This is a genomic window from Pantoea sp. B566, assembly GCF_024793925.1.
In the GTDB taxonomy this organism is placed as follows: domain Bacteria; phylum Pseudomonadota; class Gammaproteobacteria; order Enterobacterales; family Enterobacteriaceae; genus Pantoea; species Pantoea ananatis.
In genome coordinates, this window is sequence record NZ_JANUQL010000003.1 from 2,355,940 (window position 1) to 2,409,342 (window position 53,403).

A 53,403-nucleotide genomic window follows, 5' to 3' on the forward strand; every position below is an offset into this window, starting at 1 on the left:
GAATGCATCTGGCTGGGGCGCTCGGACGCGCGGTATTACCCGACCTGACCGTGCCGGACAGCGTTATCCCTACGCTGATGATCACCGTGCTACCACCACTGGCTGCCGGGCTGTTTTTAGCCGCGCCGATGGCGGCGATCATGTCCACTATCAATGCCCAGTTGCTGCAGGCCTCCGCTACGCTGGTGAAAGATCTCTACCTGCGCCTTGCACCGCAGCAAATCGATAATGAGCCGCGGTTGCGAATATTATCGGGAACGGTGACCTTTTTGCTGGGTGTCATACTGCTGTTTGTCGCCTGGCATCCGCCAGACATGATTATCTGGCTCAACCTGCTGGCTTTTGGTGGTCTGGAAGCCGTGTTCTTATGGCCGCTGGTGCTGGGTTTATATTGGGAGCGCGCTAACGCCGCCGGCGCTGTCAGCGGCATGGTGGTGGGCGGAGGATGTTATGCCGTTCTGGCAACCTTTGGTCTGCAACTATGGGGTTTTCATCCCATTGTGCCGTCATTAATGTTAAGTCTGCTGGCATTCCTGGTCGGCAACCTGTTTGGGCGCTTACCGCATGCGGTTGATGCACCACAACACTGAATTAAGAGAGACGTTATGCCTTGGATTCAAATCAAAATTAACAGTTCTGGCGCAAACGCGGAAGGACTGAGCGACGCGCTAATGGAAGTCGGTGCCGTGTCTGTGACCTTTCAGGACACAAACGATACGCCGGTATATGAACCTATGCCGGGTGAAACGCGTTTATGGGGTGATACCGACGTTATCGGATTGTTCGACGCTGAAAGCGACATGGATGGCGTGATTGCGGAACTGTCTCAACATCCGCTGCTCGGCGAGAATTTCCGTCACAAGATCGAGCAGATCGAAGACAAAGACTGGGAACGTGAATGGATGGAAAACTTCCATCCTATGCGGTTCGGTGAGCGTTTGTGGATCTGTCCAAGCTGGCGCGATGTACCCGACCCCGATGCCGTCAATGTGATGCTCGATCCCGGCCTGGCGTTCGGAACCGGCACGCACCCCACCACTTCGCTGTGCCTGACGTGGCTCGACGGCCTGGATCTCGCGGGTAAAACCGTGATCGATTTTGGCTGCGGTTCAGGGATCCTGGCAATTGCGGCGCTTAAACTTGGGGCGGCGCAGGCTATCGGTATTGATATCGATCCCCAGGCGATCCAGGCCAGCCGCGACAACGCCGAGCGCAATGGGGTGGCCGATCGTTTATCCCTGTATCTGCCGCATCAGCAGCCGGAAAACCTGCAGGCTGATGTCGTGGTCGCGAATATCCTGGCCGGGCCGCTCCGCGAGCTGGCACCGCTTATTGGTGTCCTGCCTAAATCTGGCGGGCATCTTGGTTTGTCAGGCGTACTGGAGAGCCAGGCTGAAAGCGTCTGTGAAGCTTACAGGACGCATTTTGCGCTCGATCCCGTTGCAGTCAAGGAAGAGTGGTGTCGTATTACAGGCGTTAAAACCGCTTAGCCTTTCAGGCATTGCAGCTACCAACAACAGCCCTGGCGGATCGGCAGGGCTGTTAAACATTCGTTACTGTCCGTTCAGTGTTTCACCCAGAGCCGCGATTGCAATCGGCTGAGGCTAAACCCTCCTGTGGCGCAGTCTTTGTGGTTGATAAAACCGCTGCTTGTATCGTTAATCACGGTATGTGACGTTTTTTATCTGGTGAATACCGAATCTTCGTCGGAAAAACCTTTGTTCACAAAATAAACACAAACACTTAATCTACTGATTTATCTTGTTATTTATCCTTATCAACAGGGTCAGTGCAGGATAAAAGCGGTTTTCTTGTGAATTGTTCAAAGTTTGGCCTTTCATCTTCATAAAAAAATGCGTAATATACGCCGCCTTGCAGACACAGTATGGCATTACGACTTCATGCGCATTGGAAACCTCCAGCTGAGAAATCGACTGATTGCAGCGCCGATGGCCGGTATTACCGACAGGCCTTTCAGAACGCTTTGTCACGAGATGGGTGCAGGAATGGCGGTTTCTGAGATGTTGTCATCGAACCCCGAAGTCTGGGCCAGTGACAAATCTCGTTTACGCATGGTGCACAGTGATGAACCCGGCATTCGTGCCGTCCAGATTGCAGGCTGTGATCCCAGTGAGATGGCCCAGGCTGCACGTATTAATGTTGATGCTGGTGCACAGGTTATTGATATTAATATGGGTTGCCCGGCGAAAAAGGTGAACCGCAAAATGGCGGGCTCCGCCTTACTGCAGTATCCCTCAGTAGTAGAGTCAATTCTCTCTGCCGTGGTAAATGCTGTTGATGTCCCGGTAACGCTGAAAATCCGTACCGGATGGGATCCAGAAAACAGAAACTGTGTCGCGATTGCCCAATTGGCTGAACGCTGTGGCATTCAGGCTTTGACGATACATGGCCGCACTCGTGCCTGCCTGTTCAACGGAGACGCTGAATACGACAGTATTCGGACAGTTAAGCAGAGTGTTTCTATTCCGATTATCGCGAATGGAGACATAACTGACCCGCATAAAGCCAGAGCAGTGCTCGACTACACCGGAGCCGATGCTCTGATGATAGGACGTGCTGCTCAGGGAAGACCGTGGATCTTCCGGGAAATCCAGCATTATCTGGACACTGGGGAGCTGCTTGCCCCGCTGCCACTGGCAGAGGTCAAGCGTTTGCTTGTTTCGCATATACGTGAGCTGCACGACTTTTACGGTTCAGGCAAGGGATACCGTATAGCGCGAAAGCACGTCTCCTGGTATCTCCAGGAACATGCCCCAAATGACCAGTTTCGGCGCACATTCAACGCCATTGAGGATGCCAGCGAACAGCTGGAGGCGTTGGAGGCATACTTCGAAAATCTTGCGTAACGAAATAAAGAGCTGAAAGAACTATGTTCGAACAACGCGTAAATTCTGACGTACTGACCGTTTCTACCGTTAACTCACAGGATCAGGTAACTCAAAAACCTTTGCGTGATTCGGTTAAACAGGCACTGAAGAACTATTTTGCTCAACTGAATGGTCAGGATGTTAGTGACCTGTATGAGCTGGTTTTGGCTGAAGTCGAGCAGCCTCTGTTGGACATGGTGATGCAGTATACCCGTGGCAACCAGACCCGTGCTGCCCTGATGATGGGTATCAACCGCGGTACGCTGCGTAAGAAACTGAAAAAATACGGCATGAACTGATTCAGGTTCAGGCCGTTAATCTCGCCAGCCTCAGGGCTGGCGTTTTTATTTGTGCCCTGACACACAAATTGTTTTAAAACTTGTGAAACAGTTGCGTCAAATATGGTAACTGTAGTTGCAGTCGCCAGCGTGATTTTTAACGGGCTGCCTTTTTCACATCGTCCTCATTTCCATCCCTGTTTTTTCCCGTTTCCAGCCTCTCAGCCCCGCTATAGCGGCCTTGTGTGAGCCTGCTTTACTTTTTTCGCAACGAGCACCCTGCTTGCAGTCAGCACATGCAACGCTGCTCACAATGTTGCTAAATAGTGAAACATTTTGCACTAAATGTGATCCCTACGACTCGAAATGCTTCCTTTTGGTGCGTCATATTAACGCAGCCTTCCAGATAATTCAGATTATTACCCGATCTTTCAGGTGACTTCAGGATTCTGCAAACCTGGCACTGGCTTTGCAAAGTCGTGGGGGGCCGTTCGCCACAGACAGGACGCACAACAAAGTGCGCAATACATAACAACACAACATGACATGCCACACAGGATGCTTTATGAAAAAGATGATGCTCTCTACTCTGGTTGCTGCGGCTTCTCTGCTTGCCGTTGCTCAGCAGGCCCATGCAGGCCCTACACTCGATGCGATTAAAAAGAAAGGCTTCATTCAGTGTGGGATCAGCGATGGCCTGCCGGGGTTCTCTTATGCGGATGCCAGCGGCAAATTTACCGGCCTTGATGTGGATATCTGTCGTGCTGCCGCGGCCGCCGTATTTGGCGACGCCACAAAAGTGAAGTACACCCCGCTGACGGCAAAAGAGCGTTTTACCGCGCTGCAGTCCGGCGAAGTCGATGTGCTTTCTCGCAACACCACCTGGACTTCATCACGTGACGGCGGCATGGGCTTCATGTTTACCGGCGTCAACTACTACGACGGCATTGGCTTCCTGACTCACAAGAAAGCGGGTCTGAAGAGCGCGAAAGAACTCGACGGTGCGACCGTCTGTATTCAGGCGGGCACCGATACCGAGCTGAACGTCGCTGACTTCTTCAAAGCCAACAAAATGCAGTACACGCCGGTCACCTTCGATCGCTCAGATGAATCCGCTAAGGCACTGGACAGCGGTCGTTGCGACACGCTGGCCTCTGACCAGTCTCAGCTGTACGCCCTGCGCATTAAATTAGGTAAACCAGACGACTTTATCGTCTTGCCTGAAGTGATTTCTAAAGAACCACTGGGGCCGCTTGTACGTCGCGGTGATGATGACTGGTTCACCATTGTTAAGTGGTCGCTTTTCGCCATGCTGAACGCCGAAGAGATGGGCATCAACTCCAAAAACGTTGATGAAATGACGGCTAAACCGGCAACACCTGATATGGCTCACCTGCTGGGCGCTGAAGGTGATTTCGGCAAAGACCTGAAGCTGGATAACAAATGGGCTTACAACATCATTAAACAGGTAGGTAACTATCAGGAAAGTTTTGATCGCAACGTCGGTAAAGACAGCCCGTTAAAAATCGCTCGTGGCCAGAATGCACTCTGGAATCAGGGCGGTATTCAGTACGCGCCACCGGTACGTTAATCGCGCCTCAACCCGTCGGGCACCGTTTTCTACGGTGCCCCAGCAAAGCTTTTGTTATTGAGGTTTAAACATGTCACAACGCCCAACCGTGAAAAGGGATTTTTCGTTCGGTAATCCCACGGTTCGAGCCTGGCTTTACCAGATAGGTGCGATCATTATTGTAGTTGCTGTGGTGGGCTACCTTATCCACAACACCGTTATCAATCTCGCTAATCGCGGTATTACTTCCGGGTTTGGTTTTCTGGAGCGCAATGCGGGTTTCGGCATTGTTCAGCATCTTATTGACTACACTGAGGGTGACACCTACGCACGCGTCTTTCTGGTCGGGCTGACCAATACGTTACTGGTTTCGGCACTCTGTATTGTTTTTGCATCTGTTCTGGGGTTTTTTATCGGGCTGGCACGCCTGTCAGATAACTGGTTACTGCGTAAAATCGCCAATATCTATATTGAAACTTTCCGCAATATTCCCCCCTTACTCCAGATCTTCTTTTGGTATTTTGCGGTATTACGTAACCTGCCCGGCCCCCGTCAGGCGCTCAATGCTTTCGATCTGGCCTTCGTCAGCAATCGTGGCCTGTATGTGCCCTGGCCGACCTATGCACCGGGAAGCTGGCCATTTGTTTTTGCCCTCGTTTTGGCTGTTGTCGCGAGTTACGCCCTGTTCCGCTTCAACCGTCAGCATCAGCTTAAAACCGGTCAATTTCGTCGCACCTGGCCTGTCGCCATTTTGATGTTGTTACTCTTTCCCTTCATTGCACATCTGGGCTTTGGCGCAGCCATGCATTGGGACATTCCTGAGTTACGCGGCTTTAACTTTAGGGGCGGTTTCGTCATGATTCCTGAGCTGGCGGCACTGACGCTGGCGCTGTCGATTTATACCTCCTCGTTTATTGCGGAAGTCATTCGTTCAGGTATTCAGGCTGTGCCCTATGGGCAGCATGAGGCGGCCCGCTCGCTGGGATTACCCAATCCGGTCACCTTGCGTCAGGTTATTATCCCTCAGGCGATGCGCGTGATCATTCCTCCCCTTACCAGCCAGTATCTGAATATTGTGAAGAACTCTTCTCTGGCTGCGGCAATTGGCTATCCCGATATGGTGTCGTTGTTTGCCGGAACGGTCCTGAATCAGACCGGCCAGGCCATCGAAACCATTGCTATCACCATGAGCGTCTATCTGATTATCAGCCTGCTGATTTCAATGTTGATGAACTTCTACAACCGCAAAATCGCGCTGGTTGAGCGTTAAGAGAACGGGATAACTATGTCTGTCACTACACACGAAACACCGCAGATAGCCTCATCACCGCTGAGCCGGGCCTGGCTGTGGGCGCGCAAAAATCTGTTTTCAGGGTGGTTTAATACCTTTCTGACGCTGCTTTGCATCTGGCTTATCTGGCATGTGATTCCACCTGCTCTGAACTGGCTGATCTTCGATGCAAACTGGTTTGGCACAACACGCACAGACTGTACGAAAGAGGGGGCATGTTGGGTCTTTATTCATGCCCGCTTTGGCCAGTTTATGTATGGGCTTTATCCACATGAACTGCGCTGGCGCATCAACCTGGCGCTGGTCATTGGGCTGGCATCCATTGTGCCGATGTTTATTAAACGGCTGCCTTACCGTGGACGCTACATTGCCGCATGGGCAGTATGCTATCCCCTTGTTGTCTGGTTTCTGTTGTATGGCGGTTTCTTAGGGCTGGACCGGGTGGAAACCCGTCAATGGGGTGGGCTTACGCTGACGCTGATCATTGCATCCGTCGGTATCGCTGGCGCCTTACCGCTGGGGATTTTACTGGCGCTGGGACGACGCTCCCGGATGCCGGTGGTGCGAACGCTGTCAGTGATTTTTATTGAGTTCTGGCGCGGCGTGCCGCTGATAACCGTTCTGTTTATGTCTTCGGTCATGTTGCCGTTGTTTATGGCAGAAGGAACGACCATCGACAAACTGGTACGTGCACTGGTTGGCGTGATCTTGTTCCAGTCGGCTTATGTGGCAGAGGTGGTACGTGGTGGACTGCAAGCCTTGCCTAAGGGGCAGTATGAAGCTGCTGAATCGCTGGCTCTGGGATACTGGAAGACGCAAATGCTGGTCATCCTTCCGCAGGCCTTAAAGCTGACTATTCCAGGACTGGTGAACACCATTATCGCGTTATTCAAAGATACCAGCCTGGTCATCATTATTGGTTTATTCGATCTGTTTAGTAGCGTGCAGCAGGCTACCGTCGATCCCGCCTGGCTAGGCATGTCTACTGAAGGCTATGTCTTTGCCGCGCTGGTCTACTGGATTTTCTGTTTTAGCATGTCACGTTACAGCCAGTATCTGGAAAAACGTTTTCACACCGGGCGCAAATCGCACTGAGGTTTCTATGACACAAATAATAACTGATTCAACCAATGCGATGATTTCGCTGGAAAATGTGAACAAGTGGTACGGGCAATTCCATGTGCTGAAAGATATTAATCTTCAGGTTAAACCCCAGGAACGTATCGTCTTGTGTGGACCATCAGGTTCAGGCAAATCCACCACAATTCGCTGCATCAACCATCTTGAAGAACACCAGAAGGGCCGTATTGTGGTTGATGGTATTCATTTGAATGATGATGTGCGCAACATTGAGCGGGTCCGTACCGAGGTCGGTATGGTGTTTCAACATTTTAACCTTTTCCCTCATCTTACCGTTTTGCAGAACTGCACGCTGGCGCCCATGTGGGTGCGTAAAATTGCTAAAAAGGAAGCCGAAGAGCTTGCTATGCACTACCTCAAGCGTGTTCGTATTGAAGAACATGCGCATAAGTTTCCCGGCCAGCTTTCTGGGGGACAGCAGCAGCGCGTAGCTATCGCACGTTCGCTATGCATGAAGCCTAAAATCATGCTGTTTGATGAGCCGACCTCTGCTCTGGATCCAGAGATGGTGAAGGAAGTGCTCGATACGATGATTGGACTGGCCGAAGATGGTATGACAATGCTTTGTGTGACGCACGAAATGGGCTTTGCCCGTACGGTAGCCGACAGAGTGATCTTTATGGATCGCGGTGAGATCGTGGAAGTCGCTCCTCCGCAGGAGTTTTTTGCTAATCCTCGGTCAGAGCGTACCCGCGCTTTCCTGTCCCAGGTTATCCACTAACCCCTCTTATCTCTCCCCGCATCTTCGTCTACGACGGAGGTGCGGTTTCCCCCCATGACGCTCAGCATAATATTCTTCTGCTACGCGAATAATCGCACTGCGTTAACTGTGGTTGCACAACGCCTCAGCTGCCAGCATTGCTTATAATCGCGTTTCATTACGCTAACAACCCTGTTTGAGCTCAGTTGCCCGGTTTTTAATCGGCGTTTTATTCGTATGGAAAGGAGCATTCGAAAGTTTTCAGTGCCCAATGGGGGCCTTCCGCGCGCCATAATCGGCTCGATATTGGCTTTTTACCGCATCGCAGACGTAAAAAAGCCCCGCACTTTCGTACGGGGCTTTTCTGTTTGATGCCTGGCAGTTCCCTACTCTCGCATGGGGAGACCCCACACTACCATCGGCGCTACGGCGTTTCACTTCTGAGTTCGGCATGGGGTCAGGTGGGACCACCGCGCTACAGCCGCCAGGCAAATTCTTTATTTGCCGAACTCTAGCCATATATAACTGGTGCTGATACCCAGAGTCGAACTGGGGACCTCACCCTTACCAAGGGTGCGCTCTACCAACTGAGCCATATCAGCACGCAACAGGTACTCCCGGCACTGTTATGCTGATGCTCGGGTCTTTCAATTTGATGCCTGGCAGTTCCCTACTCTCGCATGGGGAGACCCCACACTACCATCGGCGCTACGGCGTTTCACTTCTGAGTTCGGCATGGGGTCAGGTGGGACCACCGCGCTACAGCCGCCAGGCAAATTCTTTGTGCTCCGTCCTGCGTCTTTCACGCTGCTGCCGCGCTGGCTTCCCTCGCGCCGCTCAGTCACATACCTCAGTATGCTCCTTCACCCCGTCTCGGTTGCCGCCTTGCACTCAGCGCAAAATCCTTCGGACTCGCGTCCGCAGAACAGAACTAAATTCTTTATCCGGTAAACAATGCTGAAAATTCAAGTCGTCTCTCTACCAAAACGCCTCTGGCGTTGTAAGGTTAAGCCTCACGGGTCATTAGTACCGGTAAGCTCAACGCATCGCTGCGCTTACACACCCGGCCTATCAACGTCGTCGTCTTCAACGTCCCTTCAGGAGCCTTAAAGGCTCAGGGAGAACTCATCTCGGGGCAAGTTTCGTGCTTAGATGCTTTCAGCACTTATCTTTTCCGCACTTAGCTACCGGGCAGTGCCACTGGCGTGACAACCCGGACACCAGCGGTGCGTTCACTCCGGTCCTCTCGTACTAGGAGCAACCCCCCTCAATTCTCCAGCGCCCACGGCAGATAGGGACCGAACTGTCTCACGACGTTCTAAACCCAGCTCGCGTACCACTTTAAACGGCGAACAGCCGTACCCTTGGGACCTACTTCAGCCCCAGGATGTGATGAGCCGACATCGAGGTGCCAAACACCGCCGTCGATATGAACTCTTGGGCGGTATCAGCCTGTTATCCCCGGAGTACCTTTTATCCGTTGAGCGATGGCCCTTCCATTCAGAACCACCGGATCACTATGACCTGCTTTCGCACCTGCTCGAGCCGTCACTCTCGCAGTCAAGCTGGCTTATGCCATTGCACTAACCTCCTGATGTCCGACCAGGATTAGCCAACCTTCGTGCTCCTCCGTTACGCTTTGGGAGGAGACCGCCCCAGTCAAACTACCCACCAGACACTGTCCGCAGCCCGGATTACGGGCCTACGTTAGAACACCAAACATTAAAGGGTGGTATTTCAAGGTCGGCTCCACGCAGACTGGCGTCCACGCTTCAAAGCCTCCCACCTATCCTACACATCAAGGCTCAGTGTTCAGTGTCAAGCTGTAGTAAAGGTTCACGGGGTCTTTCCGTCTTGCCGCGGGTACACTGCATCTTCACAGCGATTTCAATTTCACTGAGTCTCGGGTGGAGACAGCCTGGCCATCATTACGCCATTCGTGCAGGTCGGAACTTACCCGACAAGGAATTTCGCTACCTTAGGACCGTTATAGTTACGGCCGCCGTTTACCGGGGCTTCGATCAAGAGCTTCTCCTTGCGGATAACCCCATCAATTAACCTTCCGGCACCGGGCAGGCGTCACACCGTATACGTCCACTTTCGTGTTTGCACAGTGCTGTGTTTTTAATAAACAGTTGCAGCCAGCTGGTATCTTCGACTGGCTTCAGCTCCGGGAGCAAGTCCCTTCACCTACGCGCCAGCGTGCCTTCTCCCGAAGTTACGGCACCATTTTGCCTAGTTCCTTCACCCGAGTTCTCTCAAGCGCCTTGGTATTCTCTACCTGACCACCTGTGTCGGTTTGGGGTACGATTTTGTGTTACCTGATGCTTAGAGGCTTTTCCTGGAAGCAGGGCATTTATCACTTCAGCACCGTAGTGCCTCGTCGTCACGCCTCAGTGTAAAGTGAACCGGATTTGCCTGGAACACACACCTACACGCTTAAACCGGGACAACCGTCGCCCGGCCGATATAGCCTTCTCCGTCCCCCCTTCGCAGTAACACCAAGTACAGGAATATTAACCTGTTTCCCATCGACTACGCCTTTCGGCCTCGCCTTAGGGGTCGACTCACCCTGCTCCGATTAACGTTGAACAGGAACCCTTGGTCTTCCGGCGACAAGGTTTTTCACCTTGTTTATCGTTACTTATGTCAGCATTCGCACTTCTGATACCTCCAGCATGCCTCACAGCACACCTTCGACGGCTTACAGAACGCTCCCCTACCCAACAACGCATAAGCGTCGCTGCCGCAGCTTCGGTGCATGGTTTAGCCCCGTTACATCTTCCGCGCAGGCCGACTCGACCAGTGAGCTATTACGCTTTCTTTAAATGATGGCTGCTTCTAAGCCAACATCCTGGCTGTCTGGGCCTTCCCACATCGTTTCCCACTTAACCATGACTTTGGGACCTTAGCTGGCGGTCTGGGTTGTTTCCCTCTTCACGACGGACGTTAGCACCCGCCGTGTGTCTCCCGTGATAACATTCTCCGGTATTCGCAGTTTGCATCGGGTTGGTAAGCCGGGATGGCCCCCTAGCCGAAACAGTGCTCTACCCCCGGAGATGAATTCACGAGGCGCTACCTAAATAGCTTTCGGGGAGAACCAGCTATCTCCCGGTTTGATTGGCCTTTCACCCCCAGCCACAGGTCATCCGCTAATTTTTCAACATTAGTCGGTTCGGTCCTCCAGTTAGTGTTACCCAACCTTCAACCTGCCCATGGCTAGATCACCGGGTTTCGGGTCTATACCCTGCAACTTAACGCCCAGTTAAGACTCGGTTTCCCTGCGGCTCCCCTATACGGTTAACCTTGCTACAGAATATAAGTCGCTGACCCATTATACAAAAGGTACGCAGTCACCCCATAAAGAGGCTCCCACTGCTTGTACGTACACGGTTTCAGGTTCTGTTTCACTCCCCTCGCCGGGGTTCTTTTCGCCTTTCCCTCACGGTACTGGTTCACTATCGGTCAGTCAGGAGTATTTAGCCTTGGAGGATGGTCCCCCCATATTCAGACAGGATACCACGTGTCCCGCCTTACTCATCGAACTCACAGCCTGTGCACCTTTGTGTACGGGAGTATCACCCTGTACCCTGCGACTTTCCAGACGCTTCCACTGATGCACAAGCTGATGATGGTTCTGGGCTCCTCCCCGTTCGCTCGCCGCTACTGGGGGAATCTCGGTTGATTTCTTTTCCTCGGGGTACTTAGATGTTTCAGTTCCCCCGGTTCGCCTCATACAGCTATGTATTCACTGCATGATAGTGTGACGAGTCACACTGGGTTTCCCCATTCGGGTATCGCCGGTTGTAGCGGTTCATATCACCTTACCGGCGCTTATCGCAGATTAGCACGCCCTTCATCGCCTCTGACTGCCAGGGCATCCACCGTGTACGCTTAGTCGCTTAACCTCACAACCCACAGGCGTTTTACGCTGCGTGTCGTGAGCTTTTGAGAGACTCGAACACATTGTCATCATTCTTTATTACGGAAGAATGCGACGCTGTGTCGTTTCAAATTTTCAGCTTGTTCCGGATTGTTAAAGAGCAATATCTTAAACATGACTCGCAAGTCATCTTTAAGATATGTGGGCAACACCTTTCACCTGTCACCAAGCAAGTGGCGTCCCCTAGGGGATTCGAACCCCTGTTACCGCCGTGAAAGGGCGGTGTCCTGGGCCTCTAGACGAAGGGGACGTGAAATACTTGTGCAACAGACACGGGTAGTTTCACGTGAAGGTGAGATTGTATAATCAGGCGACAATTAATATTGTTACCGCACCCCAACGCGTAGACGCTTTGCTCATTACTTTTCTATCAGACAATCTGTGTGAGCACTTCGCGGGAAGGTATCTTCAGGTAAGGAGGTGATCCAACCGCAGGTTCCCCTACGGTTACCTTGTTACGACTTCACCCCAGTCATGAATCACAAAGTGGTAAGCGCCCTCCCGAAGGTTAAGCTACCTACTTCTTTTGCAACCCACTCCCATGGTGTGACGGGCGGTGTGTACAAGGCCCGGGAACGTATTCACCGTGGCATTCTGATCCACGATTACTAGCGATTCCGACTTCACGGAGTCGAGTTGCAGACTCCGATCCGGACTACGACGCACTTTATGAGGTCCGCTTGCTCTCGCGAGGTCGCTTCTCTTTGTATGCGCCATTGTAGCACGTGTGTAGCCCTACTCGTAAGGGCCATGATGACTTGACGTCATCCCCACCTTCCTCCGGTTTATCACCGGCAGTCTCCTTTGAGTTCCCGACCGAATCGCTGGCAACAAAGGATAAGGGTTGCGCTCGTTGCGGGACTTAACCCAACATTTCACAACACGAGCTGACGACAGCCATGCAGCACCTGTCTCAGAGTTCCCGAAGGCACCAAAGCATCTCTGCTAAGTTCTCTGGATGTCAAGAGTAGGTAAGGTTCTTCGCGTTGCATCGAATTAAACCACATGCTCCACCGCTTGTGCGGGCCCCCGTCAATTCATTTGAGTTTTAACCTTGCGGCCGTACTCCCCAGGCGGTCGACTTAACGCGTTAGCTCCGGAAGCCACTCCTCAAGGGAACAACCTCCAAGTCGACATCGTTTACGGCGTGGACTACCAGGGTATCTAATCCTGTTTGCTCCCCACGCTTTCGCACCTGAGCGTCAGTCTTCGTCCAGGGGGCCGCCTTCGCCACCGGTATTCCTCCAGATCTCTACGCATTTCACCGCTACACCTGGAATTCTACCCCCCTCTACGAGACTCAAGCCTGCCAGTTTCAAATGCAGTTCCCAGGTTAAGCCCGGGGATTTCACATCTGACTTAACAGACCGCCTGCGTGCGCTTTACGCCCAGTAATTCCGATTAACGCTTGCACCCTCCGTATTACCGCGGCTGCTGGCACGGAGTTAGCCGGTGCTTCTTCTGCGGGTAACGTCAATCGACGCGGTTATTAACCACATCGCCTTCCTCCCCGCTGAAAGTACTTTACAACCCGAAGGCCTTCTTCATACACGCGGCATGGCTGCATCAGGCTTGCGCCCATTGTGCAATATTCCCCACTGCTGCCTCCCGTAGGAGTCTGGACCGTGTCTCAGTTCCAGTGTGGCTGGTCATCCTCTCAGACCAGCTAGGGATCGTCGCCTAGGTGGGCCGTTACCCCGCCTACTAGCTAATCCCATCTGGGTTCATCCGATAGTGAGAGGCCCGAAGGTCCCCCTCTTTGGTCTTGCGACGTTATGCGGTATTAGCCACCGTTTCCAGTGGTTATCCCCCTCTATCGGGCAGATCCCCAGACATTACTCACCCGTCCGCCACTCGTCACCCGAGGAGCAAGCTCCTCTGTGCTACCGTCCGACTTGCATGTGTTAGGCCTGCCGCCAGCGTTCAATCTGAGCCATGATCAAACTCTTCAATTTAAGTTTGATTTGCTGAAACAAGTCCAGCGGTGCTCATCTGTAAAACGTCATAATGAATTTCATTATGTGTTCACTCGTGAGGCTTTGATATTTTTTACGTCCGGAGACGCTGATATCAATCCTGCGAGTGCCCACACAGATTGTCTGATAAATTGTTAAAGAGCAGTGCGAACAGCGGGTTAACCGTCTGTCGCGAGGTGGCGTATATTACGCTTTCCTCCTTCAGAGTCAACCTCTTTTTCAGAAGTTTTTCTCCGGCGGCTCAGTTGCCTGAACCTCTCAACACCGCATTCCGTAAGCCGTTGTGCCGTGTCGATGGAGGCGCATTATAGGGATCCGATTTAATTGCACAACCCTTTTTTTGGATCTTTTTACTGACTGCCGAGAAAACATTCATATTGATTAGATCACCAACGATCCGGCGCAAAATCCCCTTGCCAGTTGGTCACAATCGCATCAGGCTGCCGGTAAACACAGTAAAGGAGAGCACAATGACTGTAGCGTTACGTCCTTATAAACATCTATTCCCGCAGTTGGGTCTGCGCGTCATGGTTGATCCCACCAGCGTTGTGGCGGGTGACGTAATCATGGAAGACGATGTCGGTATCTGGCCTCTGGTGGCTATTCGTGGTGATGTGAACCAGGTTCGCATCGGCGCCCGCACCAATATTCAGGATGGTAGCGTGCTGCATGTTACCCATAAGTCTGATGCTAATCCTGCAGGTTTCCCACTGGTGATCGGTGAGGATGTTACTGTCGGACATAAAGCCATGCTGCACGGTTGTACTATTGGCAATCGCGTACTGGTTGGAATGGGGTCAATTGTGCTGGATGGCGTGATTGTTGAGGATGACGTTCTGATTGGTGCCGGGAGCCTGGTTCCTCCCGGTAAGCGGCTGGAAAGTGGTTATCTTTATGTAGGCAGTCCGGTCAAACAGATCCGACCGCTGAATGAAAAAGAAATAGCAGGATTGCTCTACTCTGCCAGCAACTATGTCAGTTGGAAGAACGACTACCTGGCCGGCGACAGCCAGATCCATCCTTCATTATCGACCTGATCGTTACGGATACAGTCTTCCGCCTGATCTTCCAAATCCCAGCGATGGTCACGAAACAGTGCCATCGCATCCCCTTCCCCGAATTGTTGGTGTAAAGCCGTCACACTGATGGCACAGGTTAGCCCCATGCCATTGACCAAAACAGGGAAACAGACAGCCATTAATGTCGTATCCAGCGTTTCACGATCTGGAAACTGGATAGCCTGATTCACGACGACAGCTCCGCTTTCAATGACGCGATCACCGGCGCAATTTCCGGCATGATGCCATGCCATAAATGAAATGCATGCGCGGCTTGCCCCACCAGCATGCCTAATCCATCCGCAAGATGCGATGAACCCTGTTGTTGGCACCAGCGCAGAAAAGCGGTTAATCCGTTCTGATAAAACATGTCATAGCAGTGTAAATCAGCATGGATTAATGATGAGGGTAATGGCGGCACATCGCCATTAATGCCACTCGATGTCGCGTTAATCAGTAAATCAAATTGTTTACCACTCAGCGCATTAAATGAACATGCACTCACCGCCCCATACTGTCCGAACGCCTTTGCCATGCTTTGGGCACTCGCAGCCGTGCGGTTGACTAGCGTAATCGTCGTTCCCAGAGAAAGCAGAGGCAGGATCACGCCACGCGCTGCCCCACCAGCCCCCATCAGTAAGACACGATCGCCTGGTTTGATCATCGACAGACGCTGAAGATCGCTGACTAAACCAATGCCGTCCGTATTGTCGCCAAGAATCTGTCCGTCCGGGCACTTTTTCAACGTGTTAACCGCCCCCGAGGTAGAAGCCCGCTCGGTCAGTTGATCGGCATATTCCCAGGCCTGCTGCTTGAAAGGTAACGTGATATTTGCGCCCGCTCCGCCTTGGGCAAAAAACGTCGTAACAGCCTCGGGGAAACTATCCACAGGCGCTTCAATACGATCATATTGAAGGGTGATCCCCGTTTGTCTGGCAAAAGCCTGATGGATTTGCGGCGACTTACTGTGGCTTATTGGGTGACCAAAAACGGCAAAATGTGTCATCTGCTAACCCTGCCGTATCTGGTTGCCGCTGATGACGTCGCGGATCTCGGAGGGATTTAACCTGCCTCCCGTGTTCCCGTTGAGCACGGGGAACGCCGGACCAAACTGCCGTTTGACTTCATCTACTGTGCGACAGGGCGGCTGCCCTGAAAGATTCGCACTGGTTGACACCAGAGGCTTGTCAAACGCCCGGCACAACGCCTGAACGTCAGGATGATCGCTGACGCGAATAGCCAGAGAATCGAATTGTCCGGTTAACCAACGCGGCGTATGCGGTGCCGCAGGCACGACAAAGGTGACCGGGCCGGGCCAGCAGGCAAACATACGTTCACGCTGCATCGCCGTTAACACGTGATCGGAAACGTAGGGCATGAGCTGGCCATAATCGGCCGCTATCAGAATCAATCCTTTTTCCACTGGCCGCCGTTTCAACGCCAACAGCGCCATGACGGCCGATTCATTATCAGGATCGCAGCCCAGGCCGAATACCGCTTCTGTAGGGTAAGCAATGACTGCATGTTGCTTCAGATGGTTCACACAATCCTGGAGTGAGCCGGAAACTGGTTGATTTTGCATGATGATGTCTTACGTCTCTTCAATGATAGCTTTGCCACAACGTTTACTGGCGCAAAAAAGCCGGGTGCCTTGCGCGGTCTTTTTTTCAACTAAAAGTGGAAATTCACAATGCGGACAACGCCCGGCCACGGGTGTCAGGTTGACGGCAAACTGGCAGGCTGGATAGCGATCACAGGAATGAAACGTTTTACCAAAGCGCGATCGCCGCTGTACCAGTTTACCCTGCTGACACTGCGGGCAATCGAGAGTCGTCTCATCAGGTTTATCGATCGTTTCTGTGTAATCACATTCTGGATAATGGCTACAGCCAATGAACATACCAAAACGGCCCTGGCGTAATACTTTATCTGCGCCACATTGCGGGCAGGCGTGACCTTCCAAAACTTTCACAACGTGCCCGTCGGCCTGGTTGCCCAGGGGCCGAATGTAATCGCAGGCAGGGTAGTTTGCACAGCCCAAAAAAGGACCGTGTTTTCCTGAACGTATAACAAGTTCTGCCCCGCAAGCGGGGCAGGGATCCTGTTTACGCACAGTGAAGAGTGCGGTTTTACTCATAACGATAATGCATCAGTGAAATTTAATGCAGCATACCTTCGTTGACGTCGAATAACAGTTCTTCCATTTGTTGGTAGGCATTTTCACATCCAGGGATGTTAAAAAGCACCATCAACACCACCCATTTAAGATCCTCAAGATCGAAATCAAGAGTATCAAGCGCCATGACACGTTCAATGACCATTTCTCGTGTTTCAAGGCTCAATACCTGAATTTGTTCCAGGAAGAGCAGGAAACCGCGGCTTTCGGCATCTAAACGCTTGCTCTCTTCATCTGTATAGATGCGCATGGAGAGCGGATCATTTGCCAGTAAAATTGGTGCGACCAGACCTTCCTGGTAGTCTGCCAATTTTTCTAACCAGTTCAACGCGTTATAAATGTCTTCGCGATGAAAACCGGCATCCGTCAAGTCATCTGTCAATCTGTCCTGATCAACACCCATTTCTGCTTCGTTGTGGATATAGGTCTCAAACAAGTACATGAGTACGTCGAACATGGCATGCCCTCCTCAATCGGACATAGCCGCCGGGTACAGCTGCGATCCATCCTGCTAACTCCAGTTCCAGCAACTGAGCTGTAATAACTGGCACAGGTTGGCCGGCACGTTCAGCGACAACGTCAACAGGTGTAACCTCATCACCTACGTTAGCCAACAGCTCGGCAAATGGCAATGGAGCATCGTCACTGGCATCAGAATAAATTTCGTCTGATTGTGTAACAGGTAACCAGTTAAGCATAGCGCGTAAATCTTCAATGATGTTATTAGGATGTGCCACCAGCATTGCTCCCTGCTGAATCAACCAGTTTGTTCCCTCACTGCCGCTGTTGCCCAATGCTCCAGGCAAGGCATAAACAGCGCGATTTTGCTCTAATGCGTAACGGGCTGTGACTAATGAACCACTCTTTAATGACGCTTCAATGACTAACACGCCCTGGCTTAATCCGCTGATAATCCGGTTTCTGCGTGGAAACCGGTGTGCCAGAGGAAGTGCATCAAGCGGAAACTCGGATATCACCGCGCCCCCCTGCTCGACAATTTCCTGAGCCAGCGCAACATGCCTCCTGGGATAGAGGTGGGCCAGTCCACTGCCCAGTACCGCAACGGTTTTCCCCCTCACGTTCAGCGCAGCACGATGTGCAACACCATCAATACCGAGAGCCAGGCCGCTGGTGATGGTGAAGCCACTGAGCGACAACGCCTGTGTGAACCCGTCACACCAGTAACGACCGGAGTGAGAGCACTGGCGGCTGCCCACCACCGCCAGTTGCGATGTACCCAGAACGGAAGGATCGCCCTTTACATACAGCAAAGGAGGAAAACAGCTGATTTCAGTGAGCTGAGCGGGATAAAGCGGATCAAGGGCGGTAATCAAATGATGTAACGGGCTTTGCGACAGCCACGTGTTTACCGTTTTCAGCCAACCCGGGGAGAGATGATGGTAATGGTGGCGCTGTGAAACCTCTAATCCATTCTGGGTCAACACATCGTCAACATCTTTGCCTTCAGACAGTTGCTGTGCCGCCTTTAACCAACGCCTGCCGGTTAAGCCCGGTATAGTGCCCAGCCGCAGTAATTGCTCCCGTTTTCTCATCTTCAAAGCCCTCTGACAAGCATCGCGTCCCTCCGCAGAATGCTGTCAATCGGGTAGTAAAAAGTCTACAATATGAGGAAGTAATCTTTCCCTTTTAGAATTTATATCTGGATATTTATGTCAGTTTTACAGGTATTACATTTCCCTGACGAGCGCCTGCGCAAAATTGCCGCGCCTGTTAAAGAAGTTAACGCGGACGTTCAGCGTATCGTCGATGATATGTTCGAAACCATGTATTCCGAAGAAGGTATCGGCCTTGCCGCGACGCAGGTGGATATTCATCAGCGCATCATTGTGATTGATGTCTCTGAAAACCGCGACGAACGCCTGGTCTTAATCAATCCTGAGCTGCTGGAAAAGAGCGGTGAAACGGGTATCGAAGAAGGTTGCCTGTCTATTCCTGAGCAACGTGCCTTTGTGCCTCGTGCCGAGCGGGTAAAAGTCCGTGCACTGGACCGCGAGGGTAAAAGCTTCGAACTTGAAACCGGTGATCTTCTTGCTATCTGCATCCAGCACGAAATCGACCATCTCGATGGTAAGCTGTTCATCGATTATCTTTCGCCTTTAAAGCGTCAGCGCATTAAAACAAAGTTAGAAAAGCTGGCGCGTCAAAATGCTCAGGCTTCCTGAGATCGGAATAAGGGATAAACGTGTCTGCTCCGCTTAAAATTATCTTTGCTGGCACGCCAGACTTTGCAGCGCGTCATCTTGACGCGCTGCTTGCTTCTGAGCATCAGATTGTCGGCGTCTTCACCCAGCCGGATCGTCCTGCAGGTCGCGGCAATAAGTTGACTGCCAGCCCGGTCAAGTCATTGGCCCAGGCTCACAACATTCCGGTATTTCAACCCCAATCCCTGCGCCCGGCCGAAAACCAACAGTTGGTTGCAGACTTACAGGCTGACGTCATGGTTGTCGTCGCTTATGGGCTCATCCTGCCAAAAACCGTGCTTGAGATGCCCCGTTTGGGTTGTATCAACGTGCACGGTTCCCTGTTACCACGCTGGCGTGGCGCCGCGCCTATTCAGCGCGCACTCTGGGCGGGTGACAGCGAAACCGGCGTGACCATTATGCAGATGGATGTCGGGCTGGATACGGGTGACATGTTGTTAAAACTCGCCTGTCCGATTAGCGCTGAAGACACCAGCGCAACGCTTTACGATAAGCTGGCAGATCTGGGTCCGGCAGGGTTGATGACCACATTATCCCAGTTACGTGACGGTAACGCGCAGGCCGTTCAGCAGGATGAAAGTCTGGCTAACTACGCAGAAAAACTGAGCAAAGAAGAAGCGCGCCTTAACTGGACGTTATCGGCTGAACAGCTGGAACGCTGCATTCGTGCTTTTAATCCCTGGCCGATAAGCTTCTTTATGGTGAATGACCAGCCGGTGAAAGTCTGGCAAGCCAGCGTCTTACCTCATGTCAACAAGCAGCCGGGAGAGATTATCCAGGCTGACAAACACGGCATTCACATTGCCACTGCCGACGGCGTGCTGAATTTACTTCAGCTTCAACCCGCCGGTAAAAAAACGATGTCAGCACAGGACCTGCTTAACTCGCGCCGTGAATGGTTTGAAACCGGCACGCTTCTGGACTGACCCTCAGGCCCGGCAAAACCGGGCCTTTTGCTTGATGGCACTATCTTATGACTAAATCAACCAATCTTCGTAGCCTGTCTGCTCAACTGATCGAACGCGTTGTCGATAAAGGCGAATCACTCAATACCGCCTTGCCCGCGGCACAGAAAAAACTCTCAGATAAAGATGCTGCCCTGGTACAAGAGATCTGCTTTGGTGTACTGCGCACGTTACCGCAGCTGGAAGCGCTGATCGGCAAACTGATGGAACGTCCCTTAACGGGTAAGCAGCGTACGCTGCATTTCCTGATTATGGTGGGCTTATATCAGCTACTTTATACACGCGTGCCCGCTCATGCAGCATTAGCGGAGACAGTGGCCGGGGCGGAGGTGCTGAAACGCGCAAACCTGAAAGGATTAATCAATGGCGTCTTGCGCCAGTTCCAGCGTCAGCAGGAAGCCCTTCTTGCCAGTATTCAGGATGGTCCTCAGCGTCATCTTCATCCGGGCTGGTTACTGAACCGGCTTCAGCAGGCATGGCCAGAGCAGTGGCAGCAAATTGTTGAGGCAAACAACCAGCGACCACCGATGTGGTTGCGTGTTAATCGCCAACATCATTCACGTGACAGCTGGCTGGCGCGCCTCACCGCAGAGGAGAAGAGTGCTGCTGTCGCCCAAGATGTGCCAGAAGCGCTGCGTCTTGCGGCGCCTGCACCGGTTACTCTGCTGCCTGGCTTTGAGCAAGGCTGGTTTACGGTACAGGATCTCTCCGCTCAACGCTGTGCGCTTCTGCTTGAGCCAAAAAACGGTGAGCAGATTCTGGATCTCTGCGCGGCGCCGGGAGGGAAAACGACCCACATTCTGGAGATTGCTCCCGAGGCACAGGTGCTTGCTGTCGATGTTGATGCCCAACGACTGAAACGCGTGAATGAAAATCTGACTCGTCTGGGGATGACCGCCGAGGTAAAACAGGGCGATGGGCGCACGCCGCAGCAGTGGTGCGACCAACGTCAGTTTGACCGCATTTTGCTGGATGCGCCCTGCTCAGCGACCGGCGTTATCCGCCGGCATCCCGACATTAAGTGGTTACGTCGCGATCGCGACATTGCCGAGCTGGCCGCATTACAACGTGAAATTCTGGATGCGACCTGGCCGCTGCTCAAACCCGGCGGTACGATGATCTATGCAACCTGCTCTGTCTTACCGGACGAGAACCAGCGGCAAATCAGCGAGTTCATCGAGCGTCACGCTGATGCGGAAGCGGTTTCATTGTCCGGCGCGCCCCTGAACGGTTGGCAGGTCTTTCCCGAGGCAGAAGGCGGAGATGGTTTTTTCTACGCTAAGCTGGTGAAACGCACGGGTCCACTCTGAAAAGGCATTGATAAGCGATGAAAATCATAATTCTTGGTGCTGGTCAGGTTGGCGGCACACTGGCAGAAAACCTGGTTGGTGAAAATAACGATATTACCGTTGTGGATACAGACTCAACGCGGTTACGCCAACTGCAGGACAAATTTGATTTACGTGTCGTGCAGGGCCATGGTTCTCACCCACGTATTCTCCGTGAGGCCGGTGCAGAGGATGCCGATATGCTGGTTGCCGTGACCAGCTCGGATGAAACCAATATGATTGCCTGCCAAATCGCTTATTCGCTTTTCAACACGCCAAATCGCATCGCCCGTATCCGTGCGGCGGACTATCTGCGCGACGCCGATAAACTGTTTATTCCTGAAGCCGTGCCCATCGATCATTTGATTTCGCCTGAGCAACTGGTCATCGACAACATATATCGTCTGATTCAGTATCCTGGTGCACTGCAGGTCGTTAACTTTGCCGAAGGTAAGGTCAGTCTTGCCGTTGTCAAAGCCTATTATGGCGGTCCGCTCGTAGGCAATCCGCTGTCGATCCTGCGGGACCATATGCCACATATCGATACGCGCGTGGCGGCAATCTTCCGTCAGGATCGCCCTATCCGTCCACAGGGATCCACCATTATTGAAGCAGGGGATGAGGTCTTTTTCATTGCCGCAAGCCAGCATATTCGTGCAGTCATGAGTGAAATGCAGCGGCTGGAAAAACCCTATAAACGCATCATGTTGGTGGGCGGCGGAAATATTGGTTTTGGCCTGGCGCAGCGGCTTGAGAAAAATTACAGCGTCAAACTCATTGAGCGTAATCCTCAGCGTGCTGCCGAGCTGGCAGAACAGTTACATGATACAGTGGTGTTCTATGGTGATGCGTCCGATCAGGAGCTGCTGGCGGAAGAGCACATCGAGCAGGTCGACTTATTCATTGCCGTCACCAACGATGACGAAGCGAATATTATGTCGGCCATGCTGGCTAAAAAAATGGGTGCCAAGAAAGTCATGGTGCTGATACAACGACGGGCTTACGTCGATCTGGTCCAGGGCAGCGTAATTGATATTGCCATTTCGCCACAGCAGGCCACGATTTCAGCCCTGTTAGGGCACGTGCGCAAAGCGGACATTGTAGGCGTTTCGTCTTTACGCCGCGGTATTGCCGAAGCCATTGAAGCCATTGCGCACGGTGATGAAACCACCTCACGCGTGGTGGGACGGTCAATTGATGATATCAAGCTTCCACCAGGCACATTGATTGGTGCGGTGGTTCGCGGCGATGATGTGATGATAGCGAATGACAACCTGCGTATTGAACAGGGCGACCACGTCGTCATGTTTTTAACCGATAAGAAATTTGTACCGGACGTCGAACGCCTGTTTCAGCCAAGTCCGTTCTTCCTGTAAAAAATTCAGGGCTGTGTCTGACATCATTTAGCAAATTGTTCGCAGCAATGGCAAATATGGCAAGCTTTGTTAAACTTTATGGCATTGGCTAAGGCAAGGAGAGAAGTATGAGTTTATTCAAAGAGTTTCGTGATTTTGCGATGCGCGGCAATGTGGTTGATCTGGCCGTCGGTGTCATCATTGGTGCGGCATTTGGTAAAATTGTTTCATCATTGGTGGCGAACATCATTATGCCACCTTTGGGTTTGCTGATTGGCGGCGTTGATTTCAAATCGTTTAGTTGGGTGCTTAAACCCGCCGTAGGTAATGCGCCCGCTGTCGTCATGGAATATGGTGTTTTCCTGCAAACCGTATTTGATTTCATCATTGTTGCTTTTGCTATCTTCATGGCAATCAAGTTGATGAACAAACTGTATAAAAAGAAAGAAGTGGAAAAACCGGCCCCCAAACCTTCAAACGAAGAACTGCTTCTGACCGAAATTCGCGACTTACTTAAACAACAAAACACGAAAATTTAAACGACGAAGCCGCTTCAACGCGGCTTTTTTGTGCCCAAAAAGCAGAAGGCCAGTGATAAACGGCTTGCTTATCACTGGCCTCCCAGTCTTTTCCTTTTCCATGTTTTGCTTTACGTTTGAAACTGCCCTTCCCTTTTTGTTTCTGTTCGACCCGCTGTCTGAAGAGAGGATCGTGTAACAATGCCTGTAAGGCGTTATCCTGTATTTGCCCTTTCGTATGGCGATAACTGGACATAATTTCTCCGTGTTGTTGATAGAAATAAGGCTGTTAAAGATGCAGCAGCCACTATTATACGCGGATGCTGACGACATAAAACATGCTAATCTGGCGAAATTTTGTGCTTAATTGCGCGGCCATATTCGCCATTCAGAAAATCTGTGCTCATACCGGCCTGACGAAGTTTAACCTTCAGCAGCAGCAGCCGTTGTGTCTGAATCAGTCTCTCAGGATCGTCAGGATCTAAATGGTGTAACAGATCGCTGACCTGCAGCGCTTCGCGCCGGAGTTCGAGTTCCGGGGGCAGGAAGCCTGCATTTTTTAACAGTCGAAATCCTGCACGCAGCTCAGGTGGAACCTGACTGTCGTCTTCAAGTTGCAGCGGCGCACCTTCGCCCGGCAGGTTACTCAGCTCGCCTTTCTCCTGCGCCGCTTTGATATGCTGTTCAACAAGCTGATCAATTAACCACATTGTTCGCCTCCTTCATAACATGACAAGCGTAGCAGACGCGGAACTGCAGACAATAAAAAACCCGCCGAAGCGGGTTTTTCACGTTGCAACAGATTACTCTGCCGCAGCTTCTGCTTGAGCTTCTGGACGATCAACCAGCTCGATGTATGCCATCGGAGCGTTGTCACCAGCGCGGAAGCCACACTTCAGAATGCGAGTGTAACCACCTGCACGGCTCGCGAAACGCGGGCCTAACTCATTAAACAGTTTTGCCACGATCTCGTTATCACGAGTGCGGGCGAATGCCAGACGACGATTAGCTACGCTGTCGGTCTTGGCAAGAGTAATCAGCGGCTCAACTACGCGGCGCAACTCTTTGGCTTTCGGCAGAGTCGTCTTAATGATCTCATGACGAACCAGAGAGCCAGCCATGTTGCGGAACATAGCCTGACGATGGCTGCTGTTGCGGTTCAGTTGACGACCACTCTTACGATGGCGCATGACCTTATCCTTCTCAGTGAAACCTTAACCTGTGATCGGGTTATTCATCAGCAATGCTTGCCGGTGGCCAGTTTTCCAGGCGCATGCCCAGAGACAGACCACGTGAGGCCAGCACATCTTTAATCTCGGTAAGAGATTTTTTACCAAGGTTAGGCGTTTTAAGCAGCTCAACCTCAGTACGCTGTACCAGATCACCGATGTAGTGGATAGCTTCTGCCTTAAGGCAGTTAGCAGAGCGGACAGTCAATTCCAGATCGTCAACAGGGCGCAGCAGGATCGGATCGAATTCTGGTTTCTCTTCTTTCACTTCCGGCTGACGTACATCACGTAAGTCAACGAAAGCTTCCAGTTGTTCTGCCAGGATGGTTGCCGCACGACGAATCGCCTCTTCAGGATCGATTGTGCCGTTGGTTTCCATTTCGATGACCAGCTTGTCCAGGTCGGTGCGCTGCTCTACACGCGCTGCTTCAACATTGTAGGCGATACGGTCTACAGGGCTGTAGCAAGCGTCAACTAACAGACGGCCGATTGGGCGCTCATCTTCTTCCGAATGAATTCGGGCAGAAGCCGGCACATAACCACGACCACGCTGAACTTTGATACGCATGCTAATAGATGCGTTTTCATCGGTCAGATGGCAGATCACATGCTGCGGCTTGACGATTTCGACATCACCATCATGGGTAATGTCGGCTGCAGTCACAGGGCCAATGCCAGATTTATTCAAGGTAAGAATAACTTCATCTTTGCCCTGAACTCTTACCGCCAAACCTTTAAGGTTGAGCAGGATTTCCAGGATATCTTCCTGTACACCCTCTTTGGTGCTGTACTCATGCAGTACACCATCAATTTCAACCTCGGTCACCGCGCAACCCGGCATTGATGAAAGCAGAATACGGCGCAGCGCGTTACCAAGAGTATGGCCAAAGCCACGCTCTAAAGGCTCAAGGGTCACCTTGGCGTGCGTCGAACTCACTTGCTCGATATCTACCAGGCGCGGTTTTAGAAACTCTGTCACAGAACCCTGCATTGTGTCCTCTCTTTGGTACTAAGCTTTACTTGGAGTAAAGCTCGACGATCAGGTGTTCGTTAATGTCCGCAGACAGATCGGTACGTTCAGGAATACGTTTGAACACACCTTCCATCTTAGCTGCATCAACTTCCAGCCAGGTTGGCTTTTCACGCTGCTCAGCCAGCTCCAGAGCGGCCTTCACGCGAGATTGCTTTTTGGCTTTCTCACGGATGCTAACGACATCATTCGGAGATACCTGATAAGAAGCGATGTTAACAACGCGACCATTTACCAGAACAGACTTATGGCTCACCAGCTGACGTGCTTCCGCACGCGTGGCACCAAAGCCCATACGATAAACGACGTTGTCCAGACGGCCTTCCAGCAGAGCCAACAGGTTTTCACCGGTGTTGCCTTTCAGACGTGCTGCTTCTTTGTAATAGTTACGGAACTGACGCTCAAGAACACCGTACATACGACGAACTTTTTGCTTTTCACGTAACTGGCCGCCGTAGTCAGACAGACGTGGCTTACGCGCACCGTGCTGACCAGGAGCTTGTTCAATTTTACACTTGGAATCAATCGCGCGAACGCCAGACTTAAGGAATAAGTCAGTGCCCTCACGACGGCTCAGCTTGAGCTTAGGACCCAAATATCTTGCCATTTTCTTTCTCCAACTATCCTAAAAAACGGGGCGTTATACGCGACGTTTTTTCGGCGGACGACAACCGTTATGAGGGATCGGAGTCACATCAGTAATATTCGTGATGCGGAAACCAGCGGCGTTCAGTGCACGAATTGTTGATTCGCGACCCGGACCCGGACCCTTAACCATAACTTCCAGGTTCTTAATACCGTAATCTTTTACCGCTTCTGCACAGCGCTCTGCAGCGACCTGAGCAGCAAACGGAGTGGATTTACGTGAACCGCGGAAACCGGAACCACCGGCGGTTGCCCAACCCAGTGCGTTACCCTGACGATCAGTAATGGTAACGATTGTGTTGTTAAAAGAAGCATGGACATGAGCCACGCCATCTGAGACTTGTTTTCTTACACGCTTACGTGCACGAACTGGTGCCTTTGCCATTATTTACTCACCCCGATTATTTCTTGATCGGTTTACGCGGACCCTTACGGGTACGTGCGTTGGTCTTGGTGCGCTGACCGCGAACCGGAAGACCACGACGATGGCGCAAACCACGGTAGCAACCAAGGTCCATAAGACGCTTGATGCTCAGGGTGATTTCACGGCGCAGATCACCTTCTACAACGAATTTAGCAACTGCATCACGCAGCTGATCAATTTGTTCTTCAGACAGCTCACTGATCTTAACATTTTCAGCAATGCCCGTTGAAGCGCAGATGGCTTTCGAACGAGTCTTACCAATACCGAAAATCGAGGTTAAAGCGATAACGGTATGTTTCTGATCAGGAATGTTAATGCCTGCTATACGGGCCACTATGCACTCCTACTATTTAATATGTACGTACCATGCCGAAAAGCCCGTTTTCAGGATACTCAAATGGAAACGTACAGACATACAAAAGATTGGCTGGCTAATCTAGCCAGCTCAACCCGACTTTGCAAGAAAAATATGTGAAAATCAGCCTTGGCGCTGTTTATGCTTTGGCTCGGCGCTGCAGATCACACGAACGACACCGTCGCGGCGAATGATTTTGCAGTTACGACATAATTTCTTGACGGAAGCACGAACTTTCATTTTTACTCTCCGTAACTTCTCAACCACCTGAATTAACGGCCGTAGCCCTTCAGGTTAGCTTTCTTCAATGCAGACTCGTACTGACTTGACATCATCAGAGTTTGCACTTGAGCCATAAAGTCCATGATGACGACCACTACGATGAGCAGTGATGTACCGCCAAAGTAGAAAGGAACTTTCATCGCATCACGCATGAACTCCGGGATAAGGCAGATAAAGGTAATGTAGAGGGCACCGATTAAGGTTAACCGCGTCATTACTTTATCGATATACTTCGCCGTTTGCTCTCCCGGACGAATTCCCGGTACGAATGCACCAGACTTCTTCAGGTTATCTGCTGTTTCACGCGGGTTGAAAACCAACGCCGTGTAGAAGAAACAGAAGAAGATGATAGCAGTCGCATAGAGTAGCACATAAAGCGGCTGTCCTGGCTGCAAATACATCGAAATTGTTGTCAGCCAGTTCCAACCGGTACCGCCCCCGAACCACGATGCAATCGTTGCCGGGAACAGAATAATGCTGGAAGCGAAGATTGCCGGGATAACCCCTGCCATATTCACTTTCAACGGTAAATGTGTGCTCTGTGCAGCGTATACACGGCGACCTTGTTGACGTTTGGCATAGTTCACCACAATGCGGCGTTGACCACGCTCAACGAAAATAACAAAGAAGGTCACTGCAAATACGAGAACTGCAACCAACAGCAACAGAAGGAAGTGCAGGTCACCTTGCCGCGCTTGCTCGATGGTATGGCCAATGGCCGGCGGAAGACCCGCAACAATACCTGCGAAGATAATGATTGAAATACCGTTACCGATACCACGCTCAGTTATCTGTTCGCCCAGCCACATCAGGAACATTGTCCCGGTAACCAGACTCACAACAGCGGTAAAATAGAATGCAAAGCCTGGATTCATTACCAGGCCTTGCATACCAGGCATATTCGGTAAACCGGTAGCAATACCGATTGACTGGAATATGGCCAATACCAACGTACCGTAACGGGTGTACTGGCTAATCTTACGACGGCCAGCCTCCCCTTCTTTCTTAATTTCAGCTAACGCGGGATGAACCACCGTTAACAGCTGGATAATAATCGATGCCGAAATATACGGCATGATACCCAGAGCAAAGATAGAAGCACGGCTGAGAGCACCACCAGAGAACATGTTAAACATTTCAATGATGGTGCCACGCTGTTGCTCAAGCAGTTTGGCAAGTACAGTGGCATCAATACCAGGGATCGGAATAAAAGAGCCAATACGGAAGACAATCAGTGCACCGATTACAAACAGCAGTCTGCGTTTCAGTTCACCAAAGCCACCTTTGGCACTTTGAAAATCTAATCCCGGTTGTTTAGCCATCTGCTACTTATTCCTCGATTTTACCGCCAGCAGCTTCGATTGCAGCACGAGCACCTTTGGTGACACGCAGGCCGCGAACCGTTACCGGTGCAGAAACTTCACCAGAAAGAATTACTTTAACGAATTCAATCTGAACACCGACAATGTTGGCTGCTTTCAGCGCGTTCAGGTCGACGATACCGCCTTCAACTTTCGCCAGATCAGACAGACGAATCTCTGTGGTGATCATTGCTTTGCGAGAGGTGAAACCGAACTTCGGCAGACGACGGTACAGAGGCATCTGACCACCTTCGAAACCGCGACGTACGCCACCGCCAGAACGAGAGTTCTGACCTTTGTGACCACGACCACCGGTTTTTCCGAGGCCAGAACCGATACCACGACCCAGACGCTTGGTAGCGTGCTTAGACCCTTCGGCCGGAGACAGAGTATTTAAACGCATCTCTTACTCCTCCACTTTAACCATGTAGGAAACCGCGTTGACCATACCGCGTACAGCTGGCGTATCTTCACGCTCTACGGTATGACCAATACGACGCAGACCCAGGCCAACCAGAGTGGCTTTATGCTTAGGCAAGCGGCCGATTGAACTACGGGTTTGGGTGATTTTAATAGTGTTAGCCATCGTGATTACCCCAGAATTTCTTCAACGGATTTACCACGCTTAGCAGCGACCATTTCCGGAGACTTCATATTGCCCAGACCGTCAATAGTTGCACGAACCACGTTAATCGGGTTGGTGGAACCATAGGCTTTTGCCAGAACGTTATGTACTCCAGCGACTTCCAGAACGGCGCGCATTGCACCACCGGCGATGATACCGGTACCTTCTGAAGCCGGCTGCATGAACACACGGGACCCAGTGTGCGCACCTTTAACAGGGTGCTGCAGGGTGCCGTTGATCAGCGCGACATTAACCATATTGCGACGGGCTTTCTCCATCGCTTTCTGGATCGCTGCTGGAACTTCACGCGCTTTACCGTAACCAAAACCAACGCGGCCGTTACCATCACCCACTACAGTCAGTGCGGTGAAGGAGAAAATACGACCACCTTTTACAGTTTTAGATACACGATTTACCGCGATCAGTTTTTCCTGCAGTTCGCCAGCTTGTTTCTCGATGTGTGCCATCTTAGACCTCTACCTTAGAACTGAAGGCCAGCTTCACGGGCAGCATCTGCCAGTGCCTGGACGCGACCATGATATTGGAAACCGGAACGGTCGAAAGAAACACCAGTGATGCCTTTTTCGATTGCGCGTTCTGCAATAGCTTTACCTACAGCAGCTGCGGCTTCTTTATTACCGGTAAACTTCAGTTGTTCAGTGATAGCTTTTTCTACAGTAGAAGCAGCAACCAGAACTTCGGAACCGTTCGGGGCGATTACCTGTGCGTAAATGTGACGCGGGGTACGATGTACCACCAGGCGAGTAGCACCCAGCTCTTTGAGCTTGCGACGTGCACGGGTCGCACGACGGATACGAGCAGATTTCTTATCCATAGTGTTACCTTACTTCTTCTTAGCCTCTTTGGTACGCACGACTTCGTCGGCGTAACGGACACCCTTGCCTTTATAAGGCTCAGGACGACGGTAGGCGCGCAAGTCAGCTGCAACCTGGCCGATCACCTGCTTATCAGCGCCTTTCAGCACGATTTCAGTCTGAGTCGGACACTCTGCAGTGATACCCGCGGGCAGCTGGTGATCAACTGGATGAGAAAAGCCCAGAGACAGGTTAACTACGTTGCCTTTTACGGCAGCACGATAACCAACACCAACCAGCTGCAGCTTCTTAGTGAAGCCTTCGGTAACACCGATAACCATTGCGTTCAGCAGCGCGCGAGAAGTACCCGCCTGCGCCCAGCCGTCAACGAAACCTTCGCGCGGAGCGAAAGTCAGAGCGTTGTCAGCATGCTTAACTTCAACAGCATCATTGATAGTACGAGTCAGCTCGCCGTTTTTACCTTTAATCGAAATTACCTGACCGTTGAGTTTTACCTCTACGCCGGCAGGAATAACGACAGGTGCTTTAGCAACACGAGACATTTTATTCCTCCGATTACGCTACGTAGCAGATAATTTCGCCACCAAGACCAGCCTGGCGCGCTGCACGATCAGTCATGACACCTTTCGATGTAGAAATGACAGCGATACCCATACCAGCCATTACCTTTGGCAGCTCATCTTTTTTCTTATAGATGCGCAGGCCGGGACGGCTTACTCGCTGAATGCTTTCTACAACAGCTTTACCCTGGAAATACTTAAGAGTCAGTTCCAGTTCCAGCTTGATGTCGCCTTCGATTTTAAAATCTTCAATAAAGCCTTCTTCCTTCAGCACGTTGGCAATTGCCAATTTCAGCTTGGAGGAGGGCATGGTGACCGCAACTTTGTTCGCGGCCTGACCGTTACGGATACGGGTCAGCATATCCGCGATCGGATCTTGCATGCTCATCTGTGTTACTCCCGTGATTCAATTGGTGACAATTACCAGCTAGCCTTTTTCAGACCCGGGATTTCACCGCGCATTGCGGCTTCACGGACCTTGATACGGCTCAACCCAAACTTCCGCAGGAAACCGTGCGGACGACCTGTTTGACGGCAGCGGTTACGCTGACGTGAAGGGCTGGAATCACGCGGCAGACTCTGCAGCTTGAGAACGGCATCCCAACGGTCTTCGTCGGAAGCGTTCACATCAGAAATGATCGCTTTCAGTTCAGCGCGTTTTGCGAAGAATTTGTCTGCTAATTTCACACGCTTAACTTCGCGTGCTTTCATAGATTGCTTAGCCATTAAGTAACCCTACCTTACTTACGGAACGGGAAGTCAAAGGCAGCCAGCAGAGCACGGCCTTCATCATCAGATTTCGCAGTAGTGGTAATGGTAATATCCAAACCACGAACGCGATCGACTTTGTCGTAGTCGATTTCTGGGAAGATGATCTGCTCACGTACACCCATGCTGTAGTTGCCACGACCATCGAATGACTTAGCGGACAAGCCACGGAAGTCACGGATACGCGGTACAGCAATGGTGATCAGACGCTCAAAGAACTCCCACATGCGTTCGCCACGCAGAGTTACTTTACAGCCGATCGGATAGCCCTGACGGATTTTGAAGCCTGCAACTGATTTGCGTGCTTTGGTGATCAACGGTTTTTGACCGGAGATTGCTGCCAGGTCAGCTGCTGCGTTATCCAGCAGTTTCTTGTCAGCGATCGCTTCACCAACACCCATGTTCAGGGTGATCTTCTCGACCCGAGGGACTTGCATGACAGAATTGTAGCCGAACTCACTCATGAGTTTCTGGACTACCTCGTCTTTGTAGTAATCATGCAGTTTCGCCATCGTACTACTCCAAATTACTTGATAGTTTCGCTATTAGACTTGAAGAAACGGACTTTTTTGCCGTCTTCGAATCTAAAGCCTACACGGTCAGCCTTACCGGTTGCCGCATTGAAGAGAGCAACGTTAGAAACCTGAATAGCAGCTTCTTTTTCAACGATGCCGCCTGGTTGGTTCAGAGCCGGAACAGGCTTCTGATGTTTCTTAACCAGGTTGATACCTTCAACGATGACCTTGCCAGAAGACAGGACGTTCTTAACTTTACCGCGCTTACCTTTATCTTTACCGGTTAACACGATAACTTCGTCGTTACGACGGATTTTAGCTGCCATTGTTCGCTCCTTAGAGTACTTCTGGTGCCAGAGAGATAATTTTCATGAACTTTTCAGTACGAAGTTCACGAGTTACCGGCCCAAAAATACGCGTACCGATAGGCTGCTCACTGTTATTGTTTAAAATAACGCATGCATTACCATCGAAGCGAATGACAGAACCGTCCGGGCGACGAACACCCTTCCTGGTGCGCACCACTACCGCCTTCAGGACATCACCTTTTTTAACTTTACCACGTGGAATTGCTTCCTTGATGGTAACTTTAATGATGTCGCCGACGCCTGCGTAGCGACGGTGCGAGCCACCCAGAACCTTGATACACATTACGCGACGTGCACCGGAGTTGTCGGCGACGTTCAGCATAGTCTGTTCTTGGATCATTTCAGTGCTCCGCTAATGTCAACTACTACTTCGGGACCTAGACCTCAGGTCGATTGAAAGCCCCATAATTGAGGGCGCGGCATTATAACACCGGTTCTCGCAGATGGGTAGAAAAAATGAACGGCTCTTGCGAGCCGTTCATTCGATTTTTAAAGAGGGCAGATTCTATTACAGAATTGCTTTCTCTACAACGCGAACCAGAGTCCAGGACTTAGTCTTGGACAGTGGACGGCATTCGCGGATTTCTACCACGTCACCGATTCCACATTCGTTGTTCTCGTCATGGATGTGCAGCTTAGTCGTACGCTTAATGAATTTTCCATAGATTGGATGCTTCACGAAACGCTCGATAGCAACAACCGCAGATTTCTGCATTTTGTCACTAACGACACGACCCTGCAGAGTACGGATTTTATCGGTCATTACGAACCCGCCTTCTCAGTCAGTAAAGTCTTAACGCGCGCAACATCACGGCGAACCTGCTTCAGCAGATGAGACTGCTGCAGTTGGCCAGATGCTGCCTGCATGCGCAGGTTAAATTGCTCACGCAGCAGATTAAGCAGCTCAGTGTTCAGCTCTTCAACGCTTTTTTCACGCAGCTCTGTTGCTTTCATTACATCACCGTCTTAGTTACAAAGGTGGTTTTGATAGGCAGTTTTGCTGCTGCCAGCTTGAATGCTTCACGGGCCAGCTCTTCTGGTACGCCGTCCATTTCATACAGGACTTTACCAGGCTGGATCAGGGCAACCCAATACTCGACGTTACCCTTACCTTTACCCATACGCACTTCCAGCGGCTTCTCGGTGATCGGTTTGTCCGGGAATACACGGATCCAGATCTTACCTTGACGCTTAACTGCACGGGTCATAGCACGACGTGCTGCTTCGATCTGACGGGCAGTCAGACGACCACGGCCAACAGCTTTCAGACCGAAAGTCCCGAAGCTAACATCCGTACCCTGCGCCAGACCACGGTTGCGGCCTTTGTGCACTTTACGGAATTTTGTACGCTTTGGTTGTAACATAGCGACTCTCCTTACTTACGGCCTTTACGCTGCTGCTTTTTAGGTTGAGCAGCCGGTTCCGGTTGTTCAACAGCAGCCATACCACCCAGGATCTCGCCTTTGAAGATCCATACCTTAACGCCGATTACACCATAAGTGGTGTGCGCTTCAGAGGTGTTGTAGTCAATGTCAGCACGCAGAGTGTGCAACGGCACGCGACCTTCACGATACCATTCGGTACGTGCGATCTCGGCGCCGCCCAGACGGCCGCTAACTTCAACTTTAATACCCTTCGCGCCCAGACGCATGGCGTTCTGAACCGCACGCTTCATAGCACGACGGAACATCACGCGACGCTCCAGCTGTGAAGTGATGCTGTCAGCAACCAGTTTAGCGTCCAGTTCCGGTTTACGGACTTCGGCGATATTGATCTGTGCAGGTACGCCAGCGATTTTCGCCACGACCGTGCGCAGTTTTTCTACGTCTTCACCTTTCTTACCGATCACGATGCCAGGACGAGCGGTGTGAATGGTCACACGGATGCTCTTAGCCGGACGCTCGATAACGATACGAGATACAGACGCCTTAGCCAGTTCCTTAGTCAGGTACTGACGTACTTTAAAGTCGCTGTCCAGGTTGTCAGCGAATTCTTTGGTGTTCGCAAACCAGGTAGAGTTCCATGGTTTTACAATACCCAGGCGAATACCATTAGGATGTACTTTCTGACCCATTGCTAGTCTCCAGAGTCTCAGCGATCGGACACAACCACAGTAATGTGGCTGGTGCGCTTCAGGATGCGATCTGCACGACCTTTTGCACGCGGCATAATGCGCTTCATGCTTGGGCCTTCGTCGACGAAAATTTTCGCGACTTTCAGATCGTCGATATCAGCGCCATCGTTGTGTTCAGCGTTAGCAATGGCAGATTCCAGAACTTTCTTGACCAGTACAGCCGCTTTCTTGTTGGTGTAGGTCAAAATGTCCAGTGCCTGCGACACTTTCTTACCGCGGATCAGGTCAGCAACAAGGCGAACCTTCTGAGCAGAAGAACGAGCGTGGCGATGTTGAGCTAAAGTTTCCATCTCTTCCTCCTACTTATTTCTTCTTGGCTTTTTTATCAGCCGCGTGACCGCGATAAGTACGTGTCGGCGCGAATTCACCCAGTTTGTGACCAACCATTTCGTCGGAAACAAAGACAGGAACGTGCTGACGACCATTATGGACAGCGATGGTCAAACCGATCATGTTAGGAAAGATCGTTGAACGACGGGACCAAGTGCGCAAAGGCTTCTTGTCACCGCTTTCCACCGCTTTCTCTACCTTCTTCAGCAAGTGCAGGTCAATAAAAGGACCTTTCTTGAGAGAACGTGGCATGGCTTATCCTCTAATATTATTTGCTACGGCGACGTACGATAAACTTATCGGTACGCTTGTTGCTACGGGTCTTCTTACCTTTGGTCTGAACGCCCCACGGGGTTACCGGGTGCTTACCAAAGTTACGACCTTCACCACCACCGTGCGGGTGATCTACTGGGTTCATCGCGGTACCACGAACGGTCGGACGAACACCACGCCAACGGGTTGCACCGGCTTTACCCAGAACGCGCAGCATATGCTCAGCGTTACCGACTTCGCCCAGTGTTGCGCGGCAGTCAGCTTCGACTTTACGCATTTCACCTGAACGCAGACGCAGGGTAACGTAGGAACCTTCACGCGCAACGATCTGCACGTAAGCACCGGCTGAGCGAGCAATCTGACCGCCTTTGCCTGGTTTCATTTCTACGTTGTGAACGGTAGAACCCACCGGGATGTTACGCATCGGCAGTGTGTTACCTGCTTTGATCGCAGCATCAACGCCAGACTGAATCTGGTCGCCGGCTTTCAGGCCTTTAGGGGCCAGGATGTAACGGCGTTCGCCGTCTTTGTACAGAACCAGTGCGATGTTCGCAGAGCGGTTCGGATCGTACTCAAGACGTTCAACGGTTGCCGGGATACCATCTTTGTTGCGTTTGAAATCAACCAGACGGTAAGCCTGCTTATGACCACCACCGATGTGACGGGTAGTGATGCGACCGTTGTTGTTGCGGCCACCGGATTTGCTGTTTTTTTCCAGCAATGGAGCAAACGGCTTGCCCTTGTGCAACTCTGGGTTCACCACTTTAACGACGTGGCGACGACCCGGAGATGTCGGTTTACATTTAACAACTGCCATTGTCTTTCTCCTCCGACTTACTCAGCGCCGCCGACGAAGTCCAGATTCTGGCCTTCCTTCAGGGTGACGTAAGCTTTTTTCCAGTCGCTACGACGACCGATACGCTGTCCGTGACGCTTAACCTTACCTTTAACAACCAGGGTGTTTACGTCTTTAACTTCTACTTCGAACAGCTTCTCAACAGCAGCAACGATCTCTGCTTTAGTCGCGTCTTTAGCTACTTTGAGTACGATGGTGTTGGTTTTTTCCATCGCGCTAGATGCCTTTTCAGATACGTGCGGCGCGCGCAGTACTTTCAGCAGACGTTCTTCACGGATCATGCCAGCATCTCCTCAACTTGCTTAACTGCATCAGCAGTCATAACGACTTTGTCGAAGGCGATCAGGCTAACTGGATCGATACCCGCTGCATCACGCACGTCAACCTTGTACAGGTTACGCGCAGCCAGGAACAGATTCTCATCCAGTTCACCGGTGATGATCAGCACGTCTTCCAGCGCCATGTCTTTCAGCTTCTGCGCCAGCAACTTGGTTTTCGGTGCTTCAACAGAGAACTGCTCGACGACGATCAGACGATCTTGACGTACCAGTTCGGACAGGATGCTTTTCAGCGCGCCGCGGTACATCTTTTTATTAACTTTTTGACTGTGGTCTTGTGGCTTCGCAGCAAAGGTCACGCCACCTGAACGCCAGATCGGGCTCTTTACAGAACCTGAACGCGCACGGCCGGTGCCTTTCTGACGCCAAGGCTTTTTGCCTGAACCGGTTACTTCAGCGCGAGTTTTCTGCGCGCGAGTACCCTGGCGGGCGCCTGATGCGTAAGCAACAACAACCTGGTGAACCAGCGCTTCGTTGAAATCACGACCGAAGGTAGTTTCGGAAACAGTCAGCGCGCTCTGCGCGTCTTTCAATACTAATTCCATTGCTATCCCCTTACGCCTTCACAGCTGGTTTAACGATCAGGTCGCTACCGGTAGCACCGGGAACTGCACCTTTAACCAGCAGCAGGTTGCGCTCAGCGTCAACACGTACTACGTCCAGGCTCTGAACAGTTACGCGCTCATTACCCAGCTGACCTGCCATTTTCTTGCCTTTGAACACTTTGCCCGGAGTCTGGTTCTGACCGATAGAACCCGGAACGCGGTGAGACAAGGAGTTACCGTGGGTAGCGTCCTGGGTACGGAAGTTCCAGCGCTTAACGGTACCTGCGAAACCTTTACCTTTAGAGGTGCCAGTTACGTCTACTTTTTTAACGTCAGCGAAAATTTCAACGCTGATGCTCTGACCTACGGCATACTCATCACCTTCAACGGTGCGGAATTCCCACAGGCCACGGCCAGCTTCTACGCCAGCTTTAGCAAAATGACCAGCTTCAGGTTTGGTCACACGGTTTGCTTTTTTAGCACCGGTGGTAACCTGAATTGCCTGGTAACCATCGTTTTCCAGGCCTTTGACCTGAGTAACGCGGTTCGCTTCAACTTCGATTACGGTTACTGGGATAGAAACGCCATCTTCAGTGAAGATGCGGGTCATACCCACTTTTTTACCGACTAAACCAATCATTGTTTCAACCTCTCAATCGCTCGATGACCTGATTAACCCAGGCTGATCTGCACGTCAACACCGGCAGCCAGGTCCAGACGCATCAGAGCATCAACGGTTTTCTCAGTTGGCTCAACGATGTCTACCAGACGCTTGTGAGTGCGAATTTCGTACTGATCACGCGCGTCTTTGTTAACGTGCGGGGAGATCAGAACGGTAAAGCGCTCTTTGCGGGTTGGCAGCGGGATCGGACCACGGACCTGCGCACCAGTGCGCTTGGCAGTCTCGACGATTTCCGCGGTTGATTGATCGATCAGACGATGATCAAACGCTTTAAGACGGATACGGATTCTTTGGTTCGACATGAGACCAAGGCTCCAAACATTTTATAGACGAAAAAAATTACTACTCGAACCCATTACGATTGATGGGAGAGTGTAATCGTTCAGCATATAACTCCACAGTTGGGAGTATTGTCAGACGGCCCAACATTCTGCCGTCTGCGATTCAGCTCGAATCGCGCCTACCAATATCGGTAGGCCCGCGCATTATACGTATATTTGCTCAGGAAGCAACCCATGTCAGGAATTTGCCGGTGAAAAGTGGAAACTGATGTGCTGGCACAGCCCGCACAAAATGATGAATAAGAGATGTAAAGCCGCAATTTCTCTGTGAGGGGCGCTCCACTCTGCTCATCTTGCCCGCGACGTCAGATGGGCCTTCCGCCAGGCTGGGGCGACATGTCAGTTCATTTGAGGCAATGCGGTGCTTATCATCCTGTTCACTGTCACGGCGCTTGGCGCCGCTTTGGGTAGCACTCTTGCCCTGGCCTGCCAACGTTACTCGCCCACGGTGTCACCGTCCGACTGGTTCCGCGCGCTGTGGACGCCACCTTCGCGATGCATGCTGTGCCGGGCCCCCGTCCTGTGGCGCGATAAAATCCCCTTAATCAGCTGGCTGTGTCTTCAGGGGCGCTGTCGTGCCTGTCGCCAGGCAATCGGCGTGCTGCCCCTGCTGTTTGAGCTGACGGGCGCCCTGCTTTGCCTGATGCTGGTGATCGTGTTTAACGCGTGCCCCCTCACCGCAGCATTTATTCTGGTGGCGTCCTGCCTGCTTCTGTTACTTGCGGTTATCGACCAGCGCCACTTCCTGCTGCCGGATGTGCTGACGGGCGCGTTACTCTGGCTGGGACTGTCGCGCTTCTTTTTCGCTGCGCCGCTCTCCGTCACCTCGGCAGTGGGCGGTGCCGTCGCAGGTTACGGTTCACTCTGGCTACTGGCCTGGCTGTATCGTCAGATAAAGCATCAAGAGGGATTGGGTAACGGCGATATCAAACTCTTTGCCGCACTGGGCATATGGTGTGGTTGGCAGGCTCTGCCGTGGATTGCCTTGATAGCCAGTGTGTCAGCCCTGCTTGCCTTTGCGGTCAGGGCTATCATCCACAAGCGCTTGTATATGAACAGCCCGCTTCCTTTTGGCCCTTTTCTGGCCACCGCGGGCTGGGGAATGATCGTCCTGCAAAGCCTCATTCGTCTCTGATTTGCGCCTGAAGATAGTTTTGAATGCCCATTTTTTTGATCAGATCGAGTTCGGTCTCGATCCAGTCGATATGGTGCTCTTCGTCCGCAAGGATTTCGATCATCATATCCCGACTGACGTAGTCATGAATTTTGTCGGCATACGCGATCGCTTCGCGCAGATCTTTTGCGCCTTCAAGTTCAAGGTTAAGATCGGACTGCAGCATCTCTTCCACATCCTCTCCGACCCTGAGTCGTCCCAGATCCTGCAGATTTGGAATGCCCTCAAGAAACAGAATGCGTTCAATGTATTTGTCCGCATGCTTCATTTCATCAATGGATTCGTGGTACTCAACGTCATTAAGACGCATCAGCCCCCAGTTTTTGAACATCCGCGCATGGAGAAAATACTGATTAATCGCAACCAGTTCATTCCCTAACAGTTTATTGAGATGACTTATGATTTTCGCATCGCCCTTCATTTCACGTCCTCCGCTCATGTTTATTTGAGCGTAGATGCGGTTAAAAAGAAGTCAAAAAAACGCGATGAAAACTGTGGGTATTATCATGTCCCAGGAAAGAAAGCGCTCAGGCGATCTCTTTATACTGCGGAACCTGCTGCATCTCTTCATCCATGATTTCACGGGCGACACGAATGCACTTACCGCATTGCTTACCCACGGGTACGATTTGGCGAAGCTGCTGAATAGATTTCGGCTGGTAGCGGCGCACGACTTCACGGAGGGTTTTATCACTAATGGCATTACACAGACAGACGTACATTTCTTCATCACTCAGTCTATTTCGTGCACACAGTGTAAATGCGAATCGTTTTTATTTCAAACCTACCCTTTGTAGGGAAAACGTTCAGGTAGCCTGTTTAAGCCCAAAAAAAAGAGAGCACCTAAGTGCCCTCTTCTGTCTTGCTGTGACCGCTTACGCGGCCACATCAGATATCACAATTAAGCGATAACTTTAGCAACAACACCCGCGCCAACGGTACGGCCACCTTCGCGGATTGCGAAGCGCAGACCTTCGTCCATTGCGATTGGGTGAATCAGGGTAACAACCATTTTGATGTTGTCGCCTGGCATAACCATTTCAACGCCTTCTGGCAGCTCTACTGAACCGGTCACGTCTGTGGTACGGAAGTAGAACTGTGGACGGTAGCCCTTGAAGAACGGAGTATGGCGGCCACCTTCGTCTTTAGACAGAACGTAAACTTCTGACTCGAACTTGGTGTGTGGCTTGATTGAGCCTGGCTTCGCCAGAACCTGACCACGCTGGATGTCTTCACGCTTGATACCGCGCAGCAGAACACCACAGTTTTCGCCTGCCTGACCCTGGTCCAGCAGTTTGCGGAACATTTCAACACCGGTACAGGTTGATTTCGCGGTATCTTTGATACCAACGATTTCAACTTCGTCGCCGACTTTAACGATACCGCGCTCTACACGACCGGTTACAACAGTACCACGGCCAGAGATTGAGAATACGTCTTCGATTGGCAGCAGGAATGGCATATCGATTGCACGTACTGGATCCGGGATGTAGTTATCCAGGTGACCAGCCAGCTCAACGATCTTCTCTTCCCACTCTGGGTTGCCTTCCAGCGCTTTCAGGGCTGAACCGCGAACGATTGGTGTATCGTCGCCCGGGAAGTCGTACTGTGACAGCAGGTCACGAACTTCCATCTCAACCAGTTCCAGCAGCTCTTCGTCATCAACCATGTCACACTTGTTCAGGAACACGATGATGTAAGGAACGCCTACCTGACGACCCAGCAGGATGTGCTCACGGGTCTGCGGCATTGGGCCGTCAGTCGCAGCAACAACCAGGATCGCGCCGTCCATCTGCGCAGCACCGGTGATCATGTTTTTCACATAGTCGGCGTGGCCTGGGCAGTCAACGTGCGCATAGTGGCGAGACGGGGTTTCATACTCAACGTGTGCCGTGTTGATGGTGATACCACGTGCTTTTTCTTCCGGGGTGCTGTCGATCTGATCGAACGCACGTGCCTGGCCGCCGTTGGTTTTAGCCAGAACGGTGGTGATCGCTGCAGTCAGGGTGGTTTTACCGTGGTCAACGTGACCGATGGTTCCCACGTTTACGTGCAGTTTGTTACGTTGAAATTGCTCTTTCGCCATGGCGATATTCCTTACGTTATGCCTTCATCACTCTGGATGAAGGCATCAGTTCAAATTTAAACCGTAGCTTATTTGCTACGAGCTTCAATAACGGCCTGCGCAACGTTGCTCGGTGCGTCGTCATACTTCAGGAACTCCATGGAGTACGAAGCACGACCTTTGGTCAGAGAGCGCAGCTGAGTTGCATATCCGAACATTTCAGACAGCGGAACTTCAGCGTGGATCTGAACGCCAGTAGCGTTAGATTCTTGCCCTTTGAGCATACCACGACGACGGCTAAGGTCACCGATTACGTCACCGGTGTTCTCTTCTGGGGTTTCAACTTCAACCTTCATGATAGGCTCAAGCAGAACAGGCTGCGCTTTCTTAAAGCCATCTTTAAAGGCAATAGACGCGGCCAGTTTAAACGCCAGTTCAGAGGAGTCAACGTCATGGTAAGAACCGAAGTGCAGACGAACACCCAGATCCACAACCGGATAACCTGCCAGTGGGCCTGATTTCAACTGCTCCTGGATACCTTTATCAACGGCCGGGATGAATTCACCAGGAATTACACCACCTTTGATATCGTTGACAAATTCGTAACCTTTCGGGTTAACGCCCGGCTCCAGTGGGTACATGTCGATAACAACATGACCGTACTGACCACGACCACCAGACTGCTTGGCGTGTTTACCTTCGATACCGGTGACTTTAGAGCGAATGGCTTCACGGTAAGCAACCTGTGGTTTACCCACGTTCGCTTCAACGTTGAATTCACGCTTCATACGGTCAACGATGATATCGAGGTGAAGTTCACCCATACCAGCGATGATAGTCTGGTTAGACTCTTCGTCAGTCCATACGCGGAATGACGGGTCTTCTTTCGCCAGACGACCCAGAGCCAGACCCATTTTTTCCTGGTCAGCTTTGGTTTTCGGCTCAACGGCGATAGAAATTACCGGCTCTGGGAATTCCATGCGCTCAAGGATGATGACGTTATCTGGGTCACACAGGGTGTCACCTGTCGTCACGTCCTTCAGGCCGATCGCTGCTGCGATATCGCCCGCACGAACTTCTTTGATTTCTTCACGCTTGTTGGCGTGCATCTGAACGATACGGCCCAGACGCTCACGGTTTGACTTAACCGGGTTGAATACGGTATCACCCGTGTTAACCACACCAGAGTAAACGCGGAAGAAGGTCAGGTTACCTACAAACGGGTCGGTAGCGATTTTAAACGCCAGCGCAGCAAACGGCTCTTTGTCATCGGAATGACGCTCAGCCGGTGTGTCTTTACCGTCGTCCAGGATACCGTTGATCGCGGTAACGTCAGTCGGTGCTGGCAGGTATTCAACAACCGCATCCAGCATCGCCTGAACACCTTTGTTCTTAAATGCAGAACCACAGGTCACCAGGATGATTTCGTTTTTCAGAACGCGCTTACGCAGAGAAGTTTTGATCTCTTCTTCTGTCAGCTCTTCACCGCCGAAGAATTTCTCCATCAGCTCGTCAGAACCTTCAGCTGCGGCTTCAACCAGTTTCGCACGCCATTCTTCAGCCAGTTCCTGCATGTTGGCTGGAATGTCTTCGTAAACGAAGGTCACGCCCTGGTCTTCATCGTTCCAGTTGATCGCTTTCATTTTCACCAGGTCAACAACACCGGTGAAGCTGTCTTCTGCGCCGATAGCCAGCTGAAGTGGGACTGGGTTTGCACCCAGACGCGCTTTCATCTGGTCAACAACTTTCAGGAAGTTAGCACCCATGCGGTCCATTTTGTTAACGAACGCGATGCGTGGAACTTTATATTTGTTAGCCTGGCGCCATACGGTTTCAGACTGTGGCTGAACACCACCAACTGCACAGTAAACCATAACTGCGCCATCAAGCACACGCATAGAACGCTCAACTTCGATGGTGAAGTCAACGTGTCCCGGGGTGTCGATGATGTTTACGTGGTGTGGTTCAAACTGCTTAGCCATACCAGACCAGTAGCAGGTGGTCGCAGCTGACGTGATGGTAATACCACGTTCCTGCTCCTGCTCCATCCAGTCCATGGTTGCTGCGCCGTCATGAACTTCACCGATTTTGTGGTTTACACCGGTGTAGAACAGAACACGTTCGGTAGTTGTAGTCTTACCGGCGTCGATGTGCGCACTGATACCAATGTTACGGTAGCGCTCAATGGGTGTTTTACGAGCCATTTGATTCCTCTGATTCTTAGACGTTCTAAGTTAATAAAGCCCAGCAGGTAAGCCACTGGGACGCCCGCTGGGTTAATAACACCTACGCAGCTGTTACCAGCGGTAGTGAGCGAACGCCTTGTTGGCTTCAGCCATACGGTGAACGTCTTCACGTTTCTTCACTGCAGTACCTTTGTTTTCTGCAGCATCAGAAAGTTCGTTCGCCAGGCGTAAAGCCATAGATTTATCACCGCGTTTACGAGCAGCTTCTACGATCCAACGCATTGCCAGGGCATTACGACGAACCGGACGGACTTCAACTGGAACCTGGTAGGTTGAACCACCAACGCGACGTGACTTAACTTCGACAGTCGGACGTACGTTTTCGAGAGCAACCTCGAACGCTTCCAGGCCATCTTTACCAGCACGTTGAGCCAGGGTCTCAAGCGCGGTATAGACGATAGATTCAGCAGTAGATTTTTTACCATCTACCATCAGGATGTTTACAAATTTAGCCAGCAGCTCTGATCCGAACTTAGGATCCGGCAGAATTTTACGCTGACCAATGACGCGACGACGTGGCATGGAAATACTCCGTTGTTAATTCAGGATTGTCCAAAACTCTACGAGTTTAGTTTGACATTTAAGTTAAAACGTTTGGCCTTACTTAACGGAGAACCATTAAGCCTTTGGCTTCTTCACGCCGTACTTGGAGCGTGACTGCTTACGGTCTTTAACACCTGAGCAGTCCAGCGCGCCACGAACGGTGTGGTAACGCACACCTGGCAGGTCTTTAACACGACCGCCACGGATCAGGATCACGGAGTGTTCCTGCAGGTTATGACCTTCACCGCCGATGTAGGAGGTGACTTCAAAACCGTTAGTCAAACGCACACGGCAAACTTTACGCAGTGCTGAGTTTGGTTTTTTAGGAGTGGTGGTGTACACACGAGTACAAACACCACGTTTCTGCGGGCAAGCTTCCAGCGCCGGCACGTTGCTCTTTGCAACTTTGCGGACGCGTGGTTTGCGAACCAGCTGGTTAACTGTTGCCATTAAATAGCTCCTGGGATTTAGCTTTTTGCTTCGTAAACACGTAATAAATCACCTCGTAGAATTACGAGGAGGCAGAATTTTAGGGCTGTGTCAAAAGGGTGTCAAGAAATAACCAGGGGGTTAACGAATTACCAGGCCATTTGTTGTCGATGTTTTACCGTTAACGCAACGAAGAAAGTATAGTCTACTGGCTGCACAATGGGGGAAATTTGCTCACCCAGCCCGCGTGCATTCAGGTCCGCTTCCAACGCCCACACGTTTACCCCACTGGCGCTCAGTTTTTCCAACGCCTTACTGCCCTGCATCGCAGCCAGCACGCCGTCCTGCAGCAATAACAGGTCGTCGTCCGGGCTGAGGAGCAAAGACAGCGAATCGATATCACTGTAGGCCGGAGAATGAAATAAAGTATGCAGCATTACACGCTCTTAAAAAGTCACAATACGGTCATAGCTCGCGAGTTTTTGACGCAGCAACGGCGCATCTAAAATCTCAGCATCCAAAATGCGCGGCGCACGTTCCGCTAAACCGCGATCCCGTAACGCGTCCCGACACAGGTAACATTGCTCAATATCGTACAGCGCCAGCACACCAAAGGTCGCGGCATAATGACGGGCGTGAATGCTTTCTGGCTGTTGCCCGCCGCAGAGCTGGAGCACGCCATCGCCGATAAAAAACAGGCCAATATCGTCGCTTAACGCGCCGGTGGCCAGCGCAGCATCCAGTCCTTCACGCCCCGCGCTGCTACCATGCGGCGCACGGGTAAAAACAAATGCAACACGATTCATTAAAACTGCACCATACGTTCGCAACGCAGCAGAGCTTCCGCCAGCGCGCCTAACCCCGCCAGCGTAAAGCCGGGTTGCAGATTAGCGCCGGGCAGCGCCAGCCGTGACGCTTCCTGCTGGTCGGTCACACCGCGACGTAACGCCGCCGCAACGCAGATATTCAGCGCGACGCCCTGAGTCTGACTGAGTGTCTGCCATGCCCTTACCAGATCAAACTCATCACTGGCCGGTGCCGTCAGCTGATTCGCATTCAGCACCCCTTCGCGGTAAAAGAACACGCTTTCCAGTTGATGGCCGGCTGCCAGCAACGCGTTGGCAAACAGCAAGGCGCTGGTCGCCTGCTGCGTGCCATAAGCCGGTCCCGTCACTAACAGCGCGTAGCGCATTAGCGATCCTGCCCCTGAAAGTCGCCATTTTTAAACTGACGGATGTACAGATACACGGTGTGTTTAGAAATATTTAAGCGGTCCGCCACCTGATTAATCGCGTCCTTGATGTCAAAAATACCTTTCTCATACAGGTTCAATACGATCTGACGATTCTTGGCATTATTAGAGACGTTGCGATCGGCGCTCACCTCTTCAATAGTAAATTCCAGCGTTTGCATCACCAGGTCGTCTACCGAACTGGCGAAGTTGACGTTAGAGTCAACCTGATGCATCTCAGGCGGAAGAAATGTCGACATAATCTGCGAAAACGGAACATCAAGGTTCATATTGATACACAGCAGCCCAATCACCCGCTGCTGTCGGTTACGAATCGCGATGGTCACTGACTTCATCAGCACACCGCTTTTCGCGCGGGTAAAGTAGGCACGGGAAACATTGCTGTCTGCACCCTGCATATCATGCAGCATGCGCAGTGCTAAATCCGTAATGGGCGATCCCACTTTACGCCCTGTGTGCTCGCCGTTAGCAATGCGCACGGCCGAACAGTTCAAATCCTCCAGTGAGTGAAGGACGATTTCGCAATGCGAGCCAATCAACATGGCAAGGCCATCTACGACGGCCTCATACGACTTTAGAATATCGTAATCAGTTTGCTCGAACGGATGCTGCTCCAGAAGATCGAAGTCGCTCAGTTCACCGGGATTGAATGGATTAGACATTGAAGACATCACCCTACATGGCTGGAGCCTGTCTCAGCGGCTTACGGGCAGACTCAATATTGGGATAGTTATGCAGGCGATAGTCTGGCAAATGTCGCGGGCTTATGCCAGAGGTTTGTCATAAACAGAAACCGCCACCCGAAGGTGGCGGTAGACAGATTACTGCGATTTCTTCGCGTCAGCAGCAGGGGCCTGCGTTTTTTCATCCGCTTTCGGAGCAGGTTTGATATCAAGCAGTTCAACATCAAACACCAGGGTGGAGTTAGCCGGAATACCCGGAACGCCGTTTTTACCGTAAGCAAGGTTCGGTGGAATGACCAGCTTGATCTTACCGCCTTTCTTAACGTGCTTCAGGCCTTCGGTCCAGCCCGGGATCACGCCATCAAGACGGAATGACAGAGGCTCACCGCGCGTGTAAGAGTTGTCGAACTCAGTACCGTCAATCAGCGTACCTTTATAGTTGACGACCACGGTATCGCTGTCTTTCGGCGCATCACCGGTGCCTTCTTTCTCTACTTTGTAAAGCAGACCGCTGTCAGTTTTCTTCACGCCGCTCTCTTTGGCAAACTTAGCGCTGTAAGCTTCCCCTTTCTCAGCGTTTTCTTTCGCGTCTTTTTCCATCTTGGCTGAAGCCGCGCCTTTCACACGCACTTCAAACGCCTGCAGTGTTTGCTCGATTTCTTCGTCAGACAGTTTGCTCTTGCCACCGAATGCATCCTGAACACCGGCAATCAGCTGCTGTTTGTCCAGTTTGATGCCCAGCTTCTCTTGTTCTTTCAGAGAGTTGTCCATGTAACGGCCCAGCGATGCACCTAATGCATATGCAGATTGCTGATCTTCGTTTTTGAAGGCAGCGTTTTTTGGAGCCTGGGGAGCAGTCTGAGGTGCATCAGCAGCAGCCGGTGCCGCTGCAGTTTCTGCGGCCATTGCCAGCGGAGCATTTAGCGCAACGGCCATGGTGGTAGCTAACAATGTGACTTTGAACAGTGATTTCATCCTTTCTCCAAAACCGAAGCCTGACACCTCGGGAATCATTGCGGACTGCGGGCCCACACTATAACTTTACGTGGCAGTGGCGAACACTCCCACAGCGTAATTATCCTGGTCTACTTCCGACCTTTTTTGCATCAGGAAGTTTCACCAGAGATGATGCCATCTGGGCCATTTTCAAGCTAAACACTAAATTAAAGATAAAAAATAGGGCAATTCTGCAACGTCAGCCATTAGAATTGCGCGCTGAGTAGCACCTTAACAGGAGAACAGGTCATGCAACAGTCAGAGTGGGAACAACGTATTGAAACGCTTGAAAGTAAACTGGCTTTTCAGGAGATGACCATCGATCAACTGAACAATACCGTGGTCCAGCATGAACTTGAAATGAGTAAGATGCGCGAACATATGCGCCTGCTGCTTGAGAAGTTCAAAGCCAGCGCGCCATCGATGATTGCCGATCCTTCTGAAGAAACGCCACCGCCTCATTACTGATCCAGGCGGTTATCGACGCGCGCACCGCGACAGGCAGAAAAAAGTAAGGCCACCCGGAGGTGGCCTTGACATGCAGATTTGAACTTAGTGGCTGCAACCGCAACCACCGGTACCGCAACCACCCTGACCGTGGTCATGGCCGTGATCGTGGTCATGATCGTGATGATGACCATCTGCACCGTGAACGTGGCCATGGGCCAGCTCTTCCGGTGTGGCTTCACGAATCGCAACCACCTCAACATTGAAGTTCAGGTTCTGACCTGCCAGCATGTGGTTACCGTCAACCACAACATGCTCGTCTTCAACTTCGGTGATTTCAACCGGTACTGGGCCCTGATCGGTTTCTGCCAGGAAACGCATACCAACCTGTAATTCATCAACGCCCATAAAAACGTCTTTTGGTACGCGCTGTACCAGGTTGTCATCGTACTGACCGTAAGCGTCGTTTGCAGGAATGTGCACCTCAAACTTATCGCCCGCTACGTGGTTTTCCAGCGCGTTTTCCAGACCAGAAATCAGGGAACCATGACCGTGCAGATAGTCTAACGGTGCACTCACCGGTGACTCGTCAACCAACACACCGTCTTCTGTACGTACCTGATAGGCCAGGCTTACCACCAGGTCTTTTGCTACTTTCATGATATCTCCTAACCGTTGAGAACAAAGATCCCGTCTCATTGGTCTATTCTTGCGTGCAATAACACCAACCAGAAAGGTTCGGGGCTGAGTACAAGAGGTTATCTTTTTCTCTTGCGACCACAGCGTTAATGGCGTCAATTGTAACGGAATTCAATCCCGCTGTGTGGTTAAGCTTAAAAAAAGCTGGGCCATTTCGCTACTCGGGATGGAAAATTCCGATCACCTGCTCATTGCTGCGAACCTGATCGCGTGCCTGTTTATCCGCTTCGCGCATTTGATGGCCGCACTTCACACACTCAACCACATCGACATTGTTTTCACGCCACATGGCCAGCGTGTCTTTTTCCTGGCAGTGCGGACAAACCGCACCGGCAATAAAACGTTTACGCATGATGCTCTACCTGCCTTCTCTGATTACTGATCGTCGTCCCAGTCATGGATCTGACGCCGTTCATGCTGCATTTCACGCTGGAAGATATCTTCAAGTTCCCGACGGGCTTCACGCGCACGAGAAATCTGTGCATTGTCGGAATGGGCGGGCATCAGTTCCCGTAACATGCGCATATCCAGCCGACGGAAATGCTGCTGTGCGCGGTGCGCCTGATGCGGATGCATACCCAAAGACATCAATGTTTTACGCCCCAGTTCCAGCGCACTGGAAAAGGTTTCACGCGAGAACTGCGTAACGCCCGCCTGAAGTAGCTCGTGGGCTTCTACGCGGCCGCGAGCACGCGCCATGATGTGCAGATGCGGAAAATGCTGCTGGCAGAGATGGACAATCGTCATGGCATCTTCCGGATTACTGCAGGTAATCACAATGGATTGCGCACTGGCCGCCCCGGCTGCACGCAGTAGCTCCAGCTCGGTGGCATCGCCATAATAAACCTTGTAGCCATATTTACGCATCAGGCTCACCGCGCTGATATCGCGCTCCAGTACCGTGATACGTTTATTGTTCGCCATCAGCAAGCGGCCAACGACCTGACCAAAACGACCAAAGCCCACCACAATAACCTGCGGCTGATCGTCTTCAACGAACGGCTTTTCAGCATCTTCGTCGATTTCATTGAAACGACGTGCTAACAGACGGTCAATGCCTTGCATCAACAGTGGCGTCGTCATCATGGACAGCGTCACGGTTACCAGCAGAAGCGGAAGTTGATCGCCCGAAAACAGTTTGGCGGATGACGCGGCTGAAAACAGGACGAAGGCAAACTCACCGCCCTGACTCAGTACACCGGCAAACTGCTGGCGCTCCGAGCTGCGCAGACCATAAATACGTGCCAGTACGTATAAAACCAGGATTTTTACCGCTACCAGCGCCAGTACGCCCAGCAAAATCGCGATAATATGGGTATAGAGCACGCCAAGATTCAGCGCCATACCGACTGAGATAAAAAACAGCCCCAGCAGCAAACCTTTAAACGGCTCAATCGCCACTTCCAGCTCATGCCGGTATTCACTTTCCGCCAGCAGAATGCCGGCGATAAATGTCCCCAGCGCCATGGACAATCCCAGCGCATCCATAAACAGCGCCGATCCTAATACCAGCAGCAGTGAAGCAGCGGTAAACACCTCGCGTACGCCCGATGCCGCGATATAACGAAAAATGGGGCGCAGCAAATAACGGCCACCCACTAACATGCCAGCGAAGGCCAGCACCTTCATGCCCACTTTCATCCAGTCGATACTGCCGCTGTCATTGCCTGCCAGCAGCGGAATCAATGCCAGAGCTGGAATGACGGCCAGATCCTGGAACAGCAGTACTGAAAAGCCTAACTGCCCGGCTTCACTGCGATTCATTCCCTTGTCGCGCATCAGCTGGAGCGCCATCGCCGTGGATGACATTGCCAAACCAATGCCGCCAATAACCGCCGCTCGCCAGTCAAATTTGGTCAGCCACAGCAATACGCCGAGAATGGCCGCTGAAAAAATCACCTGCGCCGCACCGATACCAAAAATAGAACGGCGCAGCGCCCAAAGCTTTGCCGGATTAAGCTCCAGCCCGATGATAAACATCAGAAACACGACGCCCAGCTCAGAAAAGTGCAGAATCTCATCGACGTCGCTAATAAACCCTAGTCCCCATGGCCCGATAGCAATACCGGCCAGCAAGTACCCTAAAACCGCGCCAATACCGAGACGCGCCGCTACCGGTACGATCAGCACCGCCGCAACGAGATAGATTACCCCCGCGGTCAGTAGCGTTTGTCCTTCCATTTATAACCCTCCATTTGGCAGCGGTGCTGCCAGCCAGTCGCTGTAAGCGCGGGCATAGTTTTTCAGTAAATCGGGATCCTGACGGCGAGCCCAGTAAATAATCATCGGCGGCATCCAGTGCATGCGGCACATCTGCGCCGTCAGCTCGAAGGGACGTAAAATGTCATTCATGGCGTAGCGATTTAGCCCCTGGCGCTGAAAGGCGGACTCTGGCTCACCGGTGGTCACAATACTGCGCCAGTATTTGCCTTCAAGCGCATTACCATCCACGCCGTTGGCAAAGCCGCGCGACAGCACGCGATCCAGCCACTCTTTTAACAGCGCCGGGCAGCTGTAGGTGTAAAGCGGATGTTGAAAAATAATCACATCATGCTCACGCAGCAGCTGTTGCTCGTGGTAGACATCAATAAAAAAATCCGGGTAGGCAGCATAGAGATCGTGAACGGTGACATGTTCTGTTTTCTCTGCCGCCTCCAGCAAAATGCGATTTGCCTTTGAATCCTGTGCTTCAGGATGAGCAAAAAGCAGCAAAATCTTAGGTGGCTGCGACATCCTTTCCCTCCAAAGCGTCGTCATTGGTGCAGATTTCCGCTACCATGCACAACGCAACAAAAACCCAATTATGTTGCAGGTAAATTAACATATTCTGACGATACGGCGCTTATGATTGTCTTCTCTGCCCTACAAATTCGCCGCGGTATCCGCGTTCTGCTCGATAACGCGACCGCCACCATCAATCCCGGCCAAAAAGTCGGACTGGTGGGTAAAAACGGCTGTGGAAAATCCACGCTGCTGTCGTTGCTGAAAGGCGAGATCAGCAGCGATGCTGGCTCATTCACCTTTCCCGGCAACTGGTCACTGGCCTGGGTAAATCAGGAAACCCCTGCCCTGAGCCAGGCCGCCCTTGACTATGTGATCGATGGCGATCGTGAATACCGCCAGCTTGAGGCAGAACTGGCAGAGGCGAACATCAGAAATGACGGAAATGCCATTGCTTTGGTACACGGAAAGCTCGATACCATTCAGGCCTGGACCATCCAGTCACGCGCCTCGAGCCTGCTGCATGGACTGGGATTTAGTCAGGAGCAGCTTCAGCGCCCGGTAAGCGACTTTTCGGGCGGCTGGCGCATGCGGCTAAACCTGGCTCAGGCGTTACTGTGCCGCTCAGATTTGTTGCTGCTGGATGAACCGACCAACCACCTCGATCTGGATGCGGTTATCTGGCTGGAGCGCTGGCTGAAAAGCTATGAAGGTACGCTGATCCTGATCTCGCACGATCGCGATTTTCTCGATCCCGTGGTGGATAAAATTATCCACATCGAGCAGCAGACGATGATGGAGTACACCGGGAACTACAGCTCCTTCGAACGCCAGCGCGGCGCCAAACTGGCCCAGCAGCAGGCGTTATATCAGAGCCAGCAGGAAAAAGTGGCGCATCTGCAGAAATATATTGATCGCTTCCGTGCTCAGGCAACCAAGGCGAAGCAGGCCCAAAGCCGCATCAAGATGCTGGAGCGCATGGAGCTGATTGCGCCAGCGCACGTGGATAACCCCTTCAGCTTCAGCTTTCGTGCACCGGAGAGCCTGCCGAATCCGCTGCTGAAAATGGAAAAAGTCACCGCAGGCTATGGCGATCGCATCATTCTTGATGCCATTAAGCTTAACCTGGTGCCCGGCTCACGTATTGGCCTGCTGGGGCGCAACGGCGCCGGTAAATCGACCCTGATTAAGCTGCTGGCCGGTGAGCTCAGTGCCAAAGAGGGTGAGATTGGGCTGGCAAAAGGCATCAAGCTGGGTTACTTCGCCCAGCATCAGCTGGAGTTCCTGCGCGCCGACGAGTCCCCTTTACAGCACCTGTCCCGTATCGCGCCAAAAGTGCTGGAGCAGCAGTTACGTGACTATCTCGGCGGTTTTGGTTTTCAGGGTGATAAAGTCACAGAGATAACAGCGCGTTTCTCCGGTGGAGAAAAGGCGCGCCTGGTGCTGGCGCTGATTGTCTGGCAGCGCCCTAACCTGCTGCTGCTGGATGAGCCAACCAACCATCTGGATCTGGATATGCGCCAGGCACTCACCGAAGCTCTTATCGATTTCGAAGGCGCGTTAGTGGTGGTTTCGCACGATCGTCATCTGTTACGTGCCACCACGGACGATCTCTATCTGGTTCACGATGGCAGCGTAGATGTGTTTCCCGGCGATCTGGAAGACTATCAGCAGTGGCTGAGCGACCTGCAAAAACAGCAGTCTCAGCAGGATGCGGCACCCAGGCAGGATTCCGGCAACAGCGCTCAGGCGCGCAAGGACCAGAAGCGCCGTGAAGCGGAGCTGCGCACGCAGACCCAGCCGCTGCGTAAAGAAATTGAGAAGCTGGAAAAGCAGATGGCAAAATGGCAAAGCCAGCTCGCCGACGCCGAAGCCCTGCTCTCAGACAGCGCCCTCTATGAGCAAAGCCGTAAGGCCGATCTCAGCGCCGCGCTACAAAAACAGGCCGAGAGTAAATCGGCCCTGGAAGAGGTGGAGATGGCCTGGCTGGATGCACAGGAAAAACTGGAAGCCATGCTCACCGCCTGATAAAGGCGGTGATGTTTCTTGCTCTTGCCTTACTCCTCCGCACCGGCTCCAGCGCCGGGTGCGGATCAATAAGGCCGGTCACCTAGCACCGTCGCCCGCTGCATCACTCGCCTCGCCGGATAGTAGTCCGCATTCGCATAGTGCTGTGTCACCCGGTTGTCCCAGATAGCCAGGTCGTTTGGCTGCCAGCGCCAGCGCACCTGAAACTCGGGCCG

The 53,403-nt window shown here is 51.9% G+C and carries 69 protein-coding genes, 2 tRNA genes and 4 rRNA genes (2 of these 75 cut by a window edge); 17 read left to right on the top strand and 58 right to left on the bottom strand.

Going from position 1 to position 53,403, the window contains the following annotated elements; genetic code table 11:
* The 8 genes from panF to NYE92_RS12700 all read left to right on the top strand — a co-directional run.
* Positions 1-590: the final stretch of a sodium/pantothenate symporter gene (panF, locus tag NYE92_RS12665; RefSeq protein WP_019104914.1), read on the top strand. It extends 856 nt beyond the left edge of the window; 590 of the gene's 1,446 nt are visible here — the last part of the coding sequence; the start codon falls outside the window, past its left edge; its stop codon occupies positions 588-590.
* 15 nt (positions 591-605) lie between these two features.
* Entirely contained in the window at positions 606-1,490 is an 885-nt protein-coding gene (gene prmA / locus NYE92_RS12670; RefSeq protein WP_014604882.1) for a 50S ribosomal protein L11 methyltransferase, read from the top strand.
* Between the two features lie 411 nt (positions 1,491-1,901).
* Complete coding sequence (dusB, locus tag NYE92_RS12675) at positions 1,902-2,867, top strand: tRNA dihydrouridine synthase DusB (protein ID WP_014604881.1); 966 nt, start codon at positions 1,902-1,904, stop codon at positions 2,865-2,867.
* A 23-nt stretch (positions 2,868-2,890) separates the two neighbouring features.
* Positions 2,891-3,187 (top strand): DNA-binding transcriptional regulator Fis, encoded by a 297-nt coding sequence (gene fis, locus NYE92_RS12680; protein WP_003855228.1) that lies wholly within the window; start codon positions 2,891-2,893, stop codon positions 3,185-3,187.
* A 544-nt stretch (positions 3,188-3,731) separates the two neighbouring features.
* The gene (locus tag NYE92_RS12685; protein ID WP_014604880.1) at positions 3,732-4,757 is read left to right on the top strand and encodes an amino acid ABC transporter substrate-binding protein; all 1,026 of its coding nucleotides are present in this window, start codon (positions 3,732-3,734) and stop codon (positions 4,755-4,757) included.
* 70 nt (positions 4,758-4,827) lie between these two features.
* The gene (locus NYE92_RS12690; RefSeq protein ID WP_259019050.1) at positions 4,828-6,006 is read left to right on the top strand and encodes an amino acid ABC transporter permease; all 1,179 of its coding nucleotides are present in this window, start codon (positions 4,828-4,830) and stop codon (positions 6,004-6,006) included.
* Positions 6,007-6,021: 15 nt separating this feature from the next.
* A complete protein-coding gene (locus NYE92_RS12695; protein WP_409035021.1) occupies positions 6,022-7,122 on the top strand; it encodes an amino acid ABC transporter permease in 1,101 nt (366 codons plus the stop codon).
* A 7-nt stretch (positions 7,123-7,129) separates the two neighbouring features.
* On the top strand, positions 7,130-7,888 hold the full coding sequence (locus NYE92_RS12700; RefSeq protein WP_013027445.1) for an amino acid ABC transporter ATP-binding protein: 759 nt from the start codon (positions 7,130-7,132) through the stop codon (positions 7,886-7,888).
* 352 nt (positions 7,889-8,240) lie between these two features.
* Here NYE92_RS12700 and rrf (NYE92_RS12705) read toward each other — a convergent pair.
* The 6 genes from rrf (NYE92_RS12705) to NYE92_RS12730 form a co-directional block, all read right to left on the bottom strand.
* Positions 8,241-8,356 (bottom strand): 5S ribosomal RNA (gene rrf / locus NYE92_RS12705).
* A 37-nt stretch (positions 8,357-8,393) separates the two neighbouring features.
* Positions 8,394-8,469, bottom strand: a tRNA-Thr gene (locus tag NYE92_RS12710).
* 55 nt (positions 8,470-8,524) lie between these two features.
* Positions 8,525-8,640: ribosomal RNA gene (rrf, locus tag NYE92_RS12715) — 5S ribosomal RNA — on the bottom strand.
* Positions 8,641-8,869: 229 nt separating this feature from the next.
* A 23S ribosomal RNA gene (locus tag NYE92_RS12720) occupies positions 8,870-11,775 on the bottom strand.
* A gap of 209 nt (positions 11,776-11,984) precedes the next feature.
* A tRNA-Glu gene (locus tag NYE92_RS12725) sits at positions 11,985-12,060 on the bottom strand.
* 163 nt (positions 12,061-12,223) lie between these two features.
* A 16S ribosomal RNA gene (locus NYE92_RS12730) occupies positions 12,224-13,765 on the bottom strand.
* Together the 16S, 23S and 5S rRNA genes with 2 tRNA genes alongside form the textbook arrangement of a ribosomal RNA operon.
* A 491-nt stretch (positions 13,766-14,256) precedes the next feature.
* Here NYE92_RS12730 and NYE92_RS12735 point away from each other — a divergent pair.
* Positions 14,257-14,823 (top strand): gamma carbonic anhydrase family protein, encoded by a 567-nt coding sequence (locus NYE92_RS12735; RefSeq protein WP_014604879.1) that lies wholly within the window; start codon positions 14,257-14,259, stop codon positions 14,821-14,823.
* Here NYE92_RS12735 and NYE92_RS12740 read toward each other — a convergent pair.
* Genes NYE92_RS12740 through dprA form a run of 6 tightly spaced genes read right to left on the bottom strand, consistent with a single transcriptional unit; the run spans position 14,778 to position 18,573 of the window.
* Positions 14,778-15,035, bottom strand: a complete 258-nt coding sequence (locus NYE92_RS12740; protein ID WP_014604878.1) for a DUF1488 domain-containing protein — start codon at positions 15,033-15,035, stop codon at positions 14,778-14,780. The genes NYE92_RS12735 and NYE92_RS12740 overlap by 46 nt on opposite strands.
* Positions 15,032-15,850, bottom strand: coding sequence for a shikimate dehydrogenase (gene aroE, locus NYE92_RS12745; protein WP_013027448.1), 819 nt, complete (start codon positions 15,848-15,850; stop codon positions 15,032-15,034). Before aroE ends, NYE92_RS12740 begins: the two co-directional genes overlap by 4 nt.
* A 3-nt stretch (positions 15,851-15,853) precedes the next feature.
* Positions 15,854-16,426: an L-threonylcarbamoyladenylate synthase type 1 TsaC gene (gene tsaC / locus NYE92_RS12750; protein ID WP_013027449.1), complete on the bottom strand. Its 573-nt coding sequence runs from the start codon at positions 16,424-16,426 to the stop codon at positions 15,854-15,856.
* A gap of 9 nt (positions 16,427-16,435) precedes the next feature.
* Complete coding sequence (locus NYE92_RS12755; protein ID WP_013027450.1) at positions 16,436-16,981, bottom strand: type I DNA topoisomerase; 546 nt, start codon at positions 16,979-16,981, stop codon at positions 16,436-16,438.
* 22 nt (positions 16,982-17,003) lie between these two features.
* On the bottom strand, positions 17,004-17,477 hold the full coding sequence (smg, locus tag NYE92_RS12760; RefSeq protein ID WP_013027451.1) for a DUF494 family protein Smg: 474 nt from the start codon (positions 17,475-17,477) through the stop codon (positions 17,004-17,006).
* Positions 17,449-18,573, bottom strand: a complete 1,125-nt coding sequence (gene dprA, locus NYE92_RS12765) for a DNA-protecting protein DprA (protein ID WP_041457833.1) — start codon at positions 18,571-18,573, stop codon at positions 17,449-17,451. The genes smg and dprA overlap by 29 nt, the downstream gene beginning before the upstream one ends.
* A 117-nt stretch (positions 18,574-18,690) precedes the next feature.
* Between dprA and def the strand changes: the two genes are divergently transcribed.
* The 5 genes from def to mscL all read left to right on the top strand — a co-directional run bounded on the left by def (position 18,691) and on the right by mscL (position 23,429).
* A complete protein-coding gene (def, locus tag NYE92_RS12770) occupies positions 18,691-19,203 on the top strand; it encodes a peptide deformylase (protein WP_013027453.1) in 513 nt (170 codons plus the stop codon).
* Between the two features lie 20 nt (positions 19,204-19,223).
* The gene (gene fmt / locus NYE92_RS12775; RefSeq protein WP_013027454.1) at positions 19,224-20,168 is read left to right on the top strand and encodes a methionyl-tRNA formyltransferase; all 945 of its coding nucleotides are present in this window, start codon (positions 19,224-19,226) and stop codon (positions 20,166-20,168) included.
* A 47-nt stretch (positions 20,169-20,215) separates the two neighbouring features.
* Positions 20,216-21,517 carry a 16S rRNA (cytosine(967)-C(5))-methyltransferase RsmB gene (gene rsmB, locus NYE92_RS12780; protein ID WP_014604875.1) on the top strand — a complete coding sequence of 434 codons (1,302 nt, stop codon included), beginning with the start codon at positions 20,216-20,218 and terminating at the stop codon, positions 21,515-21,517.
* Positions 21,518-21,534: 17 nt separating this feature from the next.
* Positions 21,535-22,911 carry a Trk system potassium transporter TrkA gene (trkA, locus tag NYE92_RS12785; RefSeq protein ID WP_013027456.1) on the top strand — a complete coding sequence of 459 codons (1,377 nt, stop codon included), beginning with the start codon at positions 21,535-21,537 and terminating at the stop codon, positions 22,909-22,911.
* A 107-nt stretch (positions 22,912-23,018) separates the two neighbouring features.
* Positions 23,019-23,429 carry a large-conductance mechanosensitive channel protein MscL gene (gene mscL / locus NYE92_RS12790; RefSeq protein ID WP_013027457.1) on the top strand — a complete coding sequence of 137 codons (411 nt, stop codon included), beginning with the start codon at positions 23,019-23,021 and terminating at the stop codon, positions 23,427-23,429.
* Here the strand turns inward: mscL and NYE92_RS12795 are convergent.
* The 30 genes from NYE92_RS12795 to rpsJ form a co-directional block, all read right to left on the bottom strand.
* On the bottom strand, positions 23,404-23,664 hold the full coding sequence (locus NYE92_RS12795; RefSeq protein ID WP_013027458.1) for an alternative ribosome-rescue factor A: 261 nt from the start codon (positions 23,662-23,664) through the stop codon (positions 23,404-23,406). The genes mscL and NYE92_RS12795 overlap by 26 nt on opposite strands.
* 85 nt (positions 23,665-23,749) lie before the next feature.
* Positions 23,750-24,118, bottom strand: a complete 369-nt coding sequence (locus tag NYE92_RS12800) for a DnaJ family domain-containing protein (RefSeq protein ID WP_014594754.1) — start codon at positions 24,116-24,118, stop codon at positions 23,750-23,752.
* Between the two features lie 93 nt (positions 24,119-24,211).
* Complete coding sequence (rplQ, locus tag NYE92_RS12805; RefSeq protein WP_003850180.1) at positions 24,212-24,598, bottom strand: 50S ribosomal protein L17; 387 nt, start codon at positions 24,596-24,598, stop codon at positions 24,212-24,214.
* 40 nt (positions 24,599-24,638) lie between these two features.
* Entirely contained in the window at positions 24,639-25,628 is a 990-nt protein-coding gene (locus tag NYE92_RS12810; RefSeq protein ID WP_007891688.1) for a DNA-directed RNA polymerase subunit alpha, read from the bottom strand.
* Between the two features lie 25 nt (positions 25,629-25,653).
* Entirely contained in the window at positions 25,654-26,274 is a 621-nt protein-coding gene (gene rpsD, locus NYE92_RS12815; protein WP_013027460.1) for a 30S ribosomal protein S4, read from the bottom strand.
* A 33-nt stretch (positions 26,275-26,307) separates the two neighbouring features.
* Positions 26,308-26,697 carry a 30S ribosomal protein S11 gene (rpsK, locus tag NYE92_RS12820; RefSeq protein ID WP_004160563.1) on the bottom strand — a complete coding sequence of 130 codons (390 nt, stop codon included), beginning with the start codon at positions 26,695-26,697 and terminating at the stop codon, positions 26,308-26,310.
* 16 nt (positions 26,698-26,713) lie between these two features.
* The gene (gene rpsM, locus NYE92_RS12825) at positions 26,714-27,070 is read right to left on the bottom strand and encodes a 30S ribosomal protein S13 (RefSeq protein ID WP_003850176.1); all 357 of its coding nucleotides are present in this window, start codon (positions 27,068-27,070) and stop codon (positions 26,714-26,716) included.
* Between the two features lie 144 nt (positions 27,071-27,214).
* On the bottom strand, positions 27,215-27,331 hold the full coding sequence (gene rpmJ / locus NYE92_RS12830) for a 50S ribosomal protein L36 (RefSeq protein WP_004160566.1): 117 nt from the start codon (positions 27,329-27,331) through the stop codon (positions 27,215-27,217).
* A 32-nt stretch (positions 27,332-27,363) separates the two neighbouring features.
* On the bottom strand, positions 27,364-28,695 hold the full coding sequence (secY, locus tag NYE92_RS12835; protein ID WP_013027461.1) for a preprotein translocase subunit SecY: 1,332 nt from the start codon (positions 28,693-28,695) through the stop codon (positions 27,364-27,366).
* Positions 28,696-28,702: 7 nt separating this feature from the next.
* On the bottom strand, positions 28,703-29,137 hold the full coding sequence (gene rplO / locus NYE92_RS12840) for a 50S ribosomal protein L15 (protein WP_009087579.1): 435 nt from the start codon (positions 29,135-29,137) through the stop codon (positions 28,703-28,705).
* Between the two features lie 3 nt (positions 29,138-29,140).
* Positions 29,141-29,320 (bottom strand): 50S ribosomal protein L30, encoded by a 180-nt coding sequence (gene rpmD, locus NYE92_RS12845; protein WP_013027462.1) that lies wholly within the window; start codon positions 29,318-29,320, stop codon positions 29,141-29,143.
* 5 nt (positions 29,321-29,325) lie between these two features.
* The gene (gene rpsE / locus NYE92_RS12850) at positions 29,326-29,826 is read right to left on the bottom strand and encodes a 30S ribosomal protein S5 (RefSeq protein ID WP_006120595.1); all 501 of its coding nucleotides are present in this window, start codon (positions 29,824-29,826) and stop codon (positions 29,326-29,328) included.
* A gap of 14 nt (positions 29,827-29,840) precedes the next feature.
* On the bottom strand, positions 29,841-30,194 hold the full coding sequence (gene rplR, locus NYE92_RS12855) for a 50S ribosomal protein L18 (RefSeq protein ID WP_013027463.1): 354 nt from the start codon (positions 30,192-30,194) through the stop codon (positions 29,841-29,843).
* Positions 30,195-30,203: 9 nt separating this feature from the next.
* Positions 30,204-30,737, bottom strand: a complete 534-nt coding sequence (gene rplF / locus NYE92_RS12860; RefSeq protein ID WP_013027464.1) for a 50S ribosomal protein L6 — start codon at positions 30,735-30,737, stop codon at positions 30,204-30,206.
* 13 nt (positions 30,738-30,750) lie between these two features.
* Positions 30,751-31,143 carry a 30S ribosomal protein S8 gene (rpsH, locus tag NYE92_RS12865; RefSeq protein WP_013027465.1) on the bottom strand — a complete coding sequence of 131 codons (393 nt, stop codon included), beginning with the start codon at positions 31,141-31,143 and terminating at the stop codon, positions 30,751-30,753.
* A 32-nt stretch (positions 31,144-31,175) separates the two neighbouring features.
* Positions 31,176-31,481, bottom strand: coding sequence for a 30S ribosomal protein S14 (gene rpsN / locus NYE92_RS12870; protein ID WP_006120592.1), 306 nt, complete (start codon positions 31,479-31,481; stop codon positions 31,176-31,178).
* A 14-nt stretch (positions 31,482-31,495) separates the two neighbouring features.
* Entirely contained in the window at positions 31,496-32,035 is a 540-nt protein-coding gene (gene rplE, locus NYE92_RS12875) for a 50S ribosomal protein L5 (RefSeq protein WP_006120591.1), read from the bottom strand.
* A 14-nt stretch (positions 32,036-32,049) separates the two neighbouring features.
* Positions 32,050-32,364 (bottom strand): 50S ribosomal protein L24, encoded by a 315-nt coding sequence (rplX, locus tag NYE92_RS12880; RefSeq protein ID WP_003850150.1) that lies wholly within the window; start codon positions 32,362-32,364, stop codon positions 32,050-32,052.
* A 10-nt stretch (positions 32,365-32,374) separates the two neighbouring features.
* Complete coding sequence (rplN, locus tag NYE92_RS12885) at positions 32,375-32,746, bottom strand: 50S ribosomal protein L14 (protein ID WP_006120590.1); 372 nt, start codon at positions 32,744-32,746, stop codon at positions 32,375-32,377.
* 168 nt (positions 32,747-32,914) lie between these two features.
* A complete protein-coding gene (gene rpsQ, locus NYE92_RS12890) occupies positions 32,915-33,169 on the bottom strand; it encodes a 30S ribosomal protein S17 (protein ID WP_006120589.1) in 255 nt (84 codons plus the stop codon).
* A complete protein-coding gene (gene rpmC / locus NYE92_RS12895; protein WP_006120588.1) occupies positions 33,169-33,360 on the bottom strand; it encodes a 50S ribosomal protein L29 in 192 nt (63 codons plus the stop codon). The genes rpsQ and rpmC overlap by 1 nt, the downstream gene beginning before the upstream one ends.
* Complete coding sequence (rplP, locus tag NYE92_RS12900) at positions 33,360-33,770, bottom strand: 50S ribosomal protein L16 (protein ID WP_002438716.1); 411 nt, start codon at positions 33,768-33,770, stop codon at positions 33,360-33,362. Before rplP ends, rpmC begins: the two co-directional genes overlap by 1 nt.
* 11 nt (positions 33,771-33,781) lie before the next feature.
* Positions 33,782-34,480, bottom strand: a complete 699-nt coding sequence (rpsC, locus tag NYE92_RS12905; RefSeq protein ID WP_006120587.1) for a 30S ribosomal protein S3 — start codon at positions 34,478-34,480, stop codon at positions 33,782-33,784.
* A gap of 17 nt (positions 34,481-34,497) precedes the next feature.
* Positions 34,498-34,830 carry a 50S ribosomal protein L22 gene (gene rplV / locus NYE92_RS12910; RefSeq protein WP_002919773.1) on the bottom strand — a complete coding sequence of 111 codons (333 nt, stop codon included), beginning with the start codon at positions 34,828-34,830 and terminating at the stop codon, positions 34,498-34,500.
* Between the two features lie 13 nt (positions 34,831-34,843).
* The gene (gene rpsS / locus NYE92_RS12915; protein ID WP_001138115.1) at positions 34,844-35,122 is read right to left on the bottom strand and encodes a 30S ribosomal protein S19; all 279 of its coding nucleotides are present in this window, start codon (positions 35,120-35,122) and stop codon (positions 34,844-34,846) included.
* 16 nt (positions 35,123-35,138) lie between these two features.
* Positions 35,139-35,960, bottom strand: coding sequence for a 50S ribosomal protein L2 (rplB, locus tag NYE92_RS12920; protein WP_006120586.1), 822 nt, complete (start codon positions 35,958-35,960; stop codon positions 35,139-35,141).
* A 17-nt stretch (positions 35,961-35,977) separates the two neighbouring features.
* A complete protein-coding gene (rplW, locus tag NYE92_RS12925) occupies positions 35,978-36,280 on the bottom strand; it encodes a 50S ribosomal protein L23 (RefSeq protein ID WP_006120585.1) in 303 nt (100 codons plus the stop codon).
* On the bottom strand, positions 36,277-36,882 hold the full coding sequence (gene rplD, locus NYE92_RS12930) for a 50S ribosomal protein L4 (RefSeq protein WP_006120584.1): 606 nt from the start codon (positions 36,880-36,882) through the stop codon (positions 36,277-36,279). Before rplD ends, rplW begins: the two co-directional genes overlap by 4 nt.
* 10 nt (positions 36,883-36,892) lie before the next feature.
* Complete coding sequence (gene rplC / locus NYE92_RS12935) at positions 36,893-37,522, bottom strand: 50S ribosomal protein L3 (RefSeq protein WP_013027467.1); 630 nt, start codon at positions 37,520-37,522, stop codon at positions 36,893-36,895.
* A gap of 32 nt (positions 37,523-37,554) precedes the next feature.
* Positions 37,555-37,866 (bottom strand): 30S ribosomal protein S10, encoded by a 312-nt coding sequence (rpsJ, locus tag NYE92_RS12940; protein WP_006120582.1) that lies wholly within the window; start codon positions 37,864-37,866, stop codon positions 37,555-37,557.
* A 400-nt stretch (positions 37,867-38,266) separates the two neighbouring features.
* Here rpsJ and NYE92_RS12945 point away from each other — a divergent pair, with 400 nt between their 5' ends.
* The gene (locus NYE92_RS12945; RefSeq protein ID WP_259019051.1) at positions 38,267-39,040 is read left to right on the top strand and encodes an A24 family peptidase; all 774 of its coding nucleotides are present in this window, start codon (positions 38,267-38,269) and stop codon (positions 39,038-39,040) included.
* Here NYE92_RS12945 and bfr read toward each other — a convergent pair.
* From bfr to fkpA, 11 genes are all read right to left on the bottom strand, one after another.
* Positions 39,027-39,500, bottom strand: coding sequence for a bacterioferritin (gene bfr / locus NYE92_RS12950; protein WP_014604871.1), 474 nt, complete (start codon positions 39,498-39,500; stop codon positions 39,027-39,029). The genes NYE92_RS12945 and bfr overlap by 14 nt on opposite strands.
* A 106-nt stretch (positions 39,501-39,606) precedes the next feature.
* A complete protein-coding gene (bfd, locus tag NYE92_RS12955; RefSeq protein WP_013027470.1) occupies positions 39,607-39,801 on the bottom strand; it encodes a bacterioferritin-associated ferredoxin in 195 nt (64 codons plus the stop codon).
* Between the two features lie 179 nt (positions 39,802-39,980).
* Positions 39,981-41,165: an elongation factor Tu gene (tuf, locus tag NYE92_RS12960; protein ID WP_013027471.1), complete on the bottom strand. Its 1,185-nt coding sequence runs from the start codon at positions 41,163-41,165 to the stop codon at positions 39,981-39,983.
* 68 nt (positions 41,166-41,233) lie between these two features.
* Positions 41,234-43,348 (bottom strand): elongation factor G, encoded by a 2,115-nt coding sequence (gene fusA / locus NYE92_RS12965; RefSeq protein WP_013027472.1) that lies wholly within the window; start codon positions 43,346-43,348, stop codon positions 41,234-41,236.
* Positions 43,349-43,441: 93 nt separating this feature from the next.
* A complete protein-coding gene (rpsG, locus tag NYE92_RS12970; RefSeq protein ID WP_006120576.1) occupies positions 43,442-43,912 on the bottom strand; it encodes a 30S ribosomal protein S7 in 471 nt (156 codons plus the stop codon).
* Between the two features lie 96 nt (positions 43,913-44,008).
* The gene (rpsL, locus tag NYE92_RS12975; RefSeq protein WP_006120575.1) at positions 44,009-44,383 is read right to left on the bottom strand and encodes a 30S ribosomal protein S12; all 375 of its coding nucleotides are present in this window, start codon (positions 44,381-44,383) and stop codon (positions 44,009-44,011) included.
* A 128-nt stretch (positions 44,384-44,511) separates the two neighbouring features.
* Positions 44,512-44,799, bottom strand: coding sequence for a sulfurtransferase complex subunit TusB (tusB, locus tag NYE92_RS12980; protein ID WP_013027473.1), 288 nt, complete (start codon positions 44,797-44,799; stop codon positions 44,512-44,514).
* Positions 44,800-44,808: 9 nt separating this feature from the next.
* Positions 44,809-45,168, bottom strand: a complete 360-nt coding sequence (gene tusC, locus NYE92_RS12985; protein ID WP_024471367.1) for a sulfurtransferase complex subunit TusC — start codon at positions 45,166-45,168, stop codon at positions 44,809-44,811.
* Positions 45,168-45,554 (bottom strand): sulfurtransferase complex subunit TusD, encoded by a 387-nt coding sequence (gene tusD, locus NYE92_RS12990; RefSeq protein ID WP_013027475.1) that lies wholly within the window; start codon positions 45,552-45,554, stop codon positions 45,168-45,170. Before tusD ends, tusC begins: the two co-directional genes overlap by 1 nt.
* Entirely contained in the window at positions 45,554-46,276 is a 723-nt protein-coding gene (locus NYE92_RS12995) for a transcriptional regulator (RefSeq protein ID WP_014604869.1), read from the bottom strand. The genes tusD and NYE92_RS12995 overlap by 1 nt, the downstream gene beginning before the upstream one ends.
* Positions 46,277-46,435: 159 nt before the next feature.
* Positions 46,436-47,272 carry an FKBP-type peptidyl-prolyl cis-trans isomerase gene (gene fkpA, locus NYE92_RS13000; protein WP_024471368.1) on the bottom strand — a complete coding sequence of 279 codons (837 nt, stop codon included), beginning with the start codon at positions 47,270-47,272 and terminating at the stop codon, positions 46,436-46,438.
* 270 nt (positions 47,273-47,542) lie between these two features.
* Between fkpA and NYE92_RS13005 the strand changes: the two genes are divergently transcribed.
* Positions 47,543-47,761: a protein SlyX gene (locus NYE92_RS13005; RefSeq protein ID WP_013027478.1), complete on the top strand. Its 219-nt coding sequence runs from the start codon at positions 47,543-47,545 to the stop codon at positions 47,759-47,761.
* 84 nt (positions 47,762-47,845) lie between these two features.
* On the opposite strand, the gene slyD is transcribed toward NYE92_RS13005, so the two are convergent.
* The 4 genes from slyD to kefG all read right to left on the bottom strand — a co-directional run bounded on the left by slyD (position 47,846) and on the right by kefG (position 51,172).
* Positions 47,846-48,400 carry a peptidylprolyl isomerase gene (slyD, locus tag NYE92_RS13010; RefSeq protein WP_015699396.1) on the bottom strand — a complete coding sequence of 185 codons (555 nt, stop codon included), beginning with the start codon at positions 48,398-48,400 and terminating at the stop codon, positions 47,846-47,848.
* Between the two features lie 196 nt (positions 48,401-48,596).
* The gene (locus tag NYE92_RS13015) at positions 48,597-48,791 is read right to left on the bottom strand and encodes a YheV family putative zinc ribbon protein (RefSeq protein WP_006120567.1); all 195 of its coding nucleotides are present in this window, start codon (positions 48,789-48,791) and stop codon (positions 48,597-48,599) included.
* A gap of 23 nt (positions 48,792-48,814) precedes the next feature.
* A complete protein-coding gene (gene kefB / locus NYE92_RS13020; protein ID WP_013027480.1) occupies positions 48,815-50,620 on the bottom strand; it encodes a glutathione-regulated potassium-efflux system protein KefB in 1,806 nt (601 codons plus the stop codon).
* Positions 50,621-51,172, bottom strand: a complete 552-nt coding sequence (gene kefG / locus NYE92_RS13025) for a glutathione-regulated potassium-efflux system ancillary protein KefG (RefSeq protein WP_013027481.1) — start codon at positions 51,170-51,172, stop codon at positions 50,621-50,623.
* 111 nt (positions 51,173-51,283) lie between these two features.
* Between kefG and NYE92_RS13030 the strand changes: the two genes are divergently transcribed.
* Positions 51,284-53,188 carry an ABC transporter ATP-binding protein gene (locus NYE92_RS13030; protein ID WP_014604867.1) on the top strand — a complete coding sequence of 635 codons (1,905 nt, stop codon included), beginning with the start codon at positions 51,284-51,286 and terminating at the stop codon, positions 53,186-53,188.
* Positions 53,189-53,253: 65 nt separating this feature from the next.
* Here the strand turns inward: NYE92_RS13030 and tauD are convergent, their stop codons facing one another.
* On the bottom strand, positions 53,254-53,403 hold the final stretch of the coding sequence (gene tauD, locus NYE92_RS13035) for a taurine dioxygenase (protein WP_013027483.1). The gene runs 690 nt beyond the window's last position; 150 of the gene's 840 nt are visible here — the last part of the coding sequence; the start codon falls outside the window, past its right edge; its stop codon occupies positions 53,254-53,256.

What these genes read in the sequence shown, in the direction of transcription:
- prmA (WP_014604882.1), top strand. Translation starts at nt 606, where the DNA reads ATGCCTTGGATTCAAATCAAAATTAACAGTTCTGGCGCAAACGCGGAA.
- dusB (WP_014604881.1), top strand. Translation starts at nt 1,902, where the DNA reads ATGCGCATTGGAAACCTCCAGCTGAGAAATCGACTGATTGCAGCGCCG.
- fis (WP_003855228.1), top strand. Translation starts at nt 2,891, where the DNA reads ATGTTCGAACAACGCGTAAATTCTGACGTACTGACCGTTTCTACCGTT.
- NYE92_RS12685 (WP_014604880.1), top strand. Translation starts at nt 3,732, where the DNA reads ATGAAAAAGATGATGCTCTCTACTCTGGTTGCTGCGGCTTCTCTGCTT.
- NYE92_RS12690 (WP_259019050.1), top strand. Translation starts at nt 4,828, where the DNA reads ATGTCACAACGCCCAACCGTGAAAAGGGATTTTTCGTTCGGTAATCCC.
- NYE92_RS12695 (WP_409035021.1), top strand. Translation starts at nt 6,022, where the DNA reads ATGTCTGTCACTACACACGAAACACCGCAGATAGCCTCATCACCGCTG.
- NYE92_RS12700 (WP_013027445.1), top strand. Translation starts at nt 7,130, where the DNA reads ATGACACAAATAATAACTGATTCAACCAATGCGATGATTTCGCTGGAA.
- NYE92_RS12735 (WP_014604879.1), top strand. Translation starts at nt 14,257, where the DNA reads ATGACTGTAGCGTTACGTCCTTATAAACATCTATTCCCGCAGTTGGGT.
- aroE (WP_013027448.1), bottom strand. Translation starts at nt 15,850, where the DNA reads ATGACACATTTTGCCGTTTTTGGTCACCCAATAAGCCACAGTAAGTCG.
- tsaC (WP_013027449.1), bottom strand. Translation starts at nt 16,426, where the DNA reads ATGCAAAATCAACCAGTTTCCGGCTCACTCCAGGATTGTGTGAACCAT.
- NYE92_RS12755 (WP_013027450.1), bottom strand. Translation starts at nt 16,981, where the DNA reads ATGAGTAAAACCGCACTCTTCACTGTGCGTAAACAGGATCCCTGCCCC.
- smg (WP_013027451.1), bottom strand. Translation starts at nt 17,477, where the DNA reads ATGTTCGACGTACTCATGTACTTGTTTGAGACCTATATCCACAACGAA.
- dprA (WP_041457833.1), bottom strand. Translation starts at nt 18,573, where the DNA reads ATGAGAAAACGGGAGCAATTACTGCGGCTGGGCACTATACCGGGCTTA.
- def (WP_013027453.1), top strand. Translation starts at nt 18,691, where the DNA reads ATGTCAGTTTTACAGGTATTACATTTCCCTGACGAGCGCCTGCGCAAA.
- rsmB (WP_014604875.1), top strand. Translation starts at nt 20,216, where the DNA reads ATGACTAAATCAACCAATCTTCGTAGCCTGTCTGCTCAACTGATCGAA.
- trkA (WP_013027456.1), top strand. Translation starts at nt 21,535, where the DNA reads ATGAAAATCATAATTCTTGGTGCTGGTCAGGTTGGCGGCACACTGGCA.
- mscL (WP_013027457.1), top strand. Translation starts at nt 23,019, where the DNA reads ATGAGTTTATTCAAAGAGTTTCGTGATTTTGCGATGCGCGGCAATGTG.
- NYE92_RS12795 (WP_013027458.1), bottom strand. Translation starts at nt 23,664, where the DNA reads ATGTCCAGTTATCGCCATACGAAAGGGCAAATACAGGATAACGCCTTA.
- NYE92_RS12800 (WP_014594754.1), bottom strand. Translation starts at nt 24,118, where the DNA reads ATGTGGTTAATTGATCAGCTTGTTGAACAGCATATCAAAGCGGCGCAG.
- rplQ (WP_003850180.1), bottom strand. Translation starts at nt 24,598, where the DNA reads ATGCGCCATCGTAAGAGTGGTCGTCAACTGAACCGCAACAGCAGCCAT.
- NYE92_RS12810 (WP_007891688.1), bottom strand. Translation starts at nt 25,628, where the DNA reads ATGCAGGGTTCTGTGACAGAGTTTCTAAAACCGCGCCTGGTAGATATC.
- rpsD (WP_013027460.1), bottom strand. Translation starts at nt 26,274, where the DNA reads ATGGCAAGATATTTGGGTCCTAAGCTCAAGCTGAGCCGTCGTGAGGGC.
- rpsK (WP_004160563.1), bottom strand. Translation starts at nt 26,697, where the DNA reads ATGGCAAAGGCACCAGTTCGTGCACGTAAGCGTGTAAGAAAACAAGTC.
- rpmJ (WP_004160566.1), bottom strand. Translation starts at nt 27,331, where the DNA reads ATGAAAGTTCGTGCTTCCGTCAAGAAATTATGTCGTAACTGCAAAATC.
- secY (WP_013027461.1), bottom strand. Translation starts at nt 28,695, where the DNA reads ATGGCTAAACAACCGGGATTAGATTTTCAAAGTGCCAAAGGTGGCTTT.
- rplO (WP_009087579.1), bottom strand. Translation starts at nt 29,137, where the DNA reads ATGCGTTTAAATACTCTGTCTCCGGCCGAAGGGTCTAAGCACGCTACC.
- rpmD (WP_013027462.1), bottom strand. Translation starts at nt 29,320, where the DNA reads ATGGCTAACACTATTAAAATCACCCAAACCCGTAGTTCAATCGGCCGC.
- rpsE (WP_006120595.1), bottom strand. Translation starts at nt 29,826, where the DNA reads ATGGCACACATCGAGAAACAAGCTGGCGAACTGCAGGAAAAACTGATC.
- rplR (WP_013027463.1), bottom strand. Translation starts at nt 30,194, where the DNA reads ATGGATAAGAAATCTGCTCGTATCCGTCGTGCGACCCGTGCACGTCGC.
- rplF (WP_013027464.1), bottom strand. Translation starts at nt 30,737, where the DNA reads ATGTCTCGTGTTGCTAAAGCACCTGTCGTTATTCCTGCCGGCGTAGAG.
- rpsH (WP_013027465.1), bottom strand. Translation starts at nt 31,143, where the DNA reads ATGAGCATGCAAGATCCGATCGCGGATATGCTGACCCGTATCCGTAAC.
- rpsN (WP_006120592.1), bottom strand. Translation starts at nt 31,481, where the DNA reads ATGGCTAAGCAATCTATGAAAGCACGCGAAGTTAAGCGTGTGAAATTA.
- rplE (WP_006120591.1), bottom strand. Translation starts at nt 32,035, where the DNA reads ATGGCGAAACTGCATGATTACTACAAAGACGAGGTAGTCCAGAAACTC.
- rplX (WP_003850150.1), bottom strand. Translation starts at nt 32,364, where the DNA reads ATGGCAGCTAAAATCCGTCGTAACGACGAAGTTATCGTGTTAACCGGT.
- rplN (WP_006120590.1), bottom strand. Translation starts at nt 32,746, where the DNA reads ATGATCCAAGAACAGACTATGCTGAACGTCGCCGACAACTCCGGTGCA.
- rpsQ (WP_006120589.1), bottom strand. Translation starts at nt 33,169, where the DNA reads ATGACCGATAAAATCCGTACTCTGCAGGGTCGTGTCGTTAGTGACAAA.
- rpmC (WP_006120588.1), bottom strand. Translation starts at nt 33,360, where the DNA reads ATGAAAGCAACAGAGCTGCGTGAAAAAAGCGTTGAAGAGCTGAACACT.
- rplP (WP_002438716.1), bottom strand. Translation starts at nt 33,770, where the DNA reads ATGTTACAACCAAAGCGTACAAAATTCCGTAAAGTGCACAAAGGCCGC.
- rpsC (WP_006120587.1), bottom strand. Translation starts at nt 34,480, where the DNA reads ATGGGTCAGAAAGTACATCCTAATGGTATTCGCCTGGGTATTGTAAAA.
- rplV (WP_002919773.1), bottom strand. Translation starts at nt 34,830, where the DNA reads ATGGAAACTTTAGCTCAACATCGCCACGCTCGTTCTTCTGCTCAGAAG.
- rpsS (WP_001138115.1), bottom strand. Translation starts at nt 35,122, where the DNA reads ATGCCACGTTCTCTCAAGAAAGGTCCTTTTATTGACCTGCACTTGCTG.
- rplB (WP_006120586.1), bottom strand. Translation starts at nt 35,960, where the DNA reads ATGGCAGTTGTTAAATGTAAACCGACATCTCCGGGTCGTCGCCACGTC.
- rplW (WP_006120585.1), bottom strand. Translation starts at nt 36,280, where the DNA reads ATGATCCGTGAAGAACGTCTGCTGAAAGTACTGCGCGCGCCGCACGTA.
- rplD (WP_006120584.1), bottom strand. Translation starts at nt 36,882, where the DNA reads ATGGAATTAGTATTGAAAGACGCGCAGAGCGCGCTGACTGTTTCCGAA.
- rplC (WP_013027467.1), bottom strand. Translation starts at nt 37,522, where the DNA reads ATGATTGGTTTAGTCGGTAAAAAAGTGGGTATGACCCGCATCTTCACT.
- rpsJ (WP_006120582.1), bottom strand. Translation starts at nt 37,866, where the DNA reads ATGTCGAACCAAAGAATCCGTATCCGTCTTAAAGCGTTTGATCATCGT.
- bfr (WP_014604871.1), bottom strand. Translation starts at nt 39,500, where the DNA reads ATGAAGGGCGATGCGAAAATCATAAGTCATCTCAATAAACTGTTAGGG.
- bfd (WP_013027470.1), bottom strand. Translation starts at nt 39,801, where the DNA reads ATGTACGTCTGTCTGTGTAATGCCATTAGTGATAAAACCCTCCGTGAA.
- tuf (WP_013027471.1), bottom strand. Translation starts at nt 41,165, where the DNA reads ATGGCGAAAGAGCAATTTCAACGTAACAAACTGCACGTAAACGTGGGA.
- fusA (WP_013027472.1), bottom strand. Translation starts at nt 43,348, where the DNA reads ATGGCTCGTAAAACACCCATTGAGCGCTACCGTAACATTGGTATCAGT.
- rpsG (WP_006120576.1), bottom strand. Translation starts at nt 43,912, where the DNA reads ATGCCACGTCGTCGCGTCATTGGTCAGCGTAAAATTCTGCCGGATCCT.
- rpsL (WP_006120575.1), bottom strand. Translation starts at nt 44,383, where the DNA reads ATGGCAACAGTTAACCAGCTGGTTCGCAAACCACGCGTCCGCAAAGTT.
- tusB (WP_013027473.1), bottom strand. Translation starts at nt 44,799, where the DNA reads ATGCTGCATACTTTATTTCATTCTCCGGCCTACAGTGATATCGATTCG.
- tusC (WP_024471367.1), bottom strand. Translation starts at nt 45,168, where the DNA reads ATGAATCGTGTTGCATTTGTTTTTACCCGTGCGCCGCATGGTAGCAGC.
- tusD (WP_013027475.1), bottom strand. Translation starts at nt 45,554, where the DNA reads ATGCGCTACGCGCTGTTAGTGACGGGACCGGCTTATGGCACGCAGCAG.
- NYE92_RS12995 (WP_014604869.1), bottom strand. Translation starts at nt 46,276, where the DNA reads ATGTCTAATCCATTCAATCCCGGTGAACTGAGCGACTTCGATCTTCTG.
- fkpA (WP_024471368.1), bottom strand. Translation starts at nt 47,272, where the DNA reads ATGAAATCACTGTTCAAAGTCACATTGTTAGCTACCACCATGGCCGTT.
- NYE92_RS13005 (WP_013027478.1), top strand. Translation starts at nt 47,543, where the DNA reads ATGCAACAGTCAGAGTGGGAACAACGTATTGAAACGCTTGAAAGTAAA.
- slyD (WP_015699396.1), bottom strand. Translation starts at nt 48,400, where the DNA reads ATGAAAGTAGCAAAAGACCTGGTGGTAAGCCTGGCCTATCAGGTACGT.
- NYE92_RS13015 (WP_006120567.1), bottom strand. Translation starts at nt 48,791, where the DNA reads ATGCGTAAACGTTTTATTGCCGGTGCGGTTTGTCCGCACTGCCAGGAA.
- kefB (WP_013027480.1), bottom strand. Translation starts at nt 50,620, where the DNA reads ATGGAAGGACAAACGCTACTGACCGCGGGGGTAATCTATCTCGTTGCG.
- kefG (WP_013027481.1), bottom strand. Translation starts at nt 51,172, where the DNA reads ATGTCGCAGCCACCTAAGATTTTGCTGCTTTTTGCTCATCCTGAAGCA.
- NYE92_RS13030 (WP_014604867.1), top strand. Translation starts at nt 51,284, where the DNA reads ATGATTGTCTTCTCTGCCCTACAAATTCGCCGCGGTATCCGCGTTCTG.